The sequence below is a fragment of the Microbacterium sp. SA39 genome (genome assembly GCF_000967865.1).
In the GTDB taxonomy this organism is placed as follows: Bacteria; Actinomycetota; Actinomycetes; order Actinomycetales; family Microbacteriaceae; genus Microbacterium.
On record NZ_JXRU01000028.1, the window covers coordinates 56,847 to 111,592 of the forward strand.

Consider the following 54,746-nt stretch of genomic DNA (forward strand, 5'->3'; position numbering starts at 1 on the left):
TCGGCCCGTCGGCGGGTTCCACGACCGGCACGTCCATCGAGGTCGACGGAGGTATGGCGCAGCTGCGCCTCCGCGCGGAGTAGGTCGGCGACTCAGTCCCCGGGGCGGCAGGCGTCCGCTGAGGCGACAGCAATTGCGCCCGGAATGAGCGAAGGCGGCAGCAACTGCGCCCGGAAGCCAGACGATCCCGGAAGCCTCGCGCATCACTCCCCGCGCAGCCACCTCAGGATGCCGCGGCGCGGCGCCACCTCCTCGACGCGCGGTCCGTCGGTGCCGTAGAACCGCTCGGCGTTCGCCCAGAGGATCGCGTCGACGTCGTGCCCGCGCGCCTCGGCCCAGGTCACCACGAGGTCGAGCCAGCGGGTGCGCGCGGTCGGCTGGTACGTCGCGGATCCGTCCTCCGGCGCGTACGGATCGCCGGGCTCCGCCGGGCCGATCACCGAGACGGGCCAGTCGCTGCCCCACATCAGCCGCTCGACGCCGAACGTGTCGGCGGCGACGTCGAGGAAGGGCTCCAACTGCGCACGTGTCCAGTTCCCCGCGGATTCGGCGGGGAGGCCGGACAGCTTGCAGAAGACGTTCGGATGCCGGGACAGCTCGTCGAGATCGCGCACCCACTCGACGGACGGCGTTCGCACAGCATCCGCCGTTCCGACCGCGGGCTTGCCGAGATGATCGAGCACCATCCGCAGGTCGGGGATCGCCCCCGCGAGCCGGGCGATGTCGGGCAGCTGGCTCGCTCGGATGCACGCGTCGAAGGTCCACCCGCGGGCGGCGACCTCGCGCGTGCCCGTCACGAAGGCCGTCGACATGGCGAGGCCGTCGTCATCGTCCTGCAGGTTGTGCCGCACCCCGACCACGAGCGGTTCGGCGGCGAGCTCGTCCAGGTGCGTCGTCGTGTCGACTCCGCGGTCGAGACGCATGCCGGCGACGATGCCGACGACCCCGACCTGCTCGGCCATGCCCGCCACCCAGCGCACCTCGTCGAGGAAGCGGTCCTCCGCGGTCTCCGCCTGCACGAACACGGCCTTCTCCTCGGCGACACCGGTGAGGCGGGCGTGCTCGAGCTCGGTCTCTGCGAACCGGAAATCGTAGGGCCCCTCGAGCCAGGTGTACTCGAGAACCTGCGGATCCCAGAGGTGCAGGTGTGAATCGATGACGCGCATGCGTCCATCCTGCTCAGACATCCGATCAATGTGCAAGGATGACGCCATGGCTGTCACGGACGAGGCGATCGAGAAGATCAAGGCGATGATCGTGTCGGGCGAACTCTCCCCCGGCGACCGGCTTCCGCCGGAGAAGGAACTGTCCGAGCGACTCGGCCTCTCCCGCAACTCGATGCGCGAGGCGGTCAAGGCGCTCGAGGTCATCCGGGTGCTCGACGTGCGTCGCGGCGACGGCACCTATGTGACGAGCCTGGAGCCGCATCTGCTGCTCGAGGCGATCTCGTTCGTCGTCGACATGCACGACGACGATTCCATGCTGGAGATCTTCGCGGTGCGTCGGATGCTGGAATCCCAGGCCACCGGGCTCGCCGCGACCCTGGGCACCGACGACCAGATCGCCGCGCTCATGGACGAGATCGACGGGATCGACGCCTCGGTCTCGATCGAGGAGCTCGTGGAGCACGACATCCGCTTCCACCGCGACATCGTGCGCATGGCGGGCAATGCCTACCTCGCGAGTTTGATCGAACACCTCAGCAGCCAGACCGTGCGAGCCCGTGTCTGGCGCGGACTCACCCAGGGTGGCGCGGCAGAGCGCACCCTGTCCGAGCATCGCGCGATCGCTGAGGCCGTCGAGCAGCACGATGCAGCCCTCGCGACGTCGCTGACCACGGCGCACATCGCCGGTGTCGAGCGGTGGCTGCGCCAGGCGGCATCCGCCTAGGCACGGATCTCGCAGCTCGCGGTGCCGCAACTTCTGCGGCCATCTCGAACTTCTGCGGCCACAGCGCCCCGGATTGGCCGCAGAACTTCTGATCGGCCGCAGAACCTGCCCGCCGCCGCCGCGCCTAGGCCCCGAGGCGCCCCATCGCGGCGTCGAACTCCGCGGCCGAGCTGTCGCTCACGTCGTGCTGCAGCATCCGCTCGAGCACGTCGGGCGCCGCCGTGAAGTAGGGGATGCCGAGCATCCGCAGGCCGATGATGTCCTCCGGCGAGCGCAGCGAGGCGGCGAGGACGTCGGTGCTGCTGCCGGTGCACATGTCCTGCATCCGCGCGATAACCTCTTCCGCACCGGGGCCGGAGAAGCCCGTGAGGGCGGCGGCATCCCGCATGCGCCCGAGGTACGGGGCGATGTAGGTCACGCCGATGCTGGCGCTCGCGAGCGCCTGGGCGACCGAGTACACGGCCGTCACGAGCACGGTGGCTCCGTCGCGCACGAGGGCGGATGCCGCGGCGAAGCCGTCTGTCGTCGCCGGAACCTTCACCACGACCCGGTCGCCGAGCGCGCGGATGCCCTCGGCGTTGCGCAGGAAGGATGCCGTGTCGCCACCCCACGTCTGGAAGAAGATCTCGCGGGCGCCCTCGGATTCCCAGCGTGCGTAGAGGTCGGGGATCTCGGCGGCCGTGCGTCCGCCCCGCTCGAGGATCGTCGGGTTCGTCGTGACGCCGTGCACGCCGCCTGCCTCCAGAAGGCGGGAGACGCGGTCGAGGTCGGCGCTGTCGACGAACAGACGAGGGGCGATCGCAGTCATCGGATCTCCAAGGTGAGCAGCCTGTCGTTACAGGTTCGGGTTCGGCTAATGTAATGACAGCCGCTGACGAGTCTAAGACGTCGAGGCGGCCGAGCATGCTGTCGACGACGATCAGGAGCACCATGGCCCCCGCACTTCCTGGAGACCGCTCCGGCGTCGTCATCGTCGGCAGCGTCACCGCCGACGTGACCACCTTCTCGCAGCGCCTGCCGGCCCGCGGCGAGACGATCCTCGGGGACGAGTTCACGCTCATGCTCGGCGGCAAGGGCGCCAATCAGGCGGTCGCCGCCGGACGCTCCGGGGCCCGCACCAGTTTCGTCGGCTGCGTCGGCGACGACCTCTTCCACGATCTCGTGGTCGACGGGCTGAGCGAGGCGGGCGTCGACCTCGCGCACCTCCGCACGGTCCCCGGCCCCACCGGGATCGCGCACATCCGCGTCGACTCGTCCGCACAGAACGACATCGTCATGGTCCCGCTCGCCAACGCCGCGCTGAGCACCGCGCAGATCGACGCCGCGCTGGCGGCGCTCGCGCCGACGACATCCGTCCTCCTCACGCAGCTCGAGACCCCGTCGGCCCTCACCGCGCACATCACGGCCCGTGGCCGCGAGCACGGCATGACGGTGATCCTCGACCCCGCCCCCGCGGCCGAGCTCCCGGGCGAGATCTGGCGGAGCGTCGACATCGTCACCCCCAATGAGACCGAGGCCTCTCTCATCAGCGGTATCGAGGTGACGGATGCCGCGTCGGCAGAACTCGCCGGACGCTGGTTCCTCCAGCAGGGCGTCGGCGCCGCGGTGATCACGCTCGCCGGCCAGGGGTCCTGCGTGGTGACCGGCGAGGGAGCGACCGTCATCCCGCCGTTCCCAGTGGTCGCCGTCGACACAACGGCCGCGGGCGATGCGTACGCCGGCTACCTCGGCGCCGCCCTCGCGAACGGCAGCACTCTCACCGAGGCCGTGCGTCTGGCCACCGCGGCCGGCGCGCTCACAGTCACGAAGCAGGGCGCGTCGCCGAGCCTGCCGCACCGCGCCGACGTCGACGCGTTCCTGTCCGAGCGGGAATCCGCTCCCGCCGTCAACTGAGCCATCCCACTGCGCCGCCCGTCCACTGAGCCGCCCGTCAACTGAGGAGAATCATGCGCAAGTCAGCGACCACGATCAATCCCGCGCTGTCCCGGGTGATCAGCGAGACCGGGCATACCGATCTACTCGTCGTCACCGATGCGGGCCTGCCGATCCCGGTGGGCGCGGAGCGCATCGATCTCGCCTACCGCCCTGGCGCGCCCGCTTTCCTCGACGTGCTCGACACGGTGCTGGCCGAACTCGTCGTGGAAGGCGCCACGGTCTCGGCAGAGGTCGCCGAGAAGAGCCCCGAGGTGCTCGACGCGCTGCGCGAACGCTTCGCCGGCATGGGATTCGAGATCGCGCTCGTGCCGCACGTGCAGTTCAAGACGCTCACCCACGGGGCGCGGGCGTTCGTGCGCTCCGGCGAGTTCACGCCCTACGCGAATGTCATCCTGCACGCGGGAGTCGCGTACTGAGATGACCACCATCGACAGCATCTCCGACGCGATCGACCGGCACTCCGCCGCCCCGATGTACGACCAGCTGCGCCAGCTGATCGTCGACGGGATCGAACGGGACGGCCTGCAGCCCGGCGATCCGCTCCCCGGCGAGCATCGCCTGTGCGAGCGGTACGGCATCTCGCGCACGGTCGTGCGCCAGGCGCTCGCCCAGCTGGAGCACGAGGGGCTCGTCGAGCGCGTCAAGGGCAAGGGCACGTTCGTCTCGCGGCCGCGCACCAGCGAGAGCCTCGTGCACACGCTCGTCGGTCTGTATGACGACGTCGAGCGCCGCGGGGGTCACGTGCACAGCGACGTGCTCCGGCACGAGCGGACGACCGCCGATGAGGAGGTCGCGCTCGCGCTCGAGCTGCCCGTCGGCTCGCCGGTCGTCGCGCTGGAGCGCCTGCGTCACGTCGACGGTGAACCCTGGTCGTTGTCGACGACCTGGATGCCGGATGCCGTCGGCACCCCGACCCTCGGCGCCGACCTGACCGAGGCATCGCTGTACCGCCTGCTCGCCGACAACGGCGTGGTCGCGACGCACGGTGTCCGCTCGGCCGAGGCCACGGTCGCGACGCACGAGCAGGCGCAGCTCCTCGGAGTGAGCGCGGGTTCGGCGCTCCTGCGCCTGCGCAGCGTGAGCCGGGGCGCGGACGGCGCTCCGATGGAGTACTTCATCGCGTATCACCGCGGCGATCGGTCGCGTTTCGAGTTCCAGCTGCAGCAGGAGCAGTCGCAGGCCTCTCTTCTTCACGTGGACGGCGACGGCGGCGCCTCGCCCGCGGGAACAGTCGGCTGAAGAGGGTCTGCCGGCGGCATCCCGCCGGGTGTACCGTCGCCGCATGATCACCGACGATCCGACCCTCACGAACCCCGATCACTACCGCACGCTGTGGGAGAACGATCACGTCCGCGTGCTCGAATACACCGATGCGCCCGGCGACGTCACGACGCCGCACGACCATCCGAACAGCGTCATGGTCACCCTCAGCGACTTCTCCCGTCGCCTGAGTGCGGGCGACCGCACCTTCGACACGGCGCTGCCCGCCGGACAGGCCGTGTGGATACCGGCGCAACGCCACTCGGGCGAGAACACCGGGACGACTCCGACGCACACGATCCTCGTCGAGCTCAAAGGCGCCGCCGCCGGCGAGCAGTCGAGCGGGACGCTGGGGCCGGAACGTCCGACCGACGACTGACCATTTCTCCTGCACAGCGAGGAGGAGGGCATCGATCCTCCCCGGGAGACGTTCGACAGCTCGGATCGTGTCGCGCCTGCTGTCCTCGAGCGGCTACCTTTCGGAGAGGGGCTCAGTCGAGCGCCGGTGACCAGGGGGCTGAGCGATGGCGGACGAGCAGAACGGCGATGCAGCGTCGGAGTCGGTCATCCCGCCGCCTCCGATGGATTCGCCGGGGGTCACCTCGCCCTTCTCGCAGGTCGTCCCGCTGGCTCCCCCGCTGAGTGCCGCGGCTCCCCCTCCGTCGCCCGCTGCACCCCTGCCGCCGTACGCTTCCGCGATACCGTCAGGTCCGTACGACGGCGGGTATCCGGCATCCGCTGCTCCCGCGGGGTACCCGGCACCGGCACCGGCAACGACACCGGCGACGACCTCGAACGTGCTCGGCATCGTGCTGGCCGTGGTCGGCGGGATCGTGGTGCTCGCGGTCGTCGGCGTCGCCATGCTCATCGGACTGCTCGCCTCGTCACCCGACGAGGCGATCCCGGCGCCGGCACCGAGTCCGAGCGCGTTCGTCGAGGAACCGGATGCTCCCTCCGAAGAGTCTCCGTCCGACGAAGAACCGAGCGACGACGCCGCTGCCTCCGGCATCGCGGAGCGGCTCGAGGCGAAGATCGACGAGTACCGGAGGCTGCGCGACTCCGGCGCGCTCTGGCAGACGATCCCCGACAACGAGTACAACCGCACGGCCGTCACCGCCTTCCTGTATCTGATGACCGACATGAAGGTCGCCACGATCTGGGGCATCGACGAGCAGCAGGCGCGGGAGTACGACGAGCGGATGACGATGCTCGAAGAGAAGCTTCTCGCACAGCAGCCGCTGGGCGACGACATCAAGATCACTCTCGAGGATCGTGTCTTCACCTACGACGGCGAGACCGGCGAAGGCGGATACACCGACAAGTAGGCGATTTCGAGGGACGGCGCGCGTTACGCTCGATCGGTGACCTCCTGGACCAGCACTGCGATCGCCCTGCTGGAAGCCGACGCCAATCGCAGCGCCGACACGCACCTGCACCTGTTCCCGCTGCCGCCCGAGTGGGGCATCGATCTGTATCTGAAGGACGAGTCGGTGCATCCGACCGGCTCACTCAAGCACCGCCTGGGCCGCTCGTTGCTGCTCTACGGGCTGGTGAACGGACGCATCCACGAGGACACCACTCTGGTCGAGTCGTCGAGCGGGTCGACCGCGGTCTCCGAGGCGTATTTCGCGCGGATGCTGGGACTGCCGTTCGTGACCGTCGTGCCGCGCTCGACCAGCCAGGAGAAGATCGACCTCATCGAGTTCTACGGTGGCCGGTGCCACTTCGTCGACCGCGCCGAGGACATGTCGCCGGAGGCGCAGCGCCTCGCATCCGACTGCCACGGCCACTACCTCGATCAGTTCACGTTCGCCGAGCGCGCGACCGACTGGCGCGGCAACAACAACATCGCCGAGAGCGTGTTCAGCCAGCTCGCTCAGGAGCGGCATCCGATCCCCCGCTGGATCGTCGTGGGTGCGGGCACCGGTGGCACGAGCGCGACCTTCGGCCGGTACGTGAAGTACCGCCGCCATGAAACGCAGATCGCCGTGGTCGACCCGGAGGGTTCCGCCTTCTACGACGGCTGGGCCGGTACTCCCGACGCGCCGGCCGGGCGCCCCAGCCGGATCGAGGGCATCGGCCGTCCGCGCGTCGAGGCGTCGTTCGTGCCGAGCGTGATCGACGAGATGATCCGGGTTCCGGATGCCGGTTCGATCGCCGCGATCCGGATGCTGCGCGACCGCACCCTGCACTGGGCGGGCGGGTCGACGGGCACGAACCTCTACGGCGCGTTCCAGCTCATCGCGCGGATGCGCGCGGCGGGCGAGACGGGCAGCGTCGTGACGCTGATCTGCGACAGCGGCATCCGCTACGCCGGCACCTACTACTCCGACGAGTGGGTCGCAGCCCAGGGCTGGGACCTCACCCCGCACCGCGCGCGGCTCGAGTCGTTCCTCGAGATGGGCGTCTGGGCCGACTGAGCCCGGCCGCTCGCGTTCACAATTCAGTCTGTTCTCTTCGGGCGGGCGAGAATCGGCGGTTTCGGGCTCGATCCGGAACATTCTTGCTGAATTGTGAACGGCTACGCTGGCCGCATGACCACTCTGATCCTCACCGTCGCCGGGGCCGATCGCCCAGGCCTCGTCGCCGCCGTGGCCGATGTCGTCGATGCGCACGGAGGCAACTGGGAGAACAGCTCACTGGCCGAGCTCGCCGGTACGTTCGCGGGCGTGATCGAGGTGTCGGTCGCCGACGACCGCGCGGCCGATCTGCAGACCGGATTGCGCGCGCTGCAGGGCCAGGGGCTGCTGACCCTCGCGGTGCTCACCGGAACGCCCGACGCCGACCCCGAGGACGAGCAGCTGCTCACGATCCAGGTGCTCGGCAACGATCGCCACGGCATCGTCCGCGAGATCTCGACTGTGCTGAGCGCCCATGCGCTGAGCATCGAGGAGCTGGCGACCGAGACCAGGGATGCCGCGATGGCCGGCGGCCGTCTGTTCGAGGCATCCGTCACCGCGCGTGTTCCGGCGACGGTCGACGTCGACGCGCTCCGCGATGACCTCGAGCGCATCGCCGCCGAGATCCAGGTCGATATCACGCTCGGCTGAGGCCATCCACCCGGGTTTCGAATCGCGCAACTTGTCGATTGTCTGGCCTATTTCCGACCAGTTGCGCGATTCGAAAGTCGGAAGGCACGGGTACTACCCCTCGACGTCGGTGTACTTGCGGACCCAGTACTCCGTGTACGCCACGTGCGCGGATGCCGCGGCCGAGGCCGCGACCGGATCGGCATCCGCGAGTCCGCGCAGGATCGCCCGGTGCCCGGCATCCGAGTGCAGCTTGAGCTCGGCAGCGTCGTGCACGTCGTGGATCCGGTAGGCCCGCGACCGCGACCGCAGCACATCGATCAGGCTGGTCAGGGCGTCATTGCCCGCGACTTTCGAGATGGTCATGTGGAACTCGTGGTCGAGCCGGGAGTGATCCTCGAAGTCGTCACTGCCCTCGATCTCGCCGAGCAGCGCGTCGAGCCGGGAGACCGTCTCGGCGTCCATCCGCGCCGCGGCGAGCGCTGCCGCATGCGGTTCGAGCACCCGGCGCAGTTCGGTGAGTTCCAGCACGCCCGCCATCGGCAGCAGGCCGACCGTGAGCGACAGGCTGCCGATGAGGTCGGCGGCGCGCAGCTCGCTCACGTAGCTTCCCGATCCGTGCCGGGTGTCGAGCACTCCGAGGGCGGCCAGCATCCGGATCGCCTCGCGCAGCGATCCGCGAGAGACGCCCAGCCGTTCGCACAGCTCGCCCTCGCTCGGCAGCCGATCGCCGGGCCGCAGTGCGCCGTCGGCGATGAGCGCCCGCAGCCCGTGCAGCGCCGTGTCCAACGCGCTCATCGTGTTCCTCTCTGGCACCCGAATCTCCTGTGAGTCTGTCGGACGTGCATCGCTTGACCAACTTGTATGACGACTTTATTAAATTGTGCCGGATTTCTAGCGCAAGAGAACATGCTGTGGCAAAGTTGTGCAACAACTCCCCCCGACCCGTTGATGAGGATCCATGCAGGCCACCGGTTTCCCCGCTCCGCTCCGACTGAAGTCGTTCGACCGCGCGCGGGATGCCTGGCCGCTGGATCCGGACATCGTCCACCTCAATCACGGGTCCTTCGGCGCCGTCCCGGCATCCGTCGTCGCCCAACAGGATGCCCTGCGCCGCCAGGCCGACCTCAGCCCGGTCGAGTGGTTCCCGCGCATCGCCGAGCGCGTCCGCGCAGCACGCGAGCGCACCGCTCCGTTCGTGGGCGCCCGCCCCGAGGACAGCGCCTTCGTTCCGAACGCGTCCGCGGCCGCCACCGTGGTCTACAACGCCCTTCGCCTGGAGCACGGCGACGAGATCCTCGTCACCGACCAGGGCTACGGCGCGATCACGATGGGCGCGCAGCGTCTGGCCCGCCGCTTCGGTGCGACCGTGCGCGTCGTCGAACTCCCGCTGCTCGGGGACGACGACGAGATCGTCGAGCGCTTCGCCGACGCGCTGACCCCGCAGACGCGGCTCATCGTCGTCGACCAGATCACCTCGCCGACCGCCCGCGTGCTTCCCACCCGGCGCATCGCCGAGCTCGCCGCCGAGCGCGGCATCCGCACCCTCGTCGACGGCGCCCACGCCCCCGGCCTGATCCCGGATGCCGCGGCCGTCGCCGGCGGCGACTGGTGGTTCGGCAACCTGCACAAGTGGCCCTGCGCCCCGCGCGGCTCGGCCCTGCTCGTCACTCGGACCCACGACCGCGAGGAGCTGTGGCCGCTGATCGACTCGTGGGCCGCGCACGAGCCGTTCCCGACGCGCTTCGACACGCAGGGCACGATCGACGCCACGACGTATCTCGCCACCCCCGCCGCGATCGAGTTCGTCGAGAGCGAGTACGGCTGGGAGCGGGCACGTGAGGCGATGGCCCTCATGGCGGATGCCGGTGCGGAGATCATCGCGGAGGGATTCCGCCCCTTCGCCGACGAGGACCCGCTCACCCCGCTTCCCTCCCCCGTGCCGTCGATGCGGCTCGTCCGGCTCCCGCTCGGACTCGGCGCCACACGCGAGGAGGCCGACGCGCTGCGCATGGAGCTGCTCGACCAGACCGGGGTCGAGACCGCGTTCACCAGCTTCCGTGGCATCGGCTACTTCCGCCTGTCGGCGCATCTGTACACCGAAGCGTCCGACTTCGAGGCCTTCGTCGAGCGCTGCATCCCGCAGATCCTGCAGCGCGCCGGCATCCGGCCCACGGCATCCGTCGTCACCCCCTGACCCGTCCCCCCACCCGAGCACGACTCACCAACAGCACCACCCACCCGAAACACCAACTGAGAGGCACATCGTGAAGAACAAGATCTTGACGACAGCAGCAGGATTCGGCACCGTCGCCGTCCTCGCGCTCACCGGCTGCTCCGCCGGAGGCGGCCCGTCCGCCGACGGCACCGTCACCCTGCAGATGGTCGAGAGCCTGACGAACCCGGCCCGCACCGAGCTCATCCGCGGCCTGCTCGATGACTTCGAGAAGGAGAACCCGAAGATCAAGGTCAAGCTGGTCTCGCCGCCGACCGAGCAGGCCGACGCGAAGATCCAGCAGATGCTGCAGTCCGGCAAGGGCGTCGACCTCCTCGAGGTGCGCGACATCACCGTCGGACCGTTCGCGAACAACGGCTGGCTCTACGACCTGACCGACGACGTGAAGGACTGGGACGGGTGGGACGCCCTCACCGACAACGCCAAGTCCGCGTCGGTCGCCGAGGACGGCAAGAGCTACTTCGTGCCCTACGGCTTCTACGGCCTGTCGCTGTTCTACCGCACCGACCTCGTCGAGGCGGCCGGCTTCGACGGCCCGCCGAAGAGCTGGGAAGAGCTGCTCGAGCAGGCGTCCGCCATCCAGGACCCGTCGAACAACGTGTACGGCTACGCCTTCCGTGGCGGTCCCAACGCGAACAGCAACGTCGTCGCGGCGATCGAGGCGTACACGATCGACGACCTGAACGTCGACGACGCCTTCCTGATGGAGGACGGCTCGACGATCTTCGCCGCACCCGAGGCGCAGGATGCCGTGGACGACTACTTCGCGCTGTTCGAGCAGGCCTCTCCGCCGTCGGCCGTGTCGTGGGGCTACCCCGAGATGGTCGCCGGCTTCACGAACGGCACGACCGCGTTCCTGCTGCAGGACCCCGAGGTCATCGCGACCGTGCAGGACTCCTCGCTGACCGAGGACCAGTGGGACACCGCTCCGCTGCTCACCGGTCCGTCGGGCAAGGCCGCGCAGCCGCTGGCCGTCGCCGGCTGGGGCGTCGCCGAGGCGAGCGAGAACAAGGAGGCGGCGGTGAAGCTGGTCGAGTTCCTCTCCTCCGCCGAGCCCGCGACCGAGTTCGCGCAGGCCAACAGCCTGGTGCCGATCATCACCGAAGCGGCCGACGACGAGTTCTACTCCACCGGACCGTGGACGAGCTACGTCACGATGACCGAAGACCCGGACACCTACGTCAACGTGCGCCAGCCGCGCGGTGTCAGCTGGTGGACCGAGTGGATCCAGAAGTCCGACCAGGACGTGCAGAACGTGCTGCTGGGCAACATGAGCACCGAGGAGCTGCTCGCATCGTGGGATCAGTTCTGGACCGAGAAGTACGCCGCGGAGAAGGGCTGACCCGTGGCCCTGACCGCTCGTGAGGGAGGCTCCGCCGCCGCTGCATCCGTGCAGTCGCGCGGCGGGGCCTCCCCCGGCCCTCGCCGCCGGCAGTTCCGTGGCCGGCACGCGCTGACGCTCCTGGCCTTCATGGCCCCGGCGATCGTCTTCGTGTGCTGGTTCACGTACTGGCCGATGCTGCAGGGCGCCCGCATGGCCTTCCACGACTGGAATCTCTGGGACCTCACCTCGACCCCGTTCGTCGGCTTCGACAACTTCGTCACGGTGTTCCAGGATCCCGCGTTCCCGATCGTCGCCTGGAACTCGATCCTCTGGGTCGTCGGCTCCCTCGTGCCGCAGTTGGTGATCGGGTTCCTGATCGCCCTCGCCCTGCGCAAGCGGTTCCGCTTCCGCGGGCTGTATCAGGCGCTCGTCTTCTTCCCGTGGGCGGTGTCGGGCTTCCTGATCGGGATGCTGTTCCGCTGGATGTTCAACGCCGAGTTCGGGGTCGTCAACGACCTGCTCATGAAGGCCGGGTTCATCGACGCCCCGCTGCCGTGGCTGGCCGATCCGAAGCTCGCGATGTTCGCGGTGATCGTGGCGAACATCTGGTACGGCGTGACGTTCTTCGCGATCATGATCCTCGCGGCGCTGCAGTCGGTGCCCGACGAGATGCTCGAGGCTGCGAGCCTCGACGGCGCCGGCAAGGTGCGGCAGCTGTTCTCGATCATCATCCCGTACATCTCGGTGACGCTCTTGCTGACGGTCCTGCTGCGCGTGATCTGGATCTTCAACTTCCCCGACATCATCTACGCCATGACCAACGGCGGGCCCGCGAACCAGACGCACATCATCACCACCTGGATGATCAACTACACCCAGCAGGGCAACTACGGCATCGCGAGCGCGATCGGCCTCATCGTCGTCGCGTTCCTGTTCGTGTTCTGCGCGTTCTACCTGATGGCGATGCGGAAGGCCCAGCGATGACTGTCACTGCGAGCACCATGACCGAGACCCGTCGGCTCACCGTGCCGGACCCCGCGAAGGCTCCGCGGCCGAAGCGCCGGGTCACGGTGGGCGGCATCGTGCGGGTCGTGGGCCTCGGGCTCTGGCTCGTGATCACGCTGTTCCCGCTGTACTGGATCGCGCTCACCTCGATCAAGTCGCCGGGCACGATCAACACCTTCCCGATCGAGTACTGGCCGAGCGAGCCCTCGTTCGAGAACTACGTCAGCCTCTTCCAGCAGAGCTCGTTCGCCGTGTTCCTCGGCAACTCGGCGCTGGTCGCGATCGTCGCAGGAGCCGTGGCGACGCTGATCGCGCTGCTGAGCGCCTACGTGATCGCGCGCTTCGAGTTCCGGGGCAAGGGCGCGGTGCTGATCGCCTTCCTGCTGACGCAGATGATCCCGGCGTTCATCGCCCTCGGACCGCTGTACTCGATGATGACCGACCTCGGCCTCGTCGACACGAAGCCCGGCCTGATCCTCGTGTACATCGCGATCTGCATCCCGTTCTCGACGGTCATGCTGCGCGGCTTCTTCGAGAACGTGCCCGACGCTCTCGAAGAGGCGGCGATGATCGACGGATGCTCCCGCCTCGGGGCCCTGTTCCGCGTGCTGGTGCCGGTCATGACCCCCGGCATCATCGCGGCGTTCATCTTCAACTTCGTGAACTGCTGGAACGAGCTGTTCCTGTCGGTCGTGCTGATGAACACCGACGAGAACCGCACGGTGCCCTCGGCGCTGAACGGCTTCATCTCGACGTTCAACATCGACTGGGGCTCGATGAGCGCCGCAGCCGTGCTGACGATCCTGCCGACCATGGTGATGTTCGCGCTGGCGAGCCGCTGGATCGTGCAGGGCCTGACGGCCGGTGCGGTGAAGGAGTAACGCCTTTCTCACACCGAGACCCCCGGTTATCGCCGAGACCCCCGCCTGCGGACGTCTGCAGACGGGGGTCTCGGCGTGAAACCGGGGTTTCAGCGGCAGGTGCGGGCGCTCAGCTCAGGCGGGACTTGGGCGACGTCGAGTACGTCGCCTCGGCGTCGCGGTTGACCGTGTCGCCCAGGGCGGTGTCGATCGCGGCGAGCGTGTCGGCGTCGAGCTTCACACCCGAGGCCTTGACGGTCTCGGCGAGCTGCTCGGGACGGGATGCTCCGACCAGGGCCGCCGCGACGTTCGGGTTCTGCAGCACCCACGCGATCGCGAGCTGCGGCATCGACAGGCCCGCCTCCTCGGCGATCGGCTTGAGCTTCTGCACGGCGGTGAGGATGTCGTCCTGCAGGAAGCTCTTGATGAAATCGGCGCCGCTGTGCGGGTCGGTCGCGCGCGAGCCCTCGGGCACCGGCTGACCGGGAAGGTACTTGCCGCTGAGCACGCCCTGCGCCATCGGCGACCAGACGATCTGCGAGATGCCGAGCTCTTCGGATGCCGGGACGACCTTGCCCTCGATGACCCGCCACAGCATCGAATACTGCGGCTGGTTCGAGATGAGCTGCACACCGAGCTGCTTGGCGAGCGCATGGCCCTCGCGCAGCTGCTCCGCCGTCCACTCGGAGACGCCGATGTAGAGCGCCTTGCCCTGACGGACGACGTCGGCGAAGGCCTGGAACGTCTCCTCGAGCGGCGTCTCGTAGTCGAAGCGGTGCGCCTGGTAGAGGTCGACGTAGTCGGTGCCGAGGCGCTTCAGCGAGCCGTTGATGGACTCGAAGATGTGCTTGCGGCTCAGTCCGGTGTCGTTCGGCCCCTTCGGGCCGGTCGGGAAGTAGACCTTCGTGAAGATCTCGAGACCCTCGCGGCGCTGACCTTCCAGCGCCTTGCCGAGCACGACCTCGGCTGCGGTGTTGGCGTAGGTGTCCGCCGTGTCGAAAGTCGTGATGCCGGCATCCAGGGCTGCATGGACCGTCTTGACGGCGGCGTCGTCGCCGACCTGGGATGCATGGGTGACCCAGTTGCCGTAGGTGATCTCCGAGACCTTGAGACCGCTGTTGCCGAGATAGCGATAGTTGACCATGATCCAACGCTACTTGCTCACGGATGCCGGGAGGGCGGATTCCGTGACCGGTCTCAGCCGGATGCGGCGGAGGAGCTGTTCCGCCGCGCGGCGGCGATCCCGCCGATGATGACGACGACCGCGGATACGGCGCTGATGGCGTACAGCGGAAGGGCCCAGGGGGAGTAATCCGCGCCACTGATGCCGAAGGTGTCGGCGAGTCCCATGCCGGCACCGAAGGATGCCACGAAGTATCCGACCGTGCCGCACATCAGCAGCGCGAGGAAGGTCATACCCGGGACGATCGGGGGCGCCTTCGTGACGATCGAGACCGCGGCCGCCCCGATGGCCAATGCCACGCCGATCCCGAGGACGAAGAAGACCTCGCCGCTTCCCAGATTCTCTCCTGCGGCCGCCATCTCCGCGCGGATCTCCTCGAGCGTCATCCCTGGCACCGCCGCCAGCGGATTCAGGACGAGGATCTGCACTGCCGCGAGCGCCGCGTAGGCGGTGACCGCGACCACGCCGACGATCGAGATCCAGAACGTGTGGCGCGGCATCCGTGTCATGCGGTCATCCTAGGAAGTGCGCCCGAGAGTCTCCCGATACTCCTGCCACGCCGCGCCGAGTCGGCGGATGCCCTCTTCCAGCACGTCGTCCGTGGCGGTGAACGGGATGCGGATGTGGTCGTCGGAGGAGACGGATGCCGCGAACGCGGCACTCCCCGCGATCGAGACGCCGTGTGTGGCGGCGATCCTCGCCAGCGCGTCGGCCGACCCTGCGGGAAGGGCCACCCACAGCGACAGTCCGCCGCGGGGCGGCTCGACCCGCCAGTCGGGCAGGTGCTTCGCCATCAAGCTGAGGAGCAGCTGGAGCCGCTCCTGGTGGATGCGGCTGTTCGCACGCCGGAGCTCGTCGGCGTGCGCGATGAGGTCGAGCGCGATCAGCTGGCCCGGCACGCTCGTCGACTGGTCGGCCAGCTGCCTCGCACCGCGCAGTCGCCGCACGAGCACCGGGTCGGCGCGCAGCCAGCCGATCCTGAGCCCTGCCCACGCCCACTTCGACACCGACTCGACGACGATGATCGGTGCGTCGGCTCGCTCGGCCGCGAGCGTGGGAGGCATGACGCCGTCGAACGAGAGTCCGGCGACGACACGATCCTCGATCACGGGGACCCCGTACTGAGCGGCGAGCTCGGCGACGCGACGGCGGGCGGCGGGAGGCAGACGCGTGCCCGTCGGGTTCTGATGGTGCGGGTTGAGCGCGACGAGCGCGGGCCGCAGCCGGGCCAGCGCCTGTTCGAGCGCGTCGATGTCGAGCCCATCCGGCCCCATCGCGATGCCGTGCACCGTGCCTCCGCGGAGGCCCACGGAGTCGGTGACGCCCGGCCAGGTGATCTCCTCGGCGAGCACGACATCGCCCGGTCCGACGAGCGCGTTGACGACGAGGCTGATCGCCTGCTGCGCTCCGTGGGTGACAAGGATCTGCTCGGGAGTGGTCGGCGTGCCCTCGGCGCGATACATCTCGGCGATGAGCTCGCGCAGGATCGGGAGCCCGGCCGGATCCGTCTCGGGCAGCAGCGCGAGGTCGAGTCGCGGCTGGTGGTCGCGGATGAGCTGCTGGGCGAGCGGGGGGATCTGCGGCACCGTGCGCAGCAGGTCGATCGTGTTGGGAGACGCCGCGAAGAGCGCCTCGCCTCGCCCGGGCCGTGTCAGGGGGGCGGCGGATGCCGTGACACCGGCGATGCGCGTGCCACTCCCCTGCCGACGCTCGACGAGTCCGCTCTCGGCCAGGTCGGCGTACGCGGCGACGACGGTTCCCCGGGAGACGGAGCCTGCCGTGGCGAGGGCGCGCTCGGCGGGCAGACGGTCTCCCGGTCGCAGCTCGCCCGTCTCGATGAGGCCCTCGATGCCGCGGGCCAGTCGGCGCGCGAGGGTGCCGTCGCCATGAGTCCAGCGGCCGAGGCGCGCTGCGAGAGCCGCCGACGCCACATCCCCGGAGTGGACCAATGCGGCGGGAACGACCGATCTCTGGTCCACCGGCCCGTCATTGGCCCTGTGTTTCGTGTCCATATCGATCGATTCTGGACCAATGACCACCCTGATTCCCCGTCTTGACGAAGTTCTTGCGCCAATTATCGCCGATTGGACCATTCGCGACCTCCTCGAATGGCTCGGCGCGGACGACTCACGGATGCACGACAGTGCGCTGACCCGCCCGTTGCTGGTGATCGACGCCGCTCTGACCGGCTCGACGTGGGAGCGCGAGCCGTCGACGGTCGCCGTGATCCGTTCAATCGCGTCGGCGGTGCAGACGTCACCGCGGTCGAGGAACATGCGGCTCGACGACCTGCTCCCGCGCGCAGGCTGGATCAGAAATGCGGCTCCCGACGACGACTCAGCAGCGTTTTCGATCCACGCTGCTGAGCGCCGCCGGGAGCGCGTGCCTCAGTTCGCGGGAGTCGGTGCCGGCTGAGCCGGAGCGGCTGGCGCGGCCGCGGCCGGCGCGGGCGCCACGGGGGTCGTCACGATCTCTGCGCGATCGCGGAACCCTTCGGCGGTGACCCGATCGAGGGCGACCTGCCGGCGGATGGCCGCGGCCTTCTCGTACAGGTTCGGGTCGCCGTAGCTCGTGAGCACCTTCACCAGCACGGGCAGCAGTTCGATCATGAAGAACAGCGCCGCGATCAGGATGTGCGCCCACAGGATCGTCGGCTCCTTCTCGCTCAGCCGGTTCAGGGCACTGATCTGACTGAGCAGCCCGACGGCTCCGGCGTTGCCCTGGGCGACGGCATCCGCTCTGGCGTTGTAGGCGGCGAGCGCCTGATCGTAGGTGTCGCGTGCCCCGGGCAGCTGCGACTGCGCCTGCTCGCGGTTCTGCGACTCTGAGGTGGAGGTGTTCTCCGCGGCGGCCGTACCGGCGGCGGCGAGGTCCTCGTTGGCCGTGCGCAGCTGCGCGGCCAGCGCGTCGTACGTCTGCTGTGCCTCGGCGAGCTGCGCCTGAGCGGCATCCGAGCTCGCGCCCTCTCCGTTCACACCGGTGCAGCCGGGAACCGTGCCCGCGCCCTCGCCGGTGAGCTCGCACTGGTACAGGGTGCGGGCCTGATCGATGACCGCCTGCTGGGCAGTCATCTTGGCGGTCAGGTCGTCGACCGTCGCCTGCGCGGCCGACTCGGTCGCCGACGATGAGTCGGTGCCGGCGACGATGCCGGTCGCGGCCTGGTTCTCGAGTTCGGCGACGCGGGCGGATGCCGCATCCAGCGCGATCTTCTCCGGCCCGGTCTCCAGGGCCTCCTGGTCGGACTGCGACTGCGTGATGTTGGTCGAGGCGACCTCGCGCGCGATGTCGTTCTGGAAGATCTGCAGCACGAGGGGCTCGGCGACGACGAAACCGATGATCGCGGCCATGATGACTCGAGGGATCGCGAGCCCGATGAGCTTCCAGACGCTGCGTGTCGACGTCATGGTCGAGGTCAGGAAACGGTCGAGGTTGAAGATGATGAGCGCCCAGACGAGGGCGAGCGGCACGGCGAGCCAGATCGCGGCCTGCACCCCGGTGGTCAGCGCGAACAGCATCGAGATGGCCGAGACCAGGGCGGTGCCGGCGAGCACGAAGAACATCTGCACGAAGCGGGGCGTCTCGCCGGGAACGCGGTCGAGGATCTCCCCCTCGGCACCGCCGAGGATCGCGAGAGCCCTGGCGCGGGACCCGCGGGTGCGCGGGCGCCGTGGCGTGCGAACGCGCGGTTTGCGTACGGGCTTCGGTGCCCGCTCCTCGGCGACTGCCGGCTCCTCCGCGGGCCCCTGAGCCTGTCGAAGGGCCGAGTCGTCTGCGGGCGCGGAGACGGGAACCTCACGCGTCGTGTCATCGAGGCCGGTGGGCTCGAACTCGCGCAAGAAGTCGAGGTCGTCCGTCTCGGCGTTCGGGTCGCTGTCGAGGATGATCCGACCCTGCGAGTCGAAGCGCCCCGGTCGGTGAGCGGAATAGGGCATCCGAACAATCTACGAAAGGTCGCCTGTGCATCCGTTGCAAGAGTGCCCAGAGCGGCTCACAGGTTGGGCTCGCTCCTCGCGGGCCCGGCATCCTCGCGTCAGGCCATCGCGGCCGAAGCCGCTTCGTCCTCGGTCGTCGCGACGAGCTGCCCGCAGGCCCCGTCGATCTCCTTGCCGCGGGTGTCGCGCAGGGTCGTCGGGATGCCGGCGTCGTTGAGTCGGCGCACGAACTCGTTCGTGACATCTCTCTCGGACGCGGTCCAGATCGACCCGGGCGTCGGGTTCAGCGGGATCGGGTTCACGTGCACCCAGCCGCGTCCGCGCTGGTTCAGCTTCTCGGCCAGCAGATCGGCGCGCCAGGCGTGGTCGTTCATGTCCTTGATCAGCGCGTACTCGATCGAGACGCGGCGCCCGGTCTTCTCGTAGTACTCGTAGGCGGCGTCGAGCGCCTCGTCGACCTTCCACTTCGAGTTCACCGGGATGAGCTCGTCGCGCAGGTGGTCGTCGGGAGCGTGCAGCGACAGGGCGAAGGTCACCGGGATGCCCTCATCGGAGAGCTTCTTGATGGCGGGCACGAGACCGACCGTCGACACGGTGATGCCGCGGGCGCTCATGCCCAGGCCGTCGGGCTGCGGCGCGACCATCGACCGCACGGCATCCATCACGCGCTTGTAGTTCGCCAGCGGCTCGCCCATCCCCATGAAGACGATGTTCGAGACGCGCTCCATGCTGTGGTCGTCGGACTTCTTGCCGCCCAGCCCGCCCTCGGCGATCAGCCGGTTCGCCCGCACGATCTGCTCGATGATCTCGGCGGTCGACATGTTGCGCGTCAGCCCCGCCTGTCCGGTCGCGCAGAACGGACAGTTCATGCCGCAGCCCGCCTGGCTCGATACGCACAGCGTGATCCGGCCGGGGTAGCGCATCAGCACCGACTCGACGAGGGCGCCATCGTGCAGGCGCCAGAGGAACTTGATCGTGTCGCCCTTGTCGGTCTCGAGCCGGCGCACCTCGGTGAGCAGCGGCGGCAGCATGCCGCGGACGAGGTCCTCGCGGATGCCGGCGGGAAGGTCGGTCATCTCGGCGGGGTCCGACGTGTAGTGCCGGAAGTAGTGGGTGGAGAGCTGCTTCGCGCGGAAGCCGGGAAGCCCGAGCTCCTTGACCTTCGAGGTGCGCTCTTCCGGGGTCAGGTCGGCGAGGTGCACGGGCGGCTTGCCTCGCTTCGGGCTCGCGAACTGCAGCAGCGGGCGCCCCTCGGCATCCTTCTGCTGCGTCCATCCCTCGGTCGCCGGGCGCACCTGCGCGGGCTTGGTGGAGCGGACCTTGCCCTGAGCGGGTCGTCCCTGCGGGGCGGACGCGGATGCTGCGGGGCGCGTCTCGCGCGTACGGGGAGAATCGGTCATACCTACCAGGGTACGGGGTGCCGGGTGGGAAGGCCCTGGGGTGCCGGGCAGTGCCTGCCTAGACTGAGCCGCATGGACGACATCATCTGGATCATCGGGCTCGTCGTCAGCCTGGTCGTGATCGTGCTGATCGTCTCCGTCGCGCTCCGTGGCATGCGCCCGAAGCTGCCCGAGCCGCAGGTGTTCACGCCGTCTCCGACGACTGCGCGGTCGTTGCCGGCATCCTCCGCCGCCTCGACCGCTTCAGGGCTCACTCCGCAGGTCATCGCCGAGATCGATCGACTGATCGGAGCCGGGCACAGGATCCAGGCCATCAAGCTCTACCGCCGCGCGACCGGAGTGGGCCTGAAGGACGCCAAGGACCGCGTCGAGCACTGGTCGATCAGCACGACAGCTCCGCACATGGCCGCCCGATCGAACGCGAACGCCGCGTACTCCTCGATCACTCCCGCCGCTCAGACCGCTTCCTCGCTCCGCGCCTCACTGCCGGCATCCGTGGTCTCGGAGATCGACCGGATGGTCATCGCCGACCAGCCCATCAGCGCGATCAAGCTGCTGCGGGAGCACACCGGGCTCGGCCTGAAGGAGACCAAGCAGCTCATCGACGCCTGGGTTCCCGGGCGCACGCGCTGACCCGCAGCTTGTCACTACAGGTTGGCGTCCGGGAGAATGGGACCACCCCACCCCGAGGAGCCCTCATGCCCGACCGTCTTGACCGCGCCCGCACGACCGGCATCCTCGCCGTGCTGCGCGCCCCCTCTCCCGAACTCGCGCTGGAGGCATCCGAGGCGATCATCCGCGGCGGCGTCACCGGCATCGAGGTGACCTTCTCGACACCCGACGCACCGGCGGTGATCCGCGAGCTCGTCGCGCGGCACGGCGACGCCGCCTACATCGGCGCCGGCACGGTGACCTCGTCTGAGCAGGCGACGCTCGCGGCCGATGCCGGAGCCGAGTTCCTCGTCAGCCCGGGGACGCTCCCCGACCTCACCCGCGCCATGCTCGACACCGGCCGAGTCGTGATGACCGGCGCGATGACTCCGACCGAGGTCATGACCGCCCTCGACCTCGGCGTCGACGTGGTCAAGATCTTCCCCGCCTCCCTCGGCGGACCGTCGTACCTCGGCGCGCTGCGCGGACCGTTCCCGGAGGCTCCGCTCATGCCGACCGGCGGCGTCAGCCCCGACAACCTCGCCGCCTGGTTCCAGGCCGGCGCGGTCGCGGTGGGTGCGGGCGGCGACCTCGCGAACGGCGCGTCGATCGCGGCATCCGACTGGGCAGACATCGAGCAGCGGGCTGCGCGTTTCACGGCGGCTCTCGCCGCTGCGCGGGGTTGATGCCCGACCTGCTGCCCTGGGCCTGGGTGGCCCTCGGGCTCGCCGCCCTCACGATCGGCATCTCGAAGACGGCACTTCCGGGCGGCAGCATCCTGGCGATCGCCCTGTTCGCGGCTGTCCTCCCCGCCCGCACGTCGACCGCGGCAATGCTGCTGCTGCTCATGGTCGGCGACATCTTCGCGCTGATCGCCTACCGTCGGCACGCGCACTGGCCGACGCTGCTGCGCCTCGTACCGGCCGTCATCGCGGGGCTCCTCGTCGGGTTCGCCTTCCTGGCGTTCGCCGGCGACGGGATCGTCCGGCGCGCGATCGGCGTGATCCTGCTGCTCATGATCGCCGTGACGCTGTGGCGACGATGGCGTCAGGACAGAACGGATGCCGCGGCACCCGCCCCCGGCGGCATCCTGCTCGCCGGCGCCTACGGCACGCTCGGCGGCTTCACCACGATGGTCGCGAACGCCGGCGGACCGGTGATGTCGATGTATTTCCTCGCGACGCGGACCCCCGTGCAAGTGTTCCTCGGCACCTCGGCCTGGTTCTTCGCGATCATCAACCTGGTGAAGGTGCCGTTCCTCGCCGGTCTCGGACTGTTCCACGGCGAGGTGCTGCTGATGGACGCCGTGCTCGCTCCACTGGTCGTGATCGGCGCGTTGGCCGGCCTGCGGCTCGCGAAGCGCCTGGATCAGCGCCTGTTCGACCGCATCGTGATCGTGCTGACCGTGGCCGGCGCGGTCTACCTGTTGTTCTGACGCGCGACGCCGAGGTGTCGGGAAACGCCGCATTCTCATATCGCGAGCGGCATCTTGCGCCCCCTCCACGCCCCCGCCGCGCACGACTCAGCGAGTCCTGGCCGCTCGAGTGTCACGAAACGCCGCGTTCTCGCATCACCTGCGGCGTTTCGTGACCCCTCGCGGGGAGGGAGCAGCGGGCGCGAGGCCCTCGCCGGGCCGTCCCATCCCGTTCAGTCCAGGAAGATGTCCGGGAACAGCGCCGAGTCCGGGGTACCGGGGATCGCGGCGTAGCCCGAGAAGTCGGTCTCGCCGTCGGCCTCGAGCACGTCCTCGACGATGAGCGTCTGTCCGGTGTACGTGGCCGCGGGCTTGAGCAGCACGGCGTACGCGGCATCCGCATAGATGTCGGGCGTGCGGCTCGCGGCCATGACCTTGTCGCCGCCGAGCAGGTTCTGCACCGCTGCGGTCGCGATCGTGGTGCGCGGCCAGAGGGTGTTGGCGGCGATGCCGTCGCGCGCGAACTCCGCCGCGAGGCCGAGCGTGGCCATCGTCATCCCGAACTTCGCCAGCGTGTATCCGGTGTGGGCACCGAGCCATTTCGGCGAGGGGTTGAGGGGCGGCGAGAGCGACAGGATGTGCGGGTTCTCGGCATCCTTCAGGATCGGCACCGCGGCGCGGGAGAGCATGAATGTGCCGCGCACGTTGACGTCCTGCATCAGGTCGTACTTCTTCGCACCGAGCTCGAGCGAACGCGACAGGTCGATCACGCTGGCGTTGTTGATGACGATGTCTATGCCGCCGAATTCGCCCTGCGTCTTCAGCACGGCCTCGGTGATGTCATCGTCATCGCGCACGTCGCCGACGATCGGCAGCGCCTGCCCGCCGGCGGCGCGGATCTGCTCGGCCGCGGAATGCACGGTGCCCTCCAGCTTCGGATGCGGGGTGTCGGTCTTCGCGAGCATGGCGATGTTCGCGCCGTCTCGCGCCGCACGCAGCGCGATCGCGAGGCCGATGCCGCGGCTTCCGCCGGACATCAGGATGGTCTTGCCTGCCAGTGTGCTCATCGGCCACCTTCTCATTTCGAATCGCGTGAATTGCAGTTCTTCGGGCTCGAATCCGACCATTTGCGCGATTCGAAAACCGGGGTCGGGTTACTTCGGCGCCATGCGGATCGCGCCGTCGAGGCGGATGGTCTCACCGTTGAGGTAGCCGTTCTCGACGATGTGCGCGACCAGCGCGGCATACTCGTCGGGGCGCCCGAGGCGCGCGGGGAACGGAACCTGCTGTCCGAGCGAGTCCTGCGCGGCCTGCGGCAGGCCCATCAGCATCGGCGTCTCCATGATGCCGGGGGCGATCGTGCACACGCGGATGCCGTACCGGGCGAGCTCCCGGGCGATCGGCAGCGTCATGGCGTGCACGCCACCCTTCGACGACGCATAGGCGGGCTGTCCGATCTGGCCGTCGAACGCCGCGACGCTGGCGGTATTGACGATGACGCCGCGTTCGTTCCCGCCGTCGAGGGGCGCGTTCTTCGCGATGACGGCGGATGCCTGCGACACCACGTTGAACGTGCCGACGAGGTTGATGCGCACCACGCGCTCGAAGTCGGCGAGCGCCGTGGGGTTGCCGTCGCGGTCGAGCACCTTCGCGGGCGGGGCGATGCCCGCGCAGTTCACGACGACGCGCAGCGGCGCGGCATCCTGAGCTGCGGCGACGGCGGCCCCCACCTCTTCCGCGCTGGTCACGTCGGCCGGCACGAAGAGTCCGCCGAGCTCCTCCGCGATCTCGGCGCCCCTCGACGAGGCGAGGTCGACGATCGTGACGTGTGCGCCGGCGGCGGTGAGCCGTCGAGCGGTGGCGAGACCCAGACCGGAAGCTCCGCCGGTGATGAGTGCGCCCTGTCCGCTGATCTGCATCTGTTCTCCTTCGAACGCGACCGTGCGCTCCCTTGCCCTGGAACGCAGTCTCAGCCTACGTGGTTCTCCGTGCAGGCACGAAGTCGGTCCTGGTGTCCGGGCCGTGCGTCAGGATGGACGGATGACGATGCCCTCAGAGCCGGTCGCCATCCCCGATGAGGTGCGCCTCCTCGCGCGCGGTGCCGACCTCGCCTGCGTGTGGAACAACGACTATGGCGGGCTGACCTTCCGCGCCACAGGCGCCGGGGATCCGTTCTTCATCAAGTGGGGCCCGCGGAACCTCGAGTTCACACTCCAGGACGAGGCCGAGCGGATGGCCTGGGCCTCCCGCTGGATCACCGTGCCGACCGTCCTCGAGCAGGGTCAGGACGACACGCACGAGTGGCTCGTGACGGCCGCGATCGAAGGCCTCAGCGCCGTGGACCCGCGGTGGGTGGCCGAACCCGCGACGGCCGTGCGTGCCGTGGGCGAGGCGCTGCGGGCGATGCACGACACCCTGCCGGTCGACGAATGCCCCTGGGAGTGGAGCGTCGCGTCCCGGATCGCGAACGCCGAACGCCGCGGCATCCGGGTTCCCGAGGAGCTGCACACCGCCCCTCCCATCGACCGGCTCGCCGTCAGCCACGGCGACGCCTGCTGCCCGAACACCCTCATCGGCGCAGACGGCCGCTGGGTGGCCCACGTCGACCTCTCCCTGCTGGGCACGGCCGACCGCTGGGCCGATCTCGCGGTGGCGTCGATGAGCACGGAGTGGAACTACGGCCCCGGGTGGGAGGACGCGCTGATCGAGGCGTACGGCATCGAGCCCGACCGCGAGCGGCTCGCCTACTATCGCGACCTCTGGAACGCGGCCTGACGCCGCTTCCGGCTCAACTCCAGACGAAGCGGAAGGTGCCGGCGAACACGGCGGCGGCGAGCGCCAGGGCCATGATCGCGACTCCCCCGAGCACAGCGATCCCGTCGCGCGGATGCAGTCGCGACGGCCGCGACCAGGTGCGGGGGATGCCGGATCCGAAGCCCCGGGCCTCCATCGCCAGCGCGAGCTTCGAGCCTCGACGCACTGCGAAAACGAGCAGCACGAAGGCCATCGAGAAGAATCGCCGCAGCGCGCCGCTGTCGCCCACGCCGCGGGCACGGCGGGCGAGCCCCATGGTGCGCCAGTCGTCGAGGAACAGGCCGAGCATCCGGGTGCCGGCGAGGATGCCGAGCACGAAACGGCTCGGCAGCTTCGCGACCTGCGAGAGCGCATCGGCGAGCTGTGTGGGATCCGTCCCGCCGAACAGCAGGATCGTCGGGAGACCCAAGGCGATCACGCGCAGGCTCACGGCGATGGCTAGGGCGATCGATCCTTCGCTGATGGTCGCGAAGCCGAACGTCCAGTAGATGCGCCCCTCCGGTTCTGCGTACAGCAGCATGCTGATCCCGGCGATCGGCGCGAAGATCGCGATCGGCAGAAGGCGTTTCAGCACGGTGCCGAGGCGCAGACCGGTCAGCGGCAGGCAGAGGAACTGCACACCGATGGCGACCAGCGCACTCACGACGTCGATCGACGCGAACAGGGGTACGGAGAGCAGCACCGCCAACACCAGCTTGGTCACCGGGTTGACGCCGTCGAGCCATGCCGCCCGCACCGTTTCGGTCATCGTCACGATGCCGCCCCCAGCTCGATGCGATGCCCGCCGAGGTGTCGGATCACGGCGTCGTCGTGCGTGACCGCGACGATGGAGCGGCCGCGCGCGATCTCCTCCTGCAGCAGCGCGACGAGCGAGATCCACCCGCGGCGGTCCTGCCCGAACGTCGGCTCGTCGAGCACGATCACCTCGGGCGCACCCGCCAGCACGGTCGCCACCGAGAGGCGGCGCTTCTGTCCACCCGAAAGGGAGAACGGGTTTGCGAGCGCGAGAGGTGCGAGGTCGAGCCGCTCCAGGAGCTCGTCGACGACGGCATCCGTGCGCGCCTGTGTCCACCCGAGGGCGCGCGGTCCCACGGAGAGCTCATCGCGCAGCGTCTGAGCGAGGAACTGGTGTTCCGGTTCCTGGAACACCATGCCGATGCGGGTGAGCAGCTCGCGTGAGCTCCAGCGGATCGGGCGGATGCCGCGCCGACCGGCGAGTTCCGGAGCGGCGCGCACTTCGCCGCTGTGCTCGGGGATGAGGCCGGCGAGAGTGAGCGCCAGCGTCGACTTGCCTGCGCCGTTCGGCCCGGTGATGACGGTGGCGTTCGCCCGCGGCACGTACAGGTCGAGGCCCGACTGCACCACATCTGCGGGGTCTCGAGCGATGGCGAGTCCGCTCGCGGAGAGCGCGTCGGACGCGACCACCTGCTCCAACACGGGCAGATCGATGCCGCGGTCGGGCACCCACACTCCCGCATCGGCAAGGGCGGCGCCGTGCTCGGCGAACACCCGGGCGGGCGCTCCGTCGGCAAGGAGGCCCCCGTCCGCCGCGAGCACGATCACCCGCGTCATCAGGTCGACCCAGATCGGAGTGCGATGCTCGACGACGATCAGCGTCGCACCGGTCGCGTCGACGGCGCGCTCGACGCTCGCCCGCACCTCGCGCACACCCTCCGGGTCGAGGTTCGCGGTCGGCTCGTCGAGCAGCAGCAGCCCTGGCCGCATCGCCAGCACACCGGCGAGCACGAGCCGCTGCTTCTGCCCGCCCGAGAGCGCCTTGGTCGGGTGCTGCAGCGGCACATCCAGACCCAGCGCCTCCATCGCCTCGGCGACGCGGCCGGGAATCTCGGATGCGGCGACCCCGAGGTTCTCGCAGCCGAAGGCGATGTCGTCCCCCACCTTGGACAGCACGATGCCGGCATCCGGGTCCTGGAGGACCAGCCCCACCTGACCTCGCCGCGACTCGGGCGCCGAGCCGTCGATGAGCAGGGAGCCGGTCCGGTCGCCCTCGTCGGCATCCCCGAGCACACCGGCCAGCCCCGCGAGGAGCGTGGACTTGCCGGCGCCCGACGCGCCGAGGAGGAGCACCCGCTCCCCCGGCTCGATCGTGAAGCTCACATCGGCGACGGCCGGACGCTTGCGACCGGCGTACCGCCAGCCCCAGCCCGCAGCCTGCACGCGGGCCGGGGAGGCGAGTGTCACGCTCAGACCTCGCGCACGTGCTCTCGCCCGACGGCGAAGCGGTTGAGTGCGCCGGTCACGGCGAGAGCGCGAACGAGCAGCCAGCCGACGACGCCGGCGAGGATCGCACCGGAGATGACGACGCTGACCAGGTAGATCGTGTTGAACTCGAACGACTTCAGGATGTTGGGCGAGCTGCCGTAGCAGAGTTCGAACGCCCATGCCGCGGCCGCGGCGCCCATTCCGGCGAGGGCGGCGACGACGATGCCGAAGCGTCGGTAGAAGAACAGCGCGAAGATCATCTCCGCTCCGAGACCCTGGACGAGCCCGGAGAGAACGGTCGAGATGCCCCAGACGTTGCCGATCAGCATCGATACGATCGCCGCGACGAGCTCGACGACCAGTGCGGCACCGGGCTTGCGGATCACGAGGCCGCCGACGACCCCGCCGAGCAGCCAGATGCCGACCGCGATGCCTCCGAGGCCTGGCGTGAGGGCGTCGGCGGCGCCGAACCAGGCGTAGCCGATCGTGTTCCAGCCCCAGAAGACGAGGCCGATCGCGACGCCGAGAACCGCGGCCACGACGATGTCGACGACGCGCCAGCGCCAGAGCTGCGGGTCCGTCAGACCCGGGCGTGCGGCCGATGCCTTCGCGGCGGATGTGGACGTGGAAGTACTCATCTGAACTCCTCCCTGCGCTGGCATGACCCAGATCAGGTTCGACGGTCGAAGCGCGATTCGCTCCCTCTCAGCCCGGCTCGCCGGACTCCCGTGGTTGTGCTGACGATCCTACCGCGTCCCGACACCCGCCCGCCTCGGGGCCGCTCCGACGCGGATCACGACGGACATTCGGTACCGTAAGCGAGTGACCGTTTCAGATCCCGCCGACGAGACGACGGGCGTCGTCGGCGAGGCCGACGCGCCGGAGGCCTCGCCTGACGCTGAGCGCGCTCCGCTGCCGCTCGACACGGATGCTGCGACGCACACCCCCGACCACGACTCGGCCTTCGCCACCGACGCGTTGTTCGCCGGCGATGCGCCTCCCCCGGCATCGGCCATCTCGCCCGCTCTTCCGGCGTCGGCTCTCGCCGTCGGTGCGCTCTTCTCCGCTGAGACGGGCGCCGGGCGGACTCGCGTCCTCGAAGACGCACCCGCTGCCGGCGAGCCCCCGCTGTTCAAGCCTCGCGCGGATGCTCCGGTCAGCGAGGAACCGGTTTCCCCCGGAGCGCCAGCCGTTATGTGGGCGCCGGCCGAGGATGCGACGGCGATCCTCGAGCCGCCTGCGCAATGGGCCGATGAGGAGGTCGGCGCGACGGCGCTGGCCTGGGTCGACCCGACGACCGTCGCCCAGCACACCGAGGTGGCGAGTCTCGACGAGACGACGGAGACCGAGAAGGCGGACGGTCTGATGCGCGGCGCTCGCCTGCGCCCCGCGATCGCGCGGCCCGCTCTGCTCGTGCCGCTCGGCGTGCTGACCGGGCTGATCGCGGGATACGCGGGCACGACGCTGCTCTGGCCGCTGCACGAGGTTCCCCCGACGGTGCGGGCGATCGAGTTCGCCACCGTGCCCGCGCCGGCCGCCACCGTCACCTGGCCCGCGCAGGGCAGCGCCGCGGTCGGCATCGCCGGTGTCAGCACCGCGGCGTCCGCACCGAACGCGGTGAGCATCGCGAGCATCACCAAGGTCGTGAGCAGCCTGATGGTGCTCGACCGGATGCCGCTGGCCCCGGGCGAGCAGGGACCGGAGTTCCGCTTCGACCGGGGCGACAGCGCGGAGTACTGGCAGTACCGGATGTCCGACCAGTCGGCTCTGGATGTGCCGGTGAACGGCGTCCTCACCGAGTACCAGATGCTGCAGGGCACCCTGATGGCCTCGGCGAACAACTACATCGATCGGCTGTCCCAGGAGATCTGGGGATCGGACGATGAGTTCGCGGATGCCGCAGCCGTGTGGCTGCGCGAGCGCGGGCTCGACGGGATCACCGTCGTCACGCCATCCGGCTTCGACGAGGGCAACGTCGCCACCCCCGAGGCTCTGGTGAGGCTCGGCGAATGGGCGATGAAGAACCCGGTGTTCGCAGAGATCGTCCGCACGCCGTCGGTGGAACTTCCCGGGGCCGGCACTGTCGTCAACACCAACGGGATGCTGGCCGACCCCGGCGTCGTCGGCATCAAGACGGGAACGCTCGTCGGCTGGAACCTGCTGACAGCGAAGGATGTGACGGTCGGCGACACGACCGTGCACCTCTTCGCCGCAGTGCTGAACCAGGCCGACGACGAGCAGCGTCTCGCCGCGACCCGGTCGCTCTTCGCCGAGGCCGAGGCAGCGCTGCAGGAGCAGGCACCGGCCGTCGCAGAGAGCACGGTCGTCGGCGAGGTGACCACCATCTGGGGCGAGAAGGTCGACGTCATCACTGACGAAGACGCGAACGTCGTGCTCTGGAACGGCGCGGCGGCGACGTCCACGGCGTCGTTCGAGCTCGGCGACGAGCGCGAGGGGACCGGCGAGGTGGGCACTCTCACCACCGCGGGGCCGCTCGACTCCGTCACGACGCCGCTCACGCTCGCAGAGGATGTCGAGGGGCCGAGCCCTTGGTGGCGGCTGACACACCCGTTCGAGCTGCTCGGCGTCCAAGCCGACAAGCCCTGACCTGAGGCGCCGTCAGCCGCCATCGGGATCGCTCCGCGTCAGCGGGTCGGACGATCACTCGGGACAGCGGAACGCCCCGTCCCGTGGCGACGGGACGAGGCGTTCTGCTCGCGGGTCAGGCGCGGCTGGCGGAGCCGTCGGCCCCGTCTTCCACGATGCGCTGGGCTGCGCCGGCTTCGGCCGTGGGCACCTGTGCGCCGACGGATGCGCCGGCCCTGGCGTCATCCGCCTCGGCCTGAGCGCTGTCGTCCGCTGACTCGGCATCGCCGCTGACGACCACCGGCGTCGTGCCGGTCAGCGCGTCATCGGCGTCGATGTCGGTCGCCGCCTGTTCGAACTGCGACTGGTACAGGCGCCAATAGGCGCCCTGCGCGACGATGAGCTCGTCGTGCGTGCCCTTCTCCACGATGTCGCCGTGCTCCATCACGAGGATGAGGTCGGCATCGCGGATGGTGGACAGCCGATGCGCGATCACGAACGACGTGCGTCCCTGACGGAGCGCTGCCATCGCGTGCTGCAGCAGCAGCTCGGTGCGGGTGTCGACCGCCGACGTCGCCTCATCGAGGATGAGGATCGACGGCTGGGCGACGAAGGCCCGGGCGATGGTGATGAGCTGACGCTCGCCGGCCGAGACATTGGAGGCGTCCTCGTCGAGCACGGTGTCGTATCCCTCGGGGAGGGAGCGCACGAACCGGTCGACGTAGGTCGCCTTGGCCGCCTGGAGAACCTCGTCGTAGGTCGCCGTCGAGCGGCCGTATCGGATGTTCTCACGGATGCTGCCCGCGAAGAGCCACGGGTCCTGCAGCACCATGCCGGTGCGCGAGCGCAGTTCGTCGCGCGTGATCTCGGCGATGTCCTGGCCGTCGAGCATGATGCGCCCGCCGCTCAGCTCGTAGAACCGCATGATCAGGTTGACCAGTGTGGTCTTGCCCGCCCCGGTCGGCCCGACGATCGCGACGGTCTGACCCGGCTCCACTCGGAACGACAGATCCTGGATGAGCGGACGCTCCGGCGTGTACGAGAACGCGACGTTCTCGAACTGGATGACACCCTTGCCGTCGGCCAGCGGCGGCGCGTCGGCGTCGTCGGGCTCCTGCTCGTCGGCATCCAGCAGCTGAAAGACGCGCTCGGCCGAGGCGGTACCCGACTGCACGACGGCCGCCATGCCGCCCAGTTCGGACAGCGGCTGCGTGAACTGCTGCGAGTACTGGATGAAGGCCTGCACGTCACCGAGGCGCAGCTGCCCGTTGGCCACCATGAAACCGCCGAGAACCGCGATGCCGACGTAGCTGAGGTTACCGACGAACATCATCGCCGGCATGATGATGCCGGAGAGGAACTGCGCCTTGAAGCTCGCCTGGAAAAGCTCTTCGTTCTCGACCTGGAACTTGTCGAGCGCGTCGTTCTCACGGCCGAACACCTTGACGAGCGCGTGGCCCGAGAAGGCCTCCTCGACGCGGGCGTTGAGACGACCGACCTTGCGCCACTGGGTGCCGAACGCCTTCTGCGACCGCGGGCCGATGACGCCGAAGATCACAGCCATCAGGGGCAGGGTGACCAGAGCGACAAGCGCGAGCTGCCACGAGATGGTGAACATCATGAACAGGACACCGATGACGGTGAGCACCGAGGTGAGCGCTCCCGACAGCGACTGCTGCATGGTCTGCGTGATGTTGTCGATGTCGTTCGTGACGCGCGAGATCAGCTCGCCGCGCTGCACCCTGTCGAAGTACGACAGGGGCAGACGGTTGATCTTCGCCTCCACCGATTCGCGCAGGCGCCACATGGTCCGCACCATGATGACGTTGATCACGTAGCCCTGGATCCAGGTGAGGAAGGCCGCCGCGACGTAGATCGCGAGTGCGGCGGCGATGATCCACCGCAGCGCCTCGAAGTCGACGCCCTGTCCGACCGTGAAGTCGCCGAGCGCGCCGATCTGATTCGCGTAGTCGTCCTGTCCGGAGCTGCGCAGAGCGTCGATGACGACGTTCTGCGGGGTGCCAGCCGGGAACCCCGGGGAGTCGCCGATCGGCTGACCGAGCTGGATCGAGATGAACCCCTTGTAGACGATGTTCGTCGCCTCGCCGAGGACCTTGGGCGCGGCGACGGTCAGCACGACGCCGATGGCGCCGAGGATCGACACGAAGACGAACCACACCGCAGACGGCTTGAGCAGCCCGATCATCCGGCTGAAGCTCGCGCCGAAGTTGTCGGCCTTGCCCGGTGCGACGCTGTCCCAGTCGCCGGAGTTCTGGCGGGCCTGCTCGGCGAGCTCGGCCTCGTACTTCTCTTCTTCGGTCAGTTCGGGCTCGACGGTCTCGACCGCCTTGCCACGGCCGCGACCCTTGCGCGACGGGGTTCCTGAGCCGGTCGGAGTGCTGTTGTCGCTCATGCGTCCACCCCCAGCTGCGATTCGACGATCTCGCGGTAGGTCTCGCTCGTCTCGAGCAGCTCCGCGTGCGTTCCGACGCCGACCATGGTGCCGCCGTCGAGCACGACGATCCGATCGGCATCCGTGATCGAGGAGACGCGCTGCGCGACCACGATCTTCGTGACGTGCGGGAGCTCCCGCCACAGCGCCTGCCTCAATCGAGCATCGGTCGTCAGGTCGAGGGCGGAGAACGAGTCGTCGAAGACCAGGATCTGCGGCTGGTGCACGATCGCACGCGCGATCGCGAGCCGCTGACGCTGTCCGCCGGACACGTTCGTGCCGCCCTGGGCGATGCGCGACTCGAGGCCGTTCGGCATCTCCTCGACGAAGTCACGGCCCTGCGCGATCTCGAGCGCGTGCCAGAGCTCTTCGTCGGTGGCCTCCTCGCGCCCGTACCGCAGGTTCGACGCGACGGTGCCGGTGAAGAGGAAGGGGCGCTGCGGCACGAGGCCGATGCTGTCCCACAGTGCCTCGACGTCCGCATCCCGCACATCGGTCCCGCCGACGTGCACGGCGCCGCCGGAGACGTCGAAGAGGCGTGGGATGAGCGAGACGAGCGTGGTCTTGCCCGAACCCGTGGAGCCGACGACAGCGACCGTCTCTCCGGGCTGAGCGCCGAAGCTGATGCCCTTGAGCACGGGGGCGTCGGCACCGGGGTAGGTGAACTCGACGTCGTCGAACGCGACCGCTCCCGGCGCGGGGAACGCGGTGACGCCGTTCTCCGGGCGGACCATCGTGGACTCCGAGTCGAGCACCTCGCCGATGCGCTCGGCGGAGACCGCGGCGCGCGGGATCATCATCGCCATGAAGCTGGCCATGATGACGCCGCCCATGATCTGACCGATGTACTGCATGAAGGCGAACAGCGTGCCGACCTGCACCGTGCCGTTGTTGACCTCGATGCCGCCGAACCAGATGACGGAGACGACGGTGACGTTGAGGATGAGCATGAACAGCGGGAAGAGCAGCACGAACAACGAGCCGACCTTGCGACCGACGTCCATGATGTCGGTGTTCGCTCCGCGGAAGCGCTCTTCCTCGATGCCTTCGCGCACGAACGCACGCACGACGCGGACGCCGGTGAGCTGCTCGCGCATGATGCGGTTCACGTTGTCGAGCTTGCCCTGGTACGTGCGGAACAGCGGTACCATACGGCCGATCACGAGGGCGGCGAGGATGAGCAGCACCGGCACCGAGACCGCGATGAGCCAACTGAGGCCGACGTTGGTCTGCACGGCGAAGATGATGCCGCCGATCGCGAGCAGCGGCGCGGTGACGAGCATCGTCGCGCCCATCATCGCGAGCATCTGGACCTGCTGCACGTCGTTCGTGTTGCGGGTGATGAGCGAGCCGGCACCGAACACCGACACCTCGCGCTCGGAGAACCCGCTGACCTTGCCGAAGACGTCGGCGCGGATGTCGCGACCGGCGCCCATCGCGGCGCGCGCGGCGAAGAAGGTGGCGGTGACCGAGGCGATGATCTGCCCCAGCGACACGGCGAGCATGAACAGGCCGGTGCTCCAGATGTAGGCCGTGTCGCCCTGGGCTACGCCGTTGTCGATGATGTCGGCGTTCAGGCGCGGGAGGAAGAGGGTCGCCGCGACGCTGGCGAGCTGGAACACCAGCACGCCGAGGAGGAGCCACTTATATCGAGAGAGATAGCGGACGAGAATTTTTCCCAGCACAGGCGGACTTTCTAGGAAGGATGAAGCGGCGGGTTTCTCGGCAGACGGATGCCGACCGACAACCGGCCACAAGAAAGAGTGCCACGAACCGCGGACATTCGTATCCCTCTTCAGGTGGACCTTCGCTGACAGCGAACCTTTTCACCCGCGGCCTGGGTTTTCTGAACCCCGGCGAAGAACGCGGTGCGGGTGGCCGAAGTCTTGTACTCACGGAACGGAACAACTTGTGATAGACATGCAGTACAAAAGAACGGACTCCCATGTTCCCCATTGCTTCGGCCCTCATCGAACCCGGCCAGATACTGGGTGCCGCCCTCTCTCTGCCACTGGTATCGCTGGTACTCGCGGCCATCATCACGATGGGCATGTCCGTCGCGGCTCGGCGATCCCCCCGGCATCCGAGCCAAGCCAGTCCCGCCGGCCCAGCGAATCACCGAGTGGTCGCACGCCACTCCCGCGAGCACGTCGTGCTGGGCGGATCGGCCATCGCTGTGATCGTCATCTTCCTGGTGGAGAACCTGGTGAGCGGATACCTCCTCAACCTCAATGGAGTCGTCTCCTGGTGGAGGTACGCGACACCCGTGTTCACAGCCTGCGTCGGCCTGGCATCCCTGCTCGCGGTCATCTTGTTCCGCGGCACCGCACCGGAGCGGCCGGTCGTACCGACCGCACGGCGCACATGGCTGACCTTCAGCTCGCGCCTCGGATCGAGCGGAACGGGACTCGTCGTGCTCGTTCTCACGGTCACCACCATCGCCGCCGGCCTCGCATCGTCCAGCATCGGCGACGGCCCTCACGTCTTTCTCGAGATAGGGATCCCGAACGAGAACATCGATCCGATCCGGCTCTGGTTCTACGGATGGGCGTACGGCGTGCCCGTCTTGATCTGCGTCCTGCTCCTGGCGGCCGTCGGCGTGAGCGTGCTCCACGCCAACGCGGCTCGTCCCTTCCTGCGCCCCGAGACGGTGATCGCCGAACAGTACGAGCGCCGCGAGATCGCCACCGGTATCACCTCGGTTGCGGCATCCGCTGCACTCCTCGCTCTCGCAGGGGCGTGGCGCTTCATCGCCGACGCCGGGTCGACGACACAGCTGATCATTCAAGGCGAAGGCCGCAGCGAATCCTACGAGGCGACCTGGCGGTACGCGGAGATCGCCGCCGTCGGCGGCTGGCTGGCTCCCGCGTTGGAGATCGCCGCGTTCGTCATCCTGCTCCTGACAGTGTCGCGCGCGGCACGCGCCTCGCGAGCGGCAGCACACTCACGGAACTCGGCCGGCCTGCAGAGCGCGCGATGAACGTGCAGCCGAAACTCGCCCAGGCCGATGAGGCGAGCCCGGCCCTCGACATCTACCGACAGTTCCGCGGCCTCATCGTCTCCGGCCAGCTCGGAGCAGGCGAGCGCCTTCCTACCGTTCGCCAGACGGCGAGCGATCTGGGCGTCGCCGCAGGGACGGCAGCACGCGCCTACAAGATGCTCGAGGCTGAAGGCTTGGTCGTCTCTCGCACCGCGGCAGGAACCCGGGTGGCAGAATCCGCAGGTGTCCTTCCCGGGCCCTTGATCCGCCGTGTGCGTGACGTCGTTGAAGAAGCCGTGTCCGCCGGCGCCCATCCCGACGATGTCGTCGACGTCCTTCGCGCGATCTGGCAGGCGAGGGCGGTCGCGGACACGGACCCTGAATCGAGAGCATGAGGCCGCGTCGTACGATCCGTCGGGAATGGGGACGAAAACCGGAGTGATTCGCGGCGATCCGCCCGACAGGCGGGAACAGTCCCGACGAAACGTTCCCCACGCGCGCCGATGCCGCGACCGAAGGAACCGGATTCAGAAGAGCGGATGCTCCGGCACGTAGTCGCGCGCCCCGGCACCGGCATCCGAATCCAGCTCGGCGAGCGTCGGCGGATCCCACTTCGGGTTGCGATCCTTGTCGACGAGCTGCGCGCGGATGCCCTCGACCAGATCCGGATGCTGGTTCACGAACCAGAGCACGCGACGGTACTCGCCCTCCAGTGCCGCGCGCAGACCGGGGAAGCCGCGAGCCTCTCGCACGGCGTCGAGCGTGACGACGAGGGCTGTCGGCGCGAGCCCCCCGAGGAGGTCGGCCGTGGCCGCGGCATCCGTCGACCCCTGCGCCTGCAGCCGCTCGATGATCTCCGCGACGGTCGGCGCGGAGAACGCCTCGTCGATCCACTCCTGCGAGGTCGGAAGCTCCGTCGGGTCGGGCGTCTCGTCGAAGAGCAGCACGATCTCGCTCGGCCCCGTGGGGTCCGCGCGATAGGCGAGCGCCTCGCGCAGCGCGTCGAGCCGGTCGGACGGCACGACGTGATCGGCGAAACCGAGGTGCACGGCATCCGCAGCGCCCATGGTCGAGCCGGTCAGGGCGAAGTACTCGCCGAATCGGCCGGGCGCCCGCCCGAGCAGCCAGGTTCCCCCGACGTCGGGGGTGAATCCGATGCGCGTCTCGGGCATCGCGAGCTTCGAGCGCTCGGTGACGATGCGGATCGCCGCATGCCCGGCGAGACCGATGCCGCCGCCCATGGTGATGCCGTCTGCGATCGCGACGACGGGTTTCGGGTACTCCGCGATCATCGCGTTGAGCGTGTACTCGGCGCGGAAGAAGCGGGCCGTCTCCTCGGCGTGCCCGGACACGATCTGCTGATGCAGCGCACGGACGTCACCGCCGGCGCACATCCCCCGGTCTCCGGCGCCGTCGATCAGCACGATCTGCACGTCGGTGTCGTGAACCCAGGCGGTGAGGGCCTCGGTGAGCTGCGCGATCATGCCGAGGTCCAGCGCGTTGATCGCCTCGGGCCTGTTGAGAGTGAGCCTTCCGAGGGCTCCTTCCGTGCGGACGAGGACGCGAGGAGCAGCGGTGGAGTCGGTCACGCGTGCCAGGCTACCCCGTCGCCGCGGGTCCGGAATCCGCACGAAATACGCGATCCGGGGGCTTTTCCGGCAGGATAGGGGGAACTGTTCATTGCAACGAGAGGTCGCGGATGCCCGACGGACAGGTGCTGGAATTCACGAACGTGACGAAGCGCTTCAATGAGGTGACCGCTGTCTCCGACTTCTCGGCCCGTGTCGAGCCCGGCGCGGTCACCGCCTTCCTCGGCCCGAACGGAGCAGGAAAGACCACCACCCTTCGCATCCTGCTCGGTCAGGTGCGAGCCACTTCCGGCACTGCCACGATCGGCGGCACCGCCTTCGCCGAGCTGCGCCAGCCGCTCCGCACGGTCGGTTCGGTCCTGGAGGACACGGTCTACCGTACGCGTCGCACCGCGAACCGGCAGCTGACGATCGCGGCCAAGGCCAACGGCATCCCGCTCGCCCGCGTCGACGAAGTGCTCGCGATGGTCGGCCTCGAGGGCGAGGGCGACTCCCGCATCGGCGGCTTCTCTCTCGGCATGCGCCAGCGGCTGAGCGTCGCCAACGCGATGCTCGGGGATCCCGGTGCCCTGGTCTTCGACGAGCCAGCGAACGGACTCGATCCCGAGGGCATCCGCTGGATGCGCCTGCTGATGCGCCGCCTCGCCGATGAGGGACGCACTGTTCTCGTGTCGTCGCACGTCCTCAGCGAGGTCGAGCAGTTCGCCGACAACGTCCTCGTGCTGTCGAAGGGCCGGTTGGTCCTCGCGAGCGGCATCGAGACCCTCGCCGACCCGAAGGCCGGCTCGGTGGTCGTGGATGCCGCGGACCGCGCCGCACTCACGTCAGCACTGTCGGCCGCCGGGTTCGACATCGAGGTGCTGCGCTCCGGACTCACCGTGCGCGGAGCGGATGCCGGAACCGTCGGCTCCGTCGCCGCTGCGGCCGGCATCGCGCTGAGCACGCTGGTGCAACGCGGACCGACGCTGGAAGACGTGTTCATCGAGCTCGTGCGCGGCGGCAAGCTCGGCCCGCGCGCCGACGCGGCGGCATCGGAGCTCGTCGCTCCGGTGGCGGCGGGAGCGGGAGCTTTCCTGCCGGCGCCATCCGCGCCGGCTGTAGATGGAGCGGATGTGCCGGCTGCGAGCGTCTCCGACGCCGAGGCGTCGGACGGCGACGCGTCGAACGTGGACAGCTCCGTCGCCGAGTCCGGCGGGGCGGCATCCGATGACGCTTCCGACGAAGAGGCGGTCGCTGAGTCCGGTAACGACGAGTCCGGCGAGGAAGCGTCCGGCGAGGAAGCCGTCGAGCAGTCGACGGTCGAGGTGAGCCTCGTCGAGACTCTCGCTTCCGAAGACAACAGCGCCGAGCAGGGCGGAACCTCCGACGAGCAGAACGCCCTCGGCGAGAACGAAGGCGCGGACTACTCCGACTCTCCGGTATCGCACGAGACTCCGGCATCCGAAGACGCCGCGTCGCCTCGCTCGTTCGACGAGATCCTGTTCGGCACGTCCACCGCCGCCGCACAGGAATCGACGACGGATGCCGCGACGGAATCCGAGACGGACGCACAGGTCGAGGTCGACCATGCCGGCGTCGAGTTCTTCTCGGCGCTCGGTGAGACGGATGCCGCGACGGACTCCCTTCCCGACGACGCAGAAGCGGAGTCTGCGGACGAGTCCGAGGAGCCCGACCAGCAGCCCGAAGCGACCGAGCAGTCGGAGGAGGGAGACGACGACCCCCGCTCCGCTGCGGTCAGTTCGATGCTCGCCGCCGCGGCTCGCGCGTATTACGACGACGAGCCGAAGGACTACCCGCAGGACGCTCCGTCATCCGAAGACAACGGCGCGCAGTGGACGGTCGCCTCGACCGGAGTGATCGACACCGTCCCGCTCGCGGACGAGCCGGCTGCGGAGAGCGAAGCGGATGCCGATCACCACGAGGCTCATGAAGGCGAGAACCACGAGCACGGGGAAAACCACGAGCACCACGAGCACGAGGAGCACCACGACAACCACGAGCACGGCGAGAACCGTCACGGTTGAGTTCGCGCTCTGACGAGAAAGCCCTCCGCACCTTCGGGCGCGGAGGGCTTTCTCGATGTTCGATCAGGTCAGGTGGCCGGCCGCGGACGGATCACGGGGCGGCGGCTTCCCTTGGAGACAGGGGTCGGGGCGGTCGCCACGATCTCCTCGACATCGGCCGGCTCCGTGGACACGTCGAGCCGCAGGGCCTGCGTGAGCGCGAGGCCGTGACGAGTGCTGAGGATCAGTCGGCCGTACTGCTCGTCGCCCTCGAGATCGATCACCACGCCGGGTCGACGACGGCGGATGAGAACGAAGTCCAGGCTGCCCGCAGCCTTCCAACTGCCCGCGGCGAGCACTCCGGGAATGTGCGTTCCGGGGTTCGGCACGCCGCGAAGCCAGGTCCACGCGTCTTCCGTGAGCTGGACCTTCGTGATGGTGTCGCGAACGATCCGCACGTTGCTGCGGTGGAAGGTGGCGGCGCGTTCGATCGGGGAGAGCACGACCTCGAGTTGCGTCTGGTCCAGCAGCAACGTCACCATGCCCCCAGTCTGCCAGCGCGGCCCTCCCAGTTGTCTGGAAGTTGCTCACAGGAACGCAACGATCCGTTGTGGGATCGGCGCAATCGGTGGAGATCATCCCTTGCAGATTCGAACATATGTTCTATACTAGGGGTATGCCATCCACTCCTGAAATCGACATCGAGCAGCGGCAGCAGCTGCTCGATGCCTGGGTGGAGACGCGGCGACAGATCGCCGCCCTCGAGGCCGCGGCGGCGACACTTCTCGTCGACCGGGTGCGCCTCCTCGACGACGATGTGAGCGAGCACCCTCACCACCGAGAGGCGATCCATCGGTCGATGATCGCGGAGTACTCCGCAGCAGGGCGCATCGCCAAGGGCAGCGCCGAATTCGCGTTCTCCGATGCGTGTCTCCTCGATGCAGATCATCCGGCGGTGCAGGAGTCCTTCCGCCGCGGTGACATCACCGCGGCGCATGTGCGAGAGATCGTCCGGGCGGGAATGATCGTCCGGCTGGCCGTCACCGAGGGGCGGGCGGATGCTGCGACGCTCGACCTCTACGACGCAGCTGCCCTCGAGATCGCCGAGAGCGACTCTCCGTCGCGCACGCGAGCGCAACTGAGGCAGATCGCCGCGTCGCTGGCCGGAGAGACCCTCGTCGATCGTCACCGTCGTGCGCGCGACGAGAGAGCGGTCACGATGCGCTCGATCGAGGATGGTCTCGCGTTGTTGCAGGTGGTGCTGCCGGAGCACCTCGCCGCCGCGATCCTCGACTGGCTGACGCGCATGGCCCAGCGGCTGATCGCCACGCGAGACGAGCAGGACCCGGTGCTCTCCTCCGACGCGCTCGACCTCGGCGACGATGCCGTGTTCGTGACCGACCTCGCTCCCGATGATCCTCTCCGAGATGACCCCGCGCTCAGCGAGCATCACATCGATCGGGATCCTCTCGATGCTGGCACCATCTTCGGCTCTGGCGACACCTTCACGACCGACCCGCGGGTCGAGCACGTTCCGGCGGATGAGCGCACCCTCGACCAATGCCGGTCCACCGTTGTCAGATCGACCATAATCACGATCACGCCCTCGGCGGACGCACGTCGAACGACAACCTTGCCCATCTCTGCCTGGGTCACCACGCGCTCAAGCATCCCGACATCGACGATCGATATCGATGGACCGCGCGACAGCTCGCCGGGGGCAGCATCGAGTGGACGAGTCCTCTCGGACGCGTCTACACCGACACGGCGACGCGACGCGTCATGTTCGTCTGAGGGCGGTCATGTCCGCCGGGAGCGCTCGCGCCCCGCGGACCTACGCGGGCGGAATCGTTGCCGAAGCAGCCGCGGCAGCGGCAGCAGGCAACGCGGCTTCGATGACCGCGAGCTCCTCGTCGCCGTGCGCGGCGGTCAGGAACCAGGCCTCGAACACGCTCGGCGGGAGAGCCACGCCCTGCTCGCGCATGGAGTGGAAGAACGGCGCGTAGCGGAACGACTCCTGCGCCTGCGCCTCGGCATAGTTCCTGGGGGCGGTGGCGCGGAACGACGGACTGAACAGGCTGCCCGCGCTCGAGATGGCGTGCGTCACCCCGGCACCGGCGAGAGCCGCACCGAGGGCAGATGCGATCCGAGCGGATGCCGCGTCCACCGTCGCGTACACCTCGGGGGTCGCGAGACGCAGCGTGGCCAGGCCCGCCGCGACCGACAGCGGATTGCCGGAGAGCGTCCCCGCCTGGTACACCGGCCCGAGCGGGGCGAGCAGGTCCATGACGTCCGCCCGGCCTCCGAGCGCAGCGAGCGGCATCCCTCCCCCGACGACCTTGCCGAACGCGATGATGTCCGGCAGGTACTCCTCGCCGGCCTCAGCCTGCAGACCCCAGTAGCCGGCCGGGTGCACACGGAAACCGGTGAGCACCTCGTCGAGGATCATGAGGGCGCCATGCGCGTGAGCAGTGTCCGCGATGAGGCGGTTGAACCCGGGAAGCGGAGCGACCACTCCCATGTTCGCCGCCGCCGCCTCGACGATGACCGCGGCGATGCGGGGGCCGTGCTCGGCGAACACCGCAGCCAGAGCATCCGGATCGTTGTAGCGGATGACGAGCGTCTGCGCGGCGATCGGCGCCGGAACACCGGCCGATCCGGGCAGAGCGAGCGTGGCGATGCCCGACCCCGCCTCGGCAAGAAGGCCGTCGGAGTGCCCGTGGTAGTTGCCGGCGAACTTGACCAGCAGGTCGCGACCGGTCGCACCGCGAGCGAGCCGGATCGCCGTCATCGTGGCCTCGGTGCCGGTCGACACCAGGCGCACGCGCTCGATCGGTCGGACTTCACCGACGCGCACACGGTCGGCGATCAGCGCGGCGAGTTCGACCTCACCCTCGGTCGGTGCACCGAACGAGAGTCCGCGCGCGGCGGCCTCCTGCACGGCCGCGACGATCTCCGGGTGCGCATGCCCCAACAGTGCAGGACCCCACGAGGCCACCAGGTCGACATACGAGCGACCCGCGGCATCCGTCACTCGAGCGCCGGACGCCGACGCGAGAAACCGTGGCGTCCCGCCCACCGAACCGTACGCGCGCACAGGCGAGTTGACCCCGCCGGGAATCACCGCACGTGCAGCGGAGAACAGGTCGTCGTTGCGGTCGGTCATCAGGGCCCTTCGAGAGATACAGCGCTTCTCAGTCGCGCAGCCAGCGGGCGGCCTCGGTCGCCCAGTAGGTCAGCACAGCATCCGCACCGGCGCGGCGGATGGAGAGAAGCGATTCGAGGACGGCCGCACGGCGGTCGATCCACCCGTTCGCGGATGCCGCCTCGATCATCGCGTACTCGCCCGACACCTGGTACGCCCACACCGGGATGCCGACGGTGTCGCGCACCTCGCGCAGCACGTCGAGGAAGCCCATCGCGGGCTTGACCATCACGATGTCCGCGCCCTCGGCCTCGTCGACGACGGCCTCGCGAACACCCTCGCGACGGTTGCCGGGGTCGAGCTGATACGTGCGACGGTCGCCCTTCAGCTGCGAGTCGACGGCCTCCCGGAAGGGACCGTAGAACGCGCTCGCGTACTTCGCGGCGTAGGCTAGCAGAAGGGTGTCGGTGAACCCCTCGGCATCCAGCGCCGCACGGATCACCGCGACCTGGCCGTCCATCATCCCCGACAGTCCGAGCAGCTGCGAGCCGGCGCGCGCCTGCGCGAGCGCCATCGCCGCATACCGCTCGAGAGTCGCATCGTTGTCGACGCTTCCGTCGGCGGCGAGGACGCCGCAGTGTCCGTGGTCGGTGAACTCGTCCAGGCAGAGGTCCGTCTGCACGACCAGGGCATCGCCGACCTCGGCGGCCAGCGCCTCGGTCGCGACATTCAGGATGCCGTGCGGATCGTCGGCTCCGGATCCTCGGGCATCGCGTACCGCGGGCACGCCGAACAGCATCACGCCGCCGACCCCGGCCTCCGCGGCCTCGACCGCCGCAGCACGGAGCGAATCGATCGAATGCTGGTGCACTCCGGGCATCGAGCCGATGGCGACCGGCTCGGTGAGGCCTTCGCGGACGAACAGGGGCAGCACGAGCTGACGCGGCTGCACCGACGTCTCACGCACCAGACCGCGCACGGCCGGCGACTGCCGCAGTCGCCTCAGCCGGGTCTCCGGGAAGCTCACGGCGCGAACTCGTCAGCCGCGTGCGGAAGTGTGAAGTGCGAGACCGCATCGATCAGGGCATCCACCGTCTGGCGGTCGGCCACCACCGACACCGGAAGACCGGCCTTCTCGGCGTCGCGCGCCGTGCGGGGACCGATCGCCGCGAGAAGCGTCTCGTCGGGAATCTCGGGGAACTGCTCGCGCACCTGCTCGGCCACCGAGCCGCTCGTGATCAGGATCGCGTTGATGCGGCCGTTCTCGACATCGCGACGGATGCGCTCCGTGACCGGAACACCGACCGTGCGATAGGCGACGACGCTCGCGACGTCGTGCCCGGCCTCCGAGAGCAGCCGGCTGAGCACCGGCTTCGCGATCTCACTGCGGAGAGCCAGGATGCGGCGAGGTTCGGTCTCGAGAGCGATCAGCTGCTCGGCCATCCCCTCGGCGGAGTTGTCCTGCTCGGGGACCAGAGCGACTTCGTAGCCCACGGCCTGGAGCGCGGCGGCTGTGGTCTCGCCGACGGCGGCGATCCGGGTCGTGCGAGGGACCACCGCGCGATGCGCGAACATCACATCGACCGTGGTCGCGCTGGTGATGGTCAGCCAGTCGAAGGCGCCCGCAGCCAGCTGTTCGAGCGCCACGTCGAGCGCGGCCTGATCGGTGGTGGGTGCGAAGTTGATGAGGGGTGCGACGACCGGCACCGCGCCCTGGGCGCGGAGGCTCGCGGCGACGCCGTCGCCCCACGGCCCGCCTCGGGGCACGAGGATGCGCCAGCCGTCCAGCGGACGGTCGTGCTTCAAATCGGATGTCATGTGGATTGCTCTCGGGAGACGAGTCCAGCCGCCCCTTGATCGAGCAGCCGACGGGCAACAGTGAACCCCAGCTCGCGCGCTGCGTGAGTCGGGTCCGCACCATCGGCAGTATCCGCTCCATTGCCACTGCCGTTCCGACGAATATACTCCCCGTTCAGGTCTTCCGTGACGTCGAGACCGATCCTTCGGCCCCCATCAGGCGCGTAGACGACGGTCCTGACGCGGATCGACTGCCCTTCGATGACGGCGTGCGCGGCCATCGGCGCCTGGCATCCGGCATCCAGGCCTTCGAGGATCGCTCGCTCCACCGTGGTGGCCAGACGCGTCTGCGGATCGTCCAGCGCGCCCAGCGCGGCCAGCAGATCTGCCGGAGCATCCGCCCGGGTTTCCACGGCGAGCGAACCCTGCCCTGGCGCGGTGGGCCACTCGGCGAGACCGAGTTCCTCCCTGCGAAGCGGCGAGTCCGCGCCGAGCCGCGACAATCCGGCCGCCGCGAGGATCACGGCATCCAGCTCCCCGGAGGCGACGCGAGCCAGTCGCGAATCGACGTTCCCGCGGATGTCGACGACCTGCGCGTACGGCGCACGCCGGTGCACCTGCGCGATGCGCCGCGGCGACCCCGTGCCGACCGTGCTGCCCGAGCGGAGCTCGTGCAGAGGCGTGCCGAGGCGGGTGAGCACCACATCGCGGGCGTCTTCGCGCTTGGGGGTGGCGGCGATCACGAGGCCCTCGGGGATCGCGGTCGGGAGGTCCTTGAGAGAGTGCACGAGGAAATCGCACTCTCCGGCGAACAGCGCTTCGCGCAGCCGCGTCGCGAAGATGCCCTGCCCGCCGATCTCCGAGAGGGACGCACGGTTCGTGTCGCCCTCGCTCGTGATGGGGACGAGTTCGACCCGACGACCGGAGACCTTCTCGAGAGCTGCGGCGACGTGACCGGACTGCGCCTGCGCGAGCGCGCTGCGCCGGGTACCCAGGCGGATCGGGATGCTCATCGGGCGGCCTACTGCAGCACGTCCGCGATCTCGTCGAAGCGCAGGCGGCGCCCGGTGTAGAAGGGCACCTCCTCCTTCACGTAGAGCCGCGCATCGGTGTAGCGGAGGTCGCGCATGAGATCCACGAGTTCGGTGAGGTCGTCGGCCTCGAGCGGCAGCAGCCACTCGTAGTCGCCCAGCGCGAACGCGGCGACGGTGTTGGCGATCACTCCCTTGAAGGCCGCCCCCTTGCGTCCGTGGTCGGCGAGCATCTTGCGACGCTCCTCCTCCGGCGCGAGGTACCACTCGGGTGTGCGCACGAACGGATAGAGGCAGAGCCAGTCCTTCGCCTCGACGCCTCGCAGGAAACCGGGCACGTGCGCGCGGTTGAACTCCGCGTCGCGGTGCACGCCCATCACGTTCCAGACCGGGAGCAGGGAACGCAGCAGCTCGGTGCGGCGCAGGCGTCGGAGCGCCTTCTGCAGGTCCTCTGCGGTGGGGCCGTGCAGCCAGACCATGAGATCCGCGTCGGCCTTCAGCCCGGAGACGTCATAGAAGCCGCGGACGGTGACGCCGGAGTCCTCGACGTACGAGACGATCGTCTCGAGTTCGGTCGAGTCGGACTCGGTGACTTCCACATCGGGATTGCGTCGCCACACGGCCCAGAGGGTGAATCCGGACGGGTTCTCTTCGAGCACTTCGGACATGGTCTCCAGTCTGCCCCCTTTGCCGAGGGGTCGCGAACGCGAGCCCTGCGCTGACGCCACGCGATCGCGAGGCGTCAGCGAGAAACGGCGCGGGCGATGACCCAGACGAGTCCGCCGACCGTCGCCGCGATGCCGACCACGGCCGCAGCCGCGCCGATCGGGTTGCGGTCGGCGAAGACGCGCGCCCTCGCGATGCCGCGGGTCGATGCCTTCTCGATGCGACGGGGGATGTTGCCCTTGATCTCGATGGCGGCGAGAGCCGCCTTCAACTCCGCCCGCGCCGATGCGCGGTCGTCGACGATACCGGCGGGAACGACGGTACGAGCGGGCACTACCGAGCCGGCGGGAACACCGGCGCGCACGACGGAGGACTCAGAATTCGCCATCGCCGGCCTCCTTCACGATTCGGATGTCTTCGGCCACGGCCTGTGCGGGATTCTGGCGACGGAGGACCTTGCGGAACTTCAGGATGCCGAGCAACGCGAACAGCAGGACGGCGAGGATCAGGATGCCGAGCACTGCGAGCGCCGAAAGCCAGACCGGCCACCACGACGAAAGCCCTGCGATCGCGAACACCAGGATCACCGGCACCGCCCAGAACAGGAAGAAGAGCGCGATCAGGAACCAGACGGAACCGATCCCGGCATCCTTCGAGGTCTTCGAGATCCACGCCTTGGCCGAATCGATCTCGGCCTTGACGAGGTTCGTGACGAGTTCGGGCAGGTCGCCGAGCAGCGTCAGAAGACTGTCATCGGCGCGATCCCGGTATCCGCGCAGCATGTCAGGCGCCGGTGTTCTTCGGAGTCGGCTTCTTCGCACCGTTCGAGGCGCCGGTCGAGGCACCGTTCGAGCCCGAGGCGGTCTTCGCCTTGACCTCATCCACGGCGTCCTCTGCCGCGTCGGAGACCTCTTCGGCGGCTTCCTTGCCGGAGGCGATCACGGAGTCGAGCTTCTGCCCGGGGGTGCCGTTGCCCTTGACGGAGTTGACGACCTTCACGGCGCCCGTCCAGAGAGCGCCGGGAACGGCCGCAGCCTTGTCACCGACGAAGTCCTTGACCTTGTCGACCTGCTCCTGCACCGGGTCCATGTTGTAGACCTTCTGCCACTGCGTCTTGATCTGTTCGTAGCGCTCACGCCCGGCACGAGTGCCCAGCACGTAACCGACGCCGAGTCCTACGACGAGTCCGATCTTCCCCTTCATGGGGTCTCCTCACGTTGTTCCGGCTTGCTTCGCCCAGATTGGGCACCCGACCGCAGGCTTCATGCCCCCGGATCAGGTACTCAGCGTAACCCCGTATGCCGATTTCGGCATCTAGACCGCCCAGGGGTTGACACATGGTGATTCATCACTCCCACAACAGGGTCCGCCGGAGGCGATCGGCCTCGTCCGTCGCGTCGGGGATCACCTGTGCGAGGCCCGTCCCGGCGAGCCACGCGCCGACGACCGCGACACCCGGCATCGCCTGCACCGCGGCGCGAGCGGCTGCACGCCGTTCGCCCGAACCGATGATCGACGCGGGCTGGGACTGCACGTAGCGGGCACGATGGGCGGCGACGAGAGCGTCGTCAGCGAGCGGGACACCGAGCAGGGCCGAAGCCTCTCGTAGCGCCAGCCGGGCCGCGTCGTCGTCGTCCAGGTCCGCCGTCGCCGCGGGCTCGCCCTGCGCGCCGAACGAGACGCGCACGATCTCCCGGTCGCCCGCGGCCTCGCGCACCCAGCGCCACTTCGCCGTGGAGTGCGTGAGCGCCTTCGCCGTGTGACTCCCCGGCACGGTCAGCACTCCGGTTCCTCGGGGCGCAGCCCGAAGAAGGGGGGCATCCAGCAGCAGGGTCACGATCTCGATCTCGGGGGACGGCGATGGCTCGGCATCCGCGAGGGCGGGCACAGCGGCAGTGAGCAGCGCCCGAGCGGCCGTCTCCCCCGTCGCGACGATGATGGCGTCGGCCGGGATCGAGGACGGATCAGCGACATCATCGGCATCCGCTTCGGCGTCGGGGTCGCGGTCGGTGGTGATCTCCGCCATGACCGTCCAGCCGTCGTCGGCTCTTCTGATGCTGTGCACACCGACGCCCGTGCGCACCTCGGCACCCAGTCGCCGCAGATCCTCGACGAGCGCATCCACGAGGACGCTCATCCCGCCGTTCAGGCCTTCGACCGCGGCACCCGGGGCCTTCGCAGCCTCCGGAGCTTTCGCCGCACTCGGGGCGGCGTCGCGCAGCGCCTGCACGGCGCCCGACAGCGACCCGACGCGGGTGAGCGCGGCATTGAGTCCGGGAGCCGCGACATCGACGTCGACGTCGTCGGGCGAGGCGGAGTACACGCCCGTCGTCACGGGAGCGACGAGCCGATCACGGACCTTTGCACCCATCCGCGACGCTACGAGCTTGCCGAGGCTCAGCTGGTGCCCGATGGTCAAGGGCGGGCGCACGCGGTCGAGGTAGGCACGCCATGCACCCGACCAGCCGATGACCCGGCGCACGTCATCCTGGAACGGATTCGCGGGGATGCCGAGGATGCCGCCGACCGGCAATGGCGCCGCGCCGACCCCGGGAATTCCCGCCAGCCAGGCACTGCCCGCTTCGGGCGCCACGATGCGGTCTTCCAGGCCGAGTTCCGACAGCAGCGCACGAACGTGTCCGCCCCTGGTCGCGAAGCTCTCCGCGCCGGCATCGACCATGACCCCGGCGAGGTCTGCGCGACGAATCGCTCCGCCGACGGCATCCGCCTGTTCGAGGAGGGTGACCCGCATGCCGACCTTCGCGCACTCGCGTGCGGCGATCAGTCCGCCGATGCCTCCGCCGATCACGACCACATGCATCTCCGCGGCACGTGCGGCGAGGGCGGCGGGATCGCGAGGGGAGTCGACGGTCATGAGTGGACGAGCTCGACGATGCGGGTGAGCTGATCGGGATCGGTCTCCGGCGGAACGCCGTGGCCGAGGTTGAGGATGTGCGCCCGTGCGGCTCGGCCGCGCTCGAGCACGTCCTGCACATGCGCCTCCAGCACCGGCCAGGGGGCGGAGAGCAGCGCGGGGTCGATGTTGCCCTGAACCGTCACGTCCGGCCCGAGGATGGCGGCGGCCTCGTCGAGCGGCTGGCGCCAGTCGACTCCCACGCCGTCGGCGACGCCGTCGAGGCGCATGTCGGCGAGGAACGGCCCGGTGCCGACACCGAAGTGAATGGTCGGGATGCCGATGCCCTCGAGCGCCGCGTGCGAGTGCGGGGCCACGAACGCCCGGTAGTCGGCAGGGTTCAGCGAGCCGGCCCAGCTGTCGAACAGCTGCACGACGGATGCTCCGGCGTCGCGCTGCGTCTCGAGGAACCGTCGCGATACACGGGCGAGCCAGCCGGCGAGCCGGTTCCACGAGTCGGGGTCGGCGTGCATCATGGCCCGCGCGCGGAGATGCTCCTTGGACGGCCCGCCCTCGACGAGGTAGGCCGCGAGCGTGAACGGCGCACCGGCGAAGCCGATCAGAGGCGTGTCGCCGAGCTCGGCCGTGACGAGACGGACCGCCTCGGCGATGGCCGTGCCGTCGAGCGAATCGGGATCGATGGCCGTGATCCGGTCGACATCGGATGCCGTGCGCACCGGGTTCGCGAACACCGGACCGCGTCCGGGCTCGATCTCGACGTCGACGCCGGCGAGACGCAGCGGGATGACGATGTCGCTGAAGAAGACCGCGGCGTCGACGCCGTGCCGTCGGACCGGCTGCAAGGTGATCTCGGCCGCGAGGTCGGGGGTGAGGCAGGCGTCCAGCATCCGCGTCCCGACGCGCAGTTCGCGGTACTCGGGCAGCGACCTGCCGGCCTGGCGCATGAACCACACCGGGGCGTGTTCGGGGCGGGAGCCTGCGAGGGCGCGCAGCAGCGGAGCGTCGGAGAGGGCCATGCCTCCATCCTCCCATCCGGTCGTTATGAGTGCGCGGAGACCGTGGTCGCGCGCTCGGGTAGAATCGAGAGGTGCTGCTGTGTGTGACGGCGAGTCACAAGACCGCCCCCTTCGAATTGCTCGAACGCCTGAGCCGCACCCCCGACGACGTCGCCTCCACCGTGGTGGACATGACGCCGTGCGTGCAGGGTGCGGTGGTTCTCGCGACCTGCAATCGTTTCGAGGCGTACGTGGAGATGGATGAGCCCGTCACCGCGGCCGGCGCGATCGGCGTCGAAGCAGTGCTGGAAGCCGTCGAGGCCACGACCGGCGTCTCGGCCGCCGAGTTCGACGGCGCCTACACCGTGCACACCGGGCGGCGGGTCCCCGAGCACCTCTTCTCCGTGGCATCCGGTCTGGAATCGGTCGTCTCCGGCGAGGGTGAGATCGCGGGTCAGGTGCGCCGCGCGCTGAAGTCCGCACGCAAGGGCGGCACGACCTCCCCCGAGCTCGAGCGCCTCTTCCAGCGCGCCAGCCAGGCGCAGCGCAAGGTCAAGAACGTCACCGCCCTCGGCCGTGCCGGCCGCTCTCTCGTGCGCCTCGCGCTGGAGCTCGCCGACAGCCGCATCGCCGACTGGTCCGCCGAGCGCGTGCTGCTCGTCGGCACCGGCGCCTACGCGGCCGTGACCCTCGCCACCCTCCGCGAGCGCGGGGCCGTCGACATCTCGGTGTACTCGCCCTCTGGCCGCGCCGAGGTGTTCGCCGCGAAGCACGGCATCCGTCCGGTGGCAGCCGCCGACTACGCCCGCACGGCCGCTCACTCGAGCCTGCTCATCACCTGCACGAGCGCAACCGAGCCGGTGCTCGGGCCGCAGCACCTGCAGCACCCGGTCGGCATCGCCGCGGCTGGGTGCCCGATCGTTCCGAACGGATCGGCCGGGCACTCCCAGCTCGTCATCGACCTCGGCATGCCGCGCAACGTCGACCCCGCCGTCGGCGCCCTCGACGGCGTCGCCCTGCTCGACCTCGAGACGATCCGCCTGCACGCCCCGCTCGAAGAGCTGCAGGCGACGGATGCCGCGCGCAGCGTCGTCCGGGAAGCCGCTGACACGTTCCACGTGGTCGGCGCCCGACAGAGCGTGACCCCCTCGGTGGTCGCCCTGCGCACGCACATCTTCTCCCTGCTCGAGTCAGAGATCTCGCGCGCTCGCGCCCGCGGCGATGAGGACGGCCGGATCGAGCAGGCGCTCCGCCACCTCACCGGGGTGCTGCTGCACACGCCGACGACACGTGCGCATGAGCTCGCGGCATCCGGTCGCGCGGACGAGTTCGCCGCCGCACTGGGCACGCTCTACGGCATCGTCCCGGCGGCCGAGGCGACCGAGGCGACCGAGGCGACCGAACACGGTACCGAGTCCTCGATCGCGTAGCGGGTCCCGAGACTTCTACGAGCGATTCGTCGCGCCAGACGTACCGCGGTCACTCAGCGGTCACTCATCGGTCACTCTGCGAGCAGCGATGCGATCGCCGCGCGCACGCGGGGAAGATCGGCGCTGAGCGTGGCCCACACCGCGTCATAATCGGTCGCCTCGTAGTGATGCGCGAGCCGGTCCCGCATGCGCTTGATGCTCGACCAGGGCACCTGCGGGTTCGCGACGATCGTTTCATCGCTCAGCCGCGCGACGTTCTCACCGATCTTGATGATGATCGATTCGGCCGCAAGCCCCGGTGTATTGAGTTCGTCCGAGACGAACCATTCGTGGCCGCGACCGGCGAGTCGCGTGCCGTTGTCGCACAACCGCACGATCTCCCGCAACGACCGTTCGTCCCTATCGCTCACGCGGCCACCGCTGACCGGAGGATCGGATGATCAGCGGGGAGCCCTCCGTCTGTGACCACGTCGACCGCGACACCGAGCAACTGCTCGGCGACGACGGAGAACTCGGCGATCGTCAGCAATCCGACGTGCGGCGAGCGGGTGACCAGGATATCGAGGTCGCTCTGCGCGGTGTCCGTGCCCTGCCCCGCGGAGCCGAACACCCGGACGTTACTTAATCCGTACTTCGCAGCGAGCTCCTTGAGTTCCTCACGATGCTGTTCGAGCGCTTCGTGAGGCAAGGGTCTCATGGCCGACCGCAGCCTATCGACCATCGCCGCAGACGGATTCCGCCGCCCGGACTCGTAAGCGGCGATGTTCGGCTGCGCAACGCCGCTGCGTAGCGCGAGCTGCGCTTGGCTGAGCCCAGCTCGCTCACGCGAGTCACGCAGCGTTTCACTCATATCAGGATGATATCGCGCCGATGGACTCGAGGGAAGGATGAAAGAGGGCGGTAGCCACTGGCAGACTTGCTTGACTGCGCGAGGACCCCCGCCGCGAGAGCGTATGCACGAGGAGGCGCGAATGACACGGGATCTGTACTCGCACGCGAGGCTGTACGACCTGTCGTTGGACACGCTGACCGAGGCGCGGCGGAAGGCTGATGAGCGCGGCGTGTCTGTCGAGTGGCAGCAAGGCGACATGCGCGACTTCGACCTCGACAGCGAGTTCAACCTCGTCTTCATCGCGGGCAACGCACTGCTGCACCTGCACGAGGCTGACGACATCGTGCAGTGCTTCCGCGCGGTCAGGCGTCACCTCGCGCCCGGCGGACGGTTCGCATTCGACGTCTTCAATCCCAACGTGCGGCTCCTGGCTGAGGCCGACGGGGTCCGGCGCCCGCGTACATCGTTCAGTGATCCAGGCCGCGGCGAGGTCCACGTCGACGCTGGACTCCGACTGGTCGAGCGCCTGGGCGATTGGGACGGCAGCCCCTTCGGGGCGGACTCCTCGACCCAGCTCTGCATCTGCGAATCCGCCGCCGGGTCGTAGGAGAGGATGGACTCATGGCCCTTCACATCACCGGAGACACCGCCGCCGACGAGCTGCTGACCGACAACCCGCTGGCTCTGCTGGTCGGGATGCTGCTGGATCAGCAGGTCCCGATGGAGACCGCGTTCGCCGGACCGCTCAAGATCGAGCAGCGCACGGGAGCGACGGATGCCGCCGCGATCGCGAGCATGGCCCCGGACGAGTTCCTCGAGGCCTTCAAACAGACGCCCGCCGTGCACCGCTTCCCCGGATCGATGGCCACGCGCGTGCAGACGCTGTGCCAGACGCTCGTCGACGACTGGGGCGGGGACGCCAGCGCGCTCTGGACCCAAGGGGATCCGGACGGTGCCGAGGTCCTGAAGCGCCTGAAGACGCTCCCCGGTTTCGGCGAGCAGAAAGCGAAGATCTTCCTCGCCCTCCTCGGCAAGCAGTACGGCTTCACGGGCTCGGGCTGGCGCGAGGCCGCCGGCGCCTACGGTGACGAGGGATCGTTCCGCAGCGTGGCCGACATCGTCTCCCCCGAATCGCTGACGAAGGTGCGCGAGCACAAGAAGGCGTTGAAGGTTGCCGCGAAGCAGCAAGATCGAGCGAGCGAAGCGAGTCGAGAAACAGCCGCGAAGCAGCCGAAGGCCTGACATGGAGCCGACCGGGAACGACGTCGCCGGGCTGATCGCTCGTTCCTCTCCCGCGACGCGTCGGCGGGACGCCGAGATGCTGACCGCGCTGATGCAGGACATCTCGGGCCGCGAGCCGGCGACCTGGGGCACGATCATCGGCTTCGGCTCCTGCCACTACCGGTATCCGACCGGCACCGAGGGCGACACCGCGCTTCTCGCGTTCTCACCGCGCAAGGCTTCGACGACGATCTACCTGCTCGACGGCACCGCGGCCCACGCCGACGCGCTCGCCCAGCTCGGCCCGCACACCACCGCGGTGAGCTGCGTCTACATCAAAGACCTCGAGCAGGTCGACCTCGACGTGCTCCGCGGCATCCTGGAGCGCTCGCTCGCCTGGGTCGAATCCGGCGGCGGCCCCGCGATGGGACTCACCGTCACCGACTGACCCGCCCCTGCAGAGCGACCCCCTTCGCGACGAACCGGCCCCTCGCGAACGTTCGCAAGGGGCCGGTTCGATCACGGAGGGGCCGGTCGTCAAGGGGTCAGCGCAGCCCGGCGAAGAACGCGCGGATGTCGGCGGCGACGAGATCCGGACGCTCGAGGGCGGCGAAGTGCCCACCCTCGTCGAACCGACTCCAGTGCACGATGTTCGAGTTGTCGCGCTCTGCGAACACCCGGATCGTCTGGAAGTCGTCCGCGAAGACGGCGACCCCGGTCGGTGCGGCGTTGATCTGCGGCGCCTCGCCCTCGCCGGCATCCGCCCGGGCGTTCTCGAGGTAGCTGCGGCTCATGCCGGATGCCGCGTTCGCGAACCAATTCACGCTGACCTCGAGCAGGATCTGCTCGAGCGTCACGAGCGAGGTCCCGTTGCCGAACGAGTTGAACAGCTCGCTGTATGCCAGCAGCCCGATGGGCGAGTCGCTGATCCCGACCGACACCGTCTGCGGCCGCGATGAGTTCATCGTGTTGTAGCCGCCGACCGACTGGAACCACTGCATGTGCTCGAGGCCGGCGTAGTCCTGCGGCTCCAGACGCTCGAACTCGGACGGATCTCCCGAGGGGAACGAGAACAGCTGCAGCACGTGCAGGCCGAGGAACCCCTTCGGGTTGAGCAGCCCGAGTTCGCGCGCGACCATCGCACCGTTGTCGGAGCCGTGGATGCCGTAGCTGTCGTAGCCGAGGCCGCGCATCAGCTGGTCATACGCGGCGGCCACTTTGCCGACTGTCCAACCGGCCGACGCGAGCGGCTGCGAGAAGCCGTAGCCCGGAGCATCCGGGATCACGACGTCGAAGGCGTCCTCCGCCCGGCCGCCGTGGGCCACTGGATCGACGAGACGGTCGATCACGTCGAGGTAGTCGACGGCCGAGCCGGGGTAGGTGTGCGCGAGGATCAGCGGCGTCGCGCCTTCGATACCTGAGCGGACGTGGATGAAGTGGATCGTCTGCCCGTCGATCTCGGTCGTGAAGTGCGGCACGGCGTTGATGCGCTCCTGGGCTGCTGCCCAGTCGAACGCGCGCCATGCGTCGGTGGCCTCACGAAGGTAGGAGTTCGGGGTGCCGGCATCCCAGTCGTCCGTCGGGGAAGGCTGCGGAAGACGGGTGCGAGCGAGGCGATCCTGCAGATCGGCGATCTCGGCGTCGGAGACCGAGACGGTGAAGGGGCGGATGCTGAGGGGAGCGGTTGTCTTGTTCATGACTTCGACGATACGAGGCTAATAGGTAGGATACGTTCCTAATAAACGCGCGACTTTGAAGGAGTTGTCATGGCCGATCCGACCGCTCGTCTGCTGGCCTTGTTGTCTCTGCTGCAGGCGGGCCCCGAGCGTTCAGGCCGCGATCTCGCGGAGCGTCTCGGTGTCTCGATGCGCACCATCCGCCACGACGTCGATCGGCTGCGTGAGCTCGGCTATCCGGTCGACGCCACGCGCGGCGCCATCGGCGGATACCGGCTCGGCGCGGGCGGCAAGCTCCCGCCTCTCCTGCTC

General features: G+C 69.1%; 59 protein-coding genes and 1 riboswitch (2 of these 60 cut by a window edge). Of the genes, 28 read left to right on the forward strand and 31 right to left on the reverse strand.

Going from position 1 to position 54,746, the window contains the following annotated elements; all coding sequences use genetic code 11:
• Positions 1-83, forward strand: the 3' portion of a protein-coding gene (locus RS85_RS04755) for an SDR family NAD(P)-dependent oxidoreductase (protein WP_046012284.1). Its footprint begins 685 nt before the window's first position; the window shows 83 of its 768 coding nt (coding positions 686-768); the start codon falls outside the window, past its left edge; its stop codon occupies positions 81-83.
• Between the two features lie 120 nt (positions 84-203).
• Here the strand turns inward: RS85_RS04755 and RS85_RS04760 are convergent, their stop codons facing one another.
• The gene (locus tag RS85_RS04760) at positions 204-1,187 is read right to left on the reverse strand and encodes an amidohydrolase family protein (protein ID WP_235282337.1); all 984 of its coding nucleotides are present in this window, start codon (positions 1,185-1,187) and stop codon (positions 204-206) included.
• A gap of 25 nt (positions 1,188-1,212) precedes the next feature.
• Between RS85_RS04760 and RS85_RS04765 the strand changes: the two genes are divergently transcribed.
• On the forward strand, positions 1,213-1,890 hold the full coding sequence (locus RS85_RS04765; protein WP_046012286.1) for a FadR/GntR family transcriptional regulator: 678 nt from the start codon (positions 1,213-1,215) through the stop codon (positions 1,888-1,890).
• Positions 1,891-2,014: 124 nt separating this feature from the next.
• On the opposite strand, the gene RS85_RS04770 is transcribed toward RS85_RS04765, so the two are convergent.
• Positions 2,015-2,698 carry a transaldolase family protein gene (locus RS85_RS04770; protein WP_046012287.1) on the reverse strand — a complete coding sequence of 228 codons (684 nt, stop codon included), beginning with the start codon at positions 2,696-2,698 and terminating at the stop codon, positions 2,015-2,017.
• A gap of 122 nt (positions 2,699-2,820) precedes the next feature.
• Between RS85_RS04770 and RS85_RS04775 the strand changes: the two genes are divergently transcribed.
• The 7 genes from RS85_RS04775 (at position 2,821) to RS85_RS04805 (ending at position 8,135) form a co-directional block, all read left to right on the forward strand.
• Entirely contained in the window at positions 2,821-3,783 is a 963-nt protein-coding gene (locus tag RS85_RS04775; protein ID WP_046012353.1) for a ribokinase, read from the forward strand.
• Between the two features lie 53 nt (positions 3,784-3,836).
• The gene (gene rbsD, locus RS85_RS04780) at positions 3,837-4,241 is read left to right on the forward strand and encodes a D-ribose pyranase (protein WP_046012288.1); all 405 of its coding nucleotides are present in this window, start codon (positions 3,837-3,839) and stop codon (positions 4,239-4,241) included.
• Position 4,242: 1 nt separating this feature from the next.
• Positions 4,243-5,064, forward strand: coding sequence for a GntR family transcriptional regulator (locus tag RS85_RS04785; RefSeq protein ID WP_046012289.1), 822 nt, complete (start codon positions 4,243-4,245; stop codon positions 5,062-5,064).
• 43 nt (positions 5,065-5,107) lie between these two features.
• Positions 5,108-5,464, forward strand: coding sequence for a cupin domain-containing protein (locus RS85_RS04790; RefSeq protein ID WP_046012354.1), 357 nt, complete (start codon positions 5,108-5,110; stop codon positions 5,462-5,464).
• Positions 5,465-5,609: 145 nt separating this feature from the next.
• Positions 5,610-6,410 (forward strand): hypothetical protein, encoded by an 801-nt coding sequence (locus tag RS85_RS04795; RefSeq protein WP_046012290.1) that lies wholly within the window; start codon positions 5,610-5,612, stop codon positions 6,408-6,410.
• Positions 6,411-6,446: 36 nt separating this feature from the next.
• Complete coding sequence (locus RS85_RS04800; protein WP_046012291.1) at positions 6,447-7,505, forward strand: PLP-dependent cysteine synthase family protein; 1,059 nt, start codon at positions 6,447-6,449, stop codon at positions 7,503-7,505.
• A 114-nt stretch (positions 7,506-7,619) separates the two neighbouring features.
• Complete coding sequence (locus tag RS85_RS04805; RefSeq protein WP_046012292.1) at positions 7,620-8,135, forward strand: glycine cleavage system protein R; 516 nt, start codon at positions 7,620-7,622, stop codon at positions 8,133-8,135.
• A 93-nt stretch (positions 8,136-8,228) separates the two neighbouring features.
• On the opposite strand, the gene RS85_RS04810 is transcribed toward RS85_RS04805, so the two are convergent.
• Positions 8,229-8,912: a FadR/GntR family transcriptional regulator gene (locus RS85_RS04810; RefSeq protein WP_046012293.1), complete on the reverse strand. Its 684-nt coding sequence runs from the start codon at positions 8,910-8,912 to the stop codon at positions 8,229-8,231.
• Positions 8,913-9,075: 163 nt separating this feature from the next.
• On the opposite strand from RS85_RS04810, the gene RS85_RS04815 reads away from it, so the two are divergent.
• The 4 genes from RS85_RS04815 to RS85_RS04830 all read left to right on the forward strand — a co-directional run bounded on the left by RS85_RS04815 (position 9,076) and on the right by RS85_RS04830 (position 13,560).
• Positions 9,076-10,311: an aminotransferase class V-fold PLP-dependent enzyme gene (locus tag RS85_RS04815; protein WP_046012294.1), complete on the forward strand. Its 1,236-nt coding sequence runs from the start codon at positions 9,076-9,078 to the stop codon at positions 10,309-10,311.
• Between the two features lie 70 nt (positions 10,312-10,381).
• Complete coding sequence (locus RS85_RS04820; RefSeq protein ID WP_046012295.1) at positions 10,382-11,692, forward strand: ABC transporter substrate-binding protein; 1,311 nt, start codon at positions 10,382-10,384, stop codon at positions 11,690-11,692.
• Between the two features lie 3 nt (positions 11,693-11,695).
• Positions 11,696-12,658 carry a carbohydrate ABC transporter permease gene (locus RS85_RS04825; RefSeq protein ID WP_046012296.1) on the forward strand — a complete coding sequence of 321 codons (963 nt, stop codon included), beginning with the start codon at positions 11,696-11,698 and terminating at the stop codon, positions 12,656-12,658.
• Positions 12,655-13,560, forward strand: coding sequence for a carbohydrate ABC transporter permease (locus tag RS85_RS04830; protein ID WP_200894791.1), 906 nt, complete (start codon positions 12,655-12,657; stop codon positions 13,558-13,560). Before RS85_RS04825 ends, RS85_RS04830 begins: the two co-directional genes overlap by 4 nt.
• 109 nt (positions 13,561-13,669) lie before the next feature.
• Here the strand turns inward: RS85_RS04830 and RS85_RS04835 are convergent, their stop codons facing one another.
• From RS85_RS04835 to yczR, 3 genes are read right to left on the reverse strand one after another with little or no spacing between them, the layout of a single operon-like run.
• On the reverse strand, positions 13,670-14,683 hold the full coding sequence (locus RS85_RS04835) for an aldo/keto reductase family protein (RefSeq protein WP_046012297.1): 1,014 nt from the start codon (positions 14,681-14,683) through the stop codon (positions 13,670-13,672).
• A 53-nt stretch (positions 14,684-14,736) separates the two neighbouring features.
• The gene (locus tag RS85_RS04840) at positions 14,737-15,231 is read right to left on the reverse strand and encodes a hypothetical protein (protein WP_046012298.1); all 495 of its coding nucleotides are present in this window, start codon (positions 15,229-15,231) and stop codon (positions 14,737-14,739) included.
• Between the two features lie 9 nt (positions 15,232-15,240).
• The gene (gene yczR, locus RS85_RS04845; RefSeq protein ID WP_235282338.1) at positions 15,241-16,701 is read right to left on the reverse strand and encodes an aminotransferase-like domain-containing protein; all 1,461 of its coding nucleotides are present in this window, start codon (positions 16,699-16,701) and stop codon (positions 15,241-15,243) included.
• 52 nt (positions 16,702-16,753) lie between these two features.
• On the opposite strand from yczR, the gene RS85_RS04850 reads away from it, so the two are divergent.
• Positions 16,754-17,137: a hypothetical protein gene (locus RS85_RS04850; protein ID WP_152642329.1), complete on the forward strand. Its 384-nt coding sequence runs from the start codon at positions 16,754-16,756 to the stop codon at positions 17,135-17,137.
• On the opposite strand, the gene RS85_RS04855 is transcribed toward RS85_RS04850, so the two are convergent.
• A complete protein-coding gene (locus RS85_RS04855) occupies positions 17,110-18,654 on the reverse strand; it encodes a DUF4407 domain-containing protein (protein ID WP_046012300.1) in 1,545 nt (514 codons plus the stop codon). The two genes, RS85_RS04850 and RS85_RS04855, sit on opposite strands and share 28 nt — an antisense overlap.
• A gap of 98 nt (positions 18,655-18,752) precedes the next feature.
• On the reverse strand, positions 18,753-20,054 hold the full coding sequence (gene rlmN / locus RS85_RS04860) for a 23S rRNA (adenine(2503)-C(2))-methyltransferase RlmN (RefSeq protein ID WP_200894792.1): 1,302 nt from the start codon (positions 20,052-20,054) through the stop codon (positions 18,753-18,755).
• Positions 20,055-20,126: 72 nt separating this feature from the next.
• Between rlmN and RS85_RS04865 the strand changes: the two genes are divergently transcribed.
• From RS85_RS04865 to RS85_RS04875, 3 genes are all read left to right on the forward strand, one after another.
• Positions 20,127-20,687: a hypothetical protein gene (locus RS85_RS04865; protein WP_046012301.1), complete on the forward strand. Its 561-nt coding sequence runs from the start codon at positions 20,127-20,129 to the stop codon at positions 20,685-20,687.
• A 65-nt stretch (positions 20,688-20,752) separates the two neighbouring features.
• Positions 20,753-21,391, forward strand: a complete 639-nt coding sequence (locus RS85_RS04870; RefSeq protein WP_046012302.1) for a bifunctional 4-hydroxy-2-oxoglutarate aldolase/2-dehydro-3-deoxy-phosphogluconate aldolase — start codon at positions 20,753-20,755, stop codon at positions 21,389-21,391.
• Positions 21,391-22,140, forward strand: a complete 750-nt coding sequence (locus RS85_RS04875; protein ID WP_046012303.1) for a sulfite exporter TauE/SafE family protein — start codon at positions 21,391-21,393, stop codon at positions 22,138-22,140. Before RS85_RS04870 ends, RS85_RS04875 begins: the two co-directional genes overlap by 1 nt.
• Positions 22,141-22,352: 212 nt before the next feature.
• On the opposite strand, the gene RS85_RS04880 is transcribed toward RS85_RS04875, so the two are convergent.
• Both RS85_RS04880 and RS85_RS04885 read right to left on the reverse strand, forming a co-directional pair.
• Positions 22,353-23,186 carry an SDR family oxidoreductase gene (locus tag RS85_RS04880; RefSeq protein ID WP_046012304.1) on the reverse strand — a complete coding sequence of 278 codons (834 nt, stop codon included), beginning with the start codon at positions 23,184-23,186 and terminating at the stop codon, positions 22,353-22,355.
• An 87-nt stretch (positions 23,187-23,273) separates the two neighbouring features.
• Positions 23,274-24,038 carry an SDR family NAD(P)-dependent oxidoreductase gene (locus RS85_RS04885; protein ID WP_046012305.1) on the reverse strand — a complete coding sequence of 255 codons (765 nt, stop codon included), beginning with the start codon at positions 24,036-24,038 and terminating at the stop codon, positions 23,274-23,276.
• Between the two features lie 121 nt (positions 24,039-24,159).
• Between RS85_RS04885 and RS85_RS04890 the strand changes: the two genes are divergently transcribed.
• A complete protein-coding gene (locus RS85_RS04890) occupies positions 24,160-24,894 on the forward strand; it encodes an aminoglycoside 3'-phosphotransferase (RefSeq protein WP_046012306.1) in 735 nt (244 codons plus the stop codon).
• Positions 24,895-24,907: 13 nt separating this feature from the next.
• Here the strand turns inward: RS85_RS04890 and RS85_RS04895 are convergent, their stop codons facing one another.
• From RS85_RS04895 to RS85_RS04905, 3 genes are all read right to left on the reverse strand, one after another.
• Entirely contained in the window at positions 24,908-25,681 is a 774-nt protein-coding gene (locus RS85_RS04895; protein WP_046012307.1) for an energy-coupling factor transporter transmembrane component T family protein, read from the reverse strand.
• A 2-nt stretch (positions 25,682-25,683) separates the two neighbouring features.
• Complete coding sequence (locus RS85_RS04900) at positions 25,684-27,141, reverse strand: ABC transporter ATP-binding protein (protein ID WP_442921924.1); 1,458 nt, start codon at positions 27,139-27,141, stop codon at positions 25,684-25,686.
• A complete protein-coding gene (locus RS85_RS04905) occupies positions 27,138-27,794 on the reverse strand; it encodes an ECF transporter S component (RefSeq protein ID WP_082087498.1) in 657 nt (218 codons plus the stop codon). Before RS85_RS04905 ends, RS85_RS04900 begins: the two co-directional genes overlap by 4 nt.
• A riboswitch (TPP riboswitch) is annotated at positions 27,785-27,896 on the reverse strand. (Overlaps the previous gene by 10 nt.)
• Before the next feature lie 82 nt (positions 27,897-27,978).
• Between RS85_RS04905 and RS85_RS04910 the strand changes: the two genes are divergently transcribed.
• Entirely contained in the window at positions 27,979-29,763 is a 1,785-nt protein-coding gene (locus RS85_RS04910; RefSeq protein ID WP_052703403.1) for a D-alanyl-D-alanine carboxypeptidase, read from the forward strand.
• A 115-nt stretch (positions 29,764-29,878) separates the two neighbouring features.
• On the opposite strand, the gene RS85_RS04915 is transcribed toward RS85_RS04910, so the two are convergent.
• Both RS85_RS04915 and RS85_RS04920 read right to left on the reverse strand, forming a co-directional pair.
• Entirely contained in the window at positions 29,879-32,155 is a 2,277-nt protein-coding gene (locus tag RS85_RS04915) for an ABC transporter ATP-binding protein (protein ID WP_052703405.1), read from the reverse strand.
• On the reverse strand, positions 32,152-33,879 hold the full coding sequence (locus RS85_RS04920) for an ABC transporter ATP-binding protein (protein ID WP_046012308.1): 1,728 nt from the start codon (positions 33,877-33,879) through the stop codon (positions 32,152-32,154). The genes RS85_RS04915 and RS85_RS04920 overlap by 4 nt, the downstream gene beginning before the upstream one ends.
• Positions 33,880-34,139: 260 nt before the next feature.
• Between RS85_RS04920 and RS85_RS04925 the strand changes: the two genes are divergently transcribed.
• Complete coding sequence (locus RS85_RS04925) at positions 34,140-35,174, forward strand: hypothetical protein (protein ID WP_152642330.1); 1,035 nt, start codon at positions 34,140-34,142, stop codon at positions 35,172-35,174.
• A complete protein-coding gene (locus RS85_RS04930; RefSeq protein WP_052703407.1) occupies positions 35,171-35,569 on the forward strand; it encodes a GntR family transcriptional regulator in 399 nt (132 codons plus the stop codon). Before RS85_RS04925 ends, RS85_RS04930 begins: the two co-directional genes overlap by 4 nt.
• 132 nt (positions 35,570-35,701) lie before the next feature.
• On the opposite strand, the gene RS85_RS04935 is transcribed toward RS85_RS04930, so the two are convergent.
• Positions 35,702-36,763: an enoyl-CoA hydratase/isomerase family protein gene (locus RS85_RS04935; RefSeq protein WP_046012310.1), complete on the reverse strand. Its 1,062-nt coding sequence runs from the start codon at positions 36,761-36,763 to the stop codon at positions 35,702-35,704.
• Positions 36,764-36,873: 110 nt separating this feature from the next.
• On the opposite strand from RS85_RS04935, the gene RS85_RS19210 reads away from it, so the two are divergent.
• A complete protein-coding gene (locus tag RS85_RS19210; protein ID WP_082087494.1) occupies positions 36,874-38,787 on the forward strand; it encodes an ATP-binding cassette domain-containing protein in 1,914 nt (637 codons plus the stop codon).
• 68 nt (positions 38,788-38,855) lie between these two features.
• Here RS85_RS19210 and RS85_RS04945 read toward each other — a convergent pair whose 3' ends face one another.
• Both RS85_RS04945 and RS85_RS19955 read right to left on the reverse strand, forming a co-directional pair.
• Entirely contained in the window at positions 38,856-39,308 is a 453-nt protein-coding gene (locus RS85_RS04945) for a hypothetical protein (RefSeq protein WP_046012311.1), read from the reverse strand.
• Entirely contained in the window at positions 39,302-40,327 is a 1,026-nt protein-coding gene (locus RS85_RS19955) for a hypothetical protein (RefSeq protein WP_046012312.1), read from the reverse strand. Before RS85_RS19955 ends, RS85_RS04945 begins: the two co-directional genes overlap by 7 nt.
• Between RS85_RS19955 and RS85_RS19960 the strand changes: the two genes are divergently transcribed.
• Positions 40,327-40,560 (forward strand): hypothetical protein, encoded by a 234-nt coding sequence (locus RS85_RS19960; protein ID WP_046012313.1) that lies wholly within the window; start codon positions 40,327-40,329, stop codon positions 40,558-40,560. The genes RS85_RS19955 and RS85_RS19960 overlap by 1 nt on opposite strands.
• A 40-nt stretch (positions 40,561-40,600) precedes the next feature.
• On the opposite strand, the gene RS85_RS04960 is transcribed toward RS85_RS19960, so the two are convergent.
• The 10 genes from RS85_RS04960 to hemE all read right to left on the reverse strand — a co-directional run bounded on the left by RS85_RS04960 (position 40,601) and on the right by hemE (position 49,296).
• Positions 40,601-41,932 carry a glutamate-1-semialdehyde 2,1-aminomutase gene (locus tag RS85_RS04960; RefSeq protein WP_046012314.1) on the reverse strand — a complete coding sequence of 444 codons (1,332 nt, stop codon included), beginning with the start codon at positions 41,930-41,932 and terminating at the stop codon, positions 40,601-40,603.
• 28 nt (positions 41,933-41,960) lie between these two features.
• Positions 41,961-42,938: a porphobilinogen synthase gene (hemB, locus tag RS85_RS04965; protein WP_046012315.1), complete on the reverse strand. Its 978-nt coding sequence runs from the start codon at positions 42,936-42,938 to the stop codon at positions 41,961-41,963.
• Positions 42,935-43,729: a uroporphyrinogen-III synthase gene (locus RS85_RS04970; protein WP_046012316.1), complete on the reverse strand. Its 795-nt coding sequence runs from the start codon at positions 43,727-43,729 to the stop codon at positions 42,935-42,937. The genes hemB and RS85_RS04970 overlap by 4 nt, the downstream gene beginning before the upstream one ends.
• Complete coding sequence (gene hemC, locus RS85_RS04975) at positions 43,726-44,721, reverse strand: hydroxymethylbilane synthase (RefSeq protein ID WP_046012317.1); 996 nt, start codon at positions 44,719-44,721, stop codon at positions 43,726-43,728. The genes RS85_RS04970 and hemC overlap by 4 nt, the downstream gene beginning before the upstream one ends.
• Positions 44,722-44,729: 8 nt before the next feature.
• On the reverse strand, positions 44,730-45,407 hold the full coding sequence (gene hemQ / locus RS85_RS04980; protein WP_046012318.1) for a hydrogen peroxide-dependent heme synthase: 678 nt from the start codon (positions 45,405-45,407) through the stop codon (positions 44,730-44,732).
• Between the two features lie 74 nt (positions 45,408-45,481).
• Positions 45,482-45,793: a hypothetical protein gene (locus tag RS85_RS04985; RefSeq protein ID WP_046012319.1), complete on the reverse strand. Its 312-nt coding sequence runs from the start codon at positions 45,791-45,793 to the stop codon at positions 45,482-45,484.
• On the reverse strand, positions 45,780-46,187 hold the full coding sequence (locus tag RS85_RS04990; protein ID WP_046012320.1) for a phage holin family protein: 408 nt from the start codon (positions 46,185-46,187) through the stop codon (positions 45,780-45,782). The genes RS85_RS04985 and RS85_RS04990 overlap by 14 nt, the downstream gene beginning before the upstream one ends.
• A 1-nt stretch (position 46,188) precedes the next feature.
• The gene (locus RS85_RS04995; protein WP_046012321.1) at positions 46,189-46,608 is read right to left on the reverse strand and encodes a hypothetical protein; all 420 of its coding nucleotides are present in this window, start codon (positions 46,606-46,608) and stop codon (positions 46,189-46,191) included.
• Positions 46,609-46,753: 145 nt separating this feature from the next.
• Complete coding sequence (gene hemG / locus RS85_RS05000) at positions 46,754-48,280, reverse strand: protoporphyrinogen oxidase (RefSeq protein WP_046012322.1); 1,527 nt, start codon at positions 48,278-48,280, stop codon at positions 46,754-46,756.
• Positions 48,277-49,296 carry a uroporphyrinogen decarboxylase gene (gene hemE / locus RS85_RS05005; RefSeq protein ID WP_046012323.1) on the reverse strand — a complete coding sequence of 340 codons (1,020 nt, stop codon included), beginning with the start codon at positions 49,294-49,296 and terminating at the stop codon, positions 48,277-48,279. Before hemE ends, hemG begins: the two co-directional genes overlap by 4 nt.
• Before the next feature lie 71 nt (positions 49,297-49,367).
• Here hemE and RS85_RS05010 point away from each other — a divergent pair, with 71 nt between their 5' ends.
• Positions 49,368-50,705, forward strand: coding sequence for a glutamyl-tRNA reductase (locus RS85_RS05010; RefSeq protein ID WP_046012324.1), 1,338 nt, complete (start codon positions 49,368-49,370; stop codon positions 50,703-50,705).
• A gap of 71 nt (positions 50,706-50,776) precedes the next feature.
• Here RS85_RS05010 and RS85_RS05015 read toward each other — a convergent pair whose 3' ends face one another.
• Positions 50,777-51,115 carry a HepT-like ribonuclease domain-containing protein gene (locus RS85_RS05015; protein WP_046012325.1) on the reverse strand — a complete coding sequence of 113 codons (339 nt, stop codon included), beginning with the start codon at positions 51,113-51,115 and terminating at the stop codon, positions 50,777-50,779.
• The gene (locus tag RS85_RS20175; protein ID WP_327037201.1) at positions 51,112-51,795 is read right to left on the reverse strand and encodes a helix-turn-helix domain-containing protein; all 684 of its coding nucleotides are present in this window, start codon (positions 51,793-51,795) and stop codon (positions 51,112-51,114) included. Before RS85_RS20175 ends, RS85_RS05015 begins: the two co-directional genes overlap by 4 nt.
• On the opposite strand from RS85_RS20175, the gene RS85_RS05025 reads away from it, so the two are divergent.
• The 3 genes from RS85_RS05025 to RS85_RS05035 are packed head-to-tail and all read left to right on the forward strand — an operon-like array spanning position 51,677 to position 53,206.
• On the forward strand, positions 51,677-52,144 hold the full coding sequence (locus tag RS85_RS05025) for a class I SAM-dependent methyltransferase (RefSeq protein ID WP_052703409.1): 468 nt from the start codon (positions 51,677-51,679) through the stop codon (positions 52,142-52,144). The genes RS85_RS20175 and RS85_RS05025 overlap by 119 nt on opposite strands.
• 14 nt (positions 52,145-52,158) lie before the next feature.
• Positions 52,159-52,779 (forward strand): HhH-GPD-type base excision DNA repair protein, encoded by a 621-nt coding sequence (locus tag RS85_RS05030; protein WP_046012326.1) that lies wholly within the window; start codon positions 52,159-52,161, stop codon positions 52,777-52,779.
• A gap of 1 nt (position 52,780) precedes the next feature.
• Positions 52,781-53,206, forward strand: a complete 426-nt coding sequence (locus RS85_RS05035; RefSeq protein ID WP_046012327.1) for a DUF1801 domain-containing protein — start codon at positions 52,781-52,783, stop codon at positions 53,204-53,206.
• Between the two features lie 97 nt (positions 53,207-53,303).
• On the opposite strand, the gene RS85_RS05040 is transcribed toward RS85_RS05035, so the two are convergent.
• Positions 53,304-54,455 (reverse strand): epoxide hydrolase family protein, encoded by a 1,152-nt coding sequence (locus RS85_RS05040; RefSeq protein ID WP_046012328.1) that lies wholly within the window; start codon positions 54,453-54,455, stop codon positions 53,304-53,306.
• Positions 54,456-54,524: 69 nt separating this feature from the next.
• Here RS85_RS05040 and RS85_RS05045 point away from each other — a divergent pair, with 69 nt between their 5' ends.
• On the forward strand, positions 54,525-54,746 hold the beginning of the coding sequence (locus tag RS85_RS05045) for a helix-turn-helix transcriptional regulator (protein ID WP_046012329.1). It continues 747 nt past the right edge of the window; the window shows 222 of its 969 coding nt (coding positions 1-222); its start codon is at positions 54,525-54,527; the stop codon falls past the right edge of the window.

What these genes read in the sequence shown, in the direction of transcription:
- RS85_RS04815 (WP_046012294.1), top strand. Translation starts at nt 9,076, where the DNA reads ATGCAGGCCACCGGTTTCCCCGCTCCGCTCCGACTGAAGTCGTTCGAC.
- RS85_RS04970 (WP_046012316.1), bottom strand. Translation starts at nt 43,729, where the DNA reads ATGACATCCGATTTGAAGCACGACCGTCCGCTGGACGGCTGGCGCATC.
- RS85_RS04765 (WP_046012286.1), top strand. Translation starts at nt 1,213, where the DNA reads ATGGCTGTCACGGACGAGGCGATCGAGAAGATCAAGGCGATGATCGTG.
- RS85_RS04985 (WP_046012319.1), bottom strand. Translation starts at nt 45,793, where the DNA reads ATGGCGAATTCTGAGTCCTCCGTCGTGCGCGCCGGTGTTCCCGCCGGC.
- rlmN (WP_200894792.1), bottom strand. Translation starts at nt 20,054, where the DNA reads ATGACCGATTCTCCCCGTACGCGCGAGACGCGCCCCGCAGCATCCGCG.
- hemQ (WP_046012318.1), bottom strand. Translation starts at nt 45,407, where the DNA reads ATGTCCGAAGTGCTCGAAGAGAACCCGTCCGGATTCACCCTCTGGGCC.
- RS85_RS04960 (WP_046012314.1), bottom strand. Translation starts at nt 41,932, where the DNA reads ATGACCGACCGCAACGACGACCTGTTCTCCGCTGCACGTGCGGTGATT.
- RS85_RS04795 (WP_046012290.1), top strand. Translation starts at nt 5,610, where the DNA reads ATGGCGGACGAGCAGAACGGCGATGCAGCGTCGGAGTCGGTCATCCCG.
- hemC (WP_046012317.1), bottom strand. Translation starts at nt 44,721, where the DNA reads ATGAGCATCCCGATCCGCCTGGGTACCCGGCGCAGCGCGCTCGCGCAG.
- RS85_RS04995 (WP_046012321.1), bottom strand. Translation starts at nt 46,608, where the DNA reads ATGAAGGGGAAGATCGGACTCGTCGTAGGACTCGGCGTCGGTTACGTG.
- RS85_RS04790 (WP_046012354.1), top strand. Translation starts at nt 5,108, where the DNA reads ATGATCACCGACGATCCGACCCTCACGAACCCCGATCACTACCGCACG.
- hemE (WP_046012323.1), bottom strand. Translation starts at nt 49,296, where the DNA reads ATGGCCCTCTCCGACGCTCCGCTGCTGCGCGCCCTCGCAGGCTCCCGC.
- RS85_RS04905 (WP_082087498.1), bottom strand. Translation starts at nt 27,794, where the DNA reads ATGAGTACTTCCACGTCCACATCCGCCGCGAAGGCATCGGCCGCACGC.
- RS85_RS04865 (WP_046012301.1), top strand. Translation starts at nt 20,127, where the DNA reads ATGGACGACATCATCTGGATCATCGGGCTCGTCGTCAGCCTGGTCGTG.
- RS85_RS04890 (WP_046012306.1), top strand. Translation starts at nt 24,160, where the DNA reads ATGACGATGCCCTCAGAGCCGGTCGCCATCCCCGATGAGGTGCGCCTC.
- RS85_RS05025 (WP_052703409.1), top strand. Translation starts at nt 51,677, where the DNA reads ATGACACGGGATCTGTACTCGCACGCGAGGCTGTACGACCTGTCGTTG.
- RS85_RS04840 (WP_046012298.1), bottom strand. Translation starts at nt 15,231, where the DNA reads ATGACACGGATGCCGCGCCACACGTTCTGGATCTCGATCGTCGGCGTG.
- RS85_RS04850 (WP_152642329.1), top strand. Translation starts at nt 16,754, where the DNA reads ATGACCACCCTGATTCCCCGTCTTGACGAAGTTCTTGCGCCAATTATC.
- RS85_RS04805 (WP_046012292.1), top strand. Translation starts at nt 7,620, where the DNA reads ATGACCACTCTGATCCTCACCGTCGCCGGGGCCGATCGCCCAGGCCTC.
- RS85_RS04880 (WP_046012304.1), bottom strand. Translation starts at nt 23,186, where the DNA reads ATGAGCACACTGGCAGGCAAGACCATCCTGATGTCCGGCGGAAGCCGC.
- RS85_RS04830 (WP_200894791.1), top strand. Translation starts at nt 12,655, where the DNA reads ATGACTGTCACTGCGAGCACCATGACCGAGACCCGTCGGCTCACCGTG.
- RS85_RS04945 (WP_046012311.1), bottom strand. Translation starts at nt 39,308, where the DNA reads ATGGTGACGTTGCTGCTGGACCAGACGCAACTCGAGGTCGTGCTCTCC.
- RS85_RS20175 (WP_327037201.1), bottom strand. Translation starts at nt 51,795, where the DNA reads ATGTCGCCTTGCTGCCACTCGACAGACACGCCGCGCTCATCAGCCTTC.
- RS85_RS05035 (WP_046012327.1), top strand. Translation starts at nt 52,781, where the DNA reads ATGGAGCCGACCGGGAACGACGTCGCCGGGCTGATCGCTCGTTCCTCT.
- RS85_RS04775 (WP_046012353.1), top strand. Translation starts at nt 2,821, where the DNA reads ATGGCCCCCGCACTTCCTGGAGACCGCTCCGGCGTCGTCATCGTCGGC.
- RS85_RS04760 (WP_235282337.1), bottom strand. Translation starts at nt 1,187, where the DNA reads ATGTCTGAGCAGGATGGACGCATGCGCGTCATCGATTCACACCTGCAC.
- RS85_RS04875 (WP_046012303.1), top strand. Translation starts at nt 21,391, where the DNA reads ATGCCCGACCTGCTGCCCTGGGCCTGGGTGGCCCTCGGGCTCGCCGCC.
- RS85_RS04895 (WP_046012307.1), bottom strand. Translation starts at nt 25,681, where the DNA reads ATGACCGAAACGGTGCGGGCGGCATGGCTCGACGGCGTCAACCCGGTG.
- RS85_RS04835 (WP_046012297.1), bottom strand. Translation starts at nt 14,683, where the DNA reads ATGGTCAACTATCGCTATCTCGGCAACAGCGGTCTCAAGGTCTCGGAG.
- RS85_RS19210 (WP_082087494.1), top strand. Translation starts at nt 36,874, where the DNA reads ATGCCCGACGGACAGGTGCTGGAATTCACGAACGTGACGAAGCGCTTC.
- RS85_RS04870 (WP_046012302.1), top strand. Translation starts at nt 20,753, where the DNA reads ATGCCCGACCGTCTTGACCGCGCCCGCACGACCGGCATCCTCGCCGTG.
- RS85_RS04990 (WP_046012320.1), bottom strand. Translation starts at nt 46,187, where the DNA reads ATGCTGCGCGGATACCGGGATCGCGCCGATGACAGTCTTCTGACGCTG.
- rbsD (WP_046012288.1), top strand. Translation starts at nt 3,837, where the DNA reads ATGCGCAAGTCAGCGACCACGATCAATCCCGCGCTGTCCCGGGTGATC.
- RS85_RS05040 (WP_046012328.1), bottom strand. Translation starts at nt 54,455, where the DNA reads ATGAACAAGACAACCGCTCCCCTCAGCATCCGCCCCTTCACCGTCTCG.
- RS85_RS19960 (WP_046012313.1), top strand. Translation starts at nt 40,327, where the DNA reads ATGCCGGTCCACCGTTGTCAGATCGACCATAATCACGATCACGCCCTC.
- RS85_RS04915 (WP_052703405.1), bottom strand. Translation starts at nt 32,155, where the DNA reads ATGAGCGACAACAGCACTCCGACCGGCTCAGGAACCCCGTCGCGCAAG.
- RS85_RS04855 (WP_046012300.1), bottom strand. Translation starts at nt 18,654, where the DNA reads ATGCCCTATTCCGCTCACCGACCGGGGCGCTTCGACTCGCAGGGTCGG.
- RS85_RS05030 (WP_046012326.1), top strand. Translation starts at nt 52,159, where the DNA reads ATGGCCCTTCACATCACCGGAGACACCGCCGCCGACGAGCTGCTGACC.
- RS85_RS04770 (WP_046012287.1), bottom strand. Translation starts at nt 2,698, where the DNA reads ATGACTGCGATCGCCCCTCGTCTGTTCGTCGACAGCGCCGACCTCGAC.
- RS85_RS04785 (WP_046012289.1), top strand. Translation starts at nt 4,243, where the DNA reads ATGACCACCATCGACAGCATCTCCGACGCGATCGACCGGCACTCCGCC.
- RS85_RS04885 (WP_046012305.1), bottom strand. Translation starts at nt 24,038, where the DNA reads ATGCAGATCAGCGGACAGGGCGCACTCATCACCGGCGGAGCTTCCGGT.
- RS85_RS04810 (WP_046012293.1), bottom strand. Translation starts at nt 8,912, where the DNA reads ATGAGCGCGTTGGACACGGCGCTGCACGGGCTGCGGGCGCTCATCGCC.
- RS85_RS04925 (WP_152642330.1), top strand. Translation starts at nt 34,140, where the DNA reads ATGTTCCCCATTGCTTCGGCCCTCATCGAACCCGGCCAGATACTGGGT.
- RS85_RS04930 (WP_052703407.1), top strand. Translation starts at nt 35,171, where the DNA reads ATGAACGTGCAGCCGAAACTCGCCCAGGCCGATGAGGCGAGCCCGGCC.
- hemG (WP_046012322.1), bottom strand. Translation starts at nt 48,280, where the DNA reads ATGACCGTCGACTCCCCTCGCGATCCCGCCGCCCTCGCCGCACGTGCC.